The organism is Micrococcus sp. TCR-5 (assembly GCF_052220525.1).
GTDB classification, from domain to species: domain Bacteria; phylum Actinomycetota; class Actinomycetes; order Actinomycetales; family Micrococcaceae; genus Micrococcus; species Micrococcus luteus.
Window position 1 is genome coordinate 1 of the sequence record NZ_JBQPDO010000010.1, and the last position, 56,092, is coordinate 56,092.

Below are 56,092 nucleotides of genomic sequence, written 5' to 3' on the forward strand. Positions count from 1 at the left end.
CCGTTCGCCGTCTCCTCCATGCCGCCGGCCTCCGCTACCGGGTGAACGCGAAGCCGGAGAAGGACCTCCGCCGCACGGTGGACATCCTGTTCCGTCCCGCGCGCGTCGCCGTCCTCATCGACGGCTGCTACTGGCACGGGTGTCCCCAGCACTACATCGCGCCGAAGGCCAACGGCGGCTACTGGTCGGACAAGGTCGCCACGAACCGGGCCCGGGACCTGGAGACCACGCGCATCCTGACGGAGCGCGGCTGGCTCGTCCTCCGCTTCTGGGAGCACGAGGACCCGGCCGTCGTCGCGGAGCGAGTTGTCGCCGTCGTCAACGAACGGAGGCCCCGGCGAACCACCGGGGCCTCCTGAGCGGGCCGTGGCCCGCTCCCACTTCTCGAACGAAAACGCCCAGGGGTCGCCCGTTTCGTCAACGAAAGCGACCGCCCGAACCGCCCCGCCTCACCGCTTCCGGTACAGCCCCTTCTTCTGGAACTTCGGCTCGCTCGTCACGAGCATCCCCAGGGACCGGAAGATGCCCTCGTCCACGGAGCCGAGGATCGTCGTCGTGTGCACGTCGCAGCCCTCGAGGCTGGCCAGCTGCTCGACGGCCGCCTTCGCGTTCTCGTCGGTCGCCGCGGACACGGACAGCGCGATCAGCACCTCGTCCGTGTGCAGCCGCGGGTTCTTGGAGCCCAGGTGCACGGTCTTGAGCGTCTGGATCGGCTCGATCGAGGCGGGGGAGAGCAGGTGCACGTCGTCCTCGATGCCGGCCAGCACCTTGAGGGCGTTGAGCAGCACCGCGGCGGAGCAGCCCAGCAGCTCCGAGGTCTTGCCGGTCACCAGGGTCCCGTCCGCCAGCTGCACGGCCGCGCCGGGCTCGCCGGTGCGCTCGGCCACCAGCTGCGCGGCACCCACCACCGGGCGGTCCTCCGAGCTCAGCCCCAGCTTGGACATCACCAGGGCCACGCGCTCGGACTCGGTGTCGTCCGCGCCCTCCAGGGCCTCGTTGACCTGAGCCTTGTAGTAGCGCCGGATGATCTCCTGCTTCGCGGCCTCCTGGCACACCTCGTCGTCCACGATCGCCGCGCCGGCCATGTTCACGCCCATGTCCGTGGGGGACTTGTACGGGGTGGTGCCCGTGACCTTCTCCAGCAGCGCGGACAGCAGCGGGAACACCTCGACGTCGCGGTTGTAGCTGGTCACCCGCTCGCCGTACTCGGCCAGGTGGAACGGGTCGATCAGGTTGATGTCGTCCAGGTCCACGGTGGCGGCCTCGTAGGCGGCGTTCACCGGGTGCTCGAGCGGCAGGTTCCAGATGGGGAACGTCTCGAACTTCGCGTAGCCAGCCGGGATGCCCCGCTGCCGATCGTTGTACACCTGGCTCAGGCACGTCGCCAGCTTGCCGGAGCCCGGGCCGGGGGCCGTCACGACGACGAGGTCCCGCGTGGTCTCGGACCACTCGTTGGCGCCGAAGCCCTGCTCCGAGACGATCGTGGACATGGCGTGGGGGTAGCCGGGGATCACGCGGTGGCGGGCCACCTTCAGGCCGAGGCGCTCGAGCTTCTCGAGGAACGCCAGCGCGCGGTGGTTGGCGTCCTCCAGCTGCGTGACCACCACGTGCTCCACCAGGAACCCGCGCTCCCGGAACACGTCCACGAGGCGCAGGACGTCGTCCTCGTACGTGATGCCCAGGTCCGCGCGGACCTTGTTCCGCTCGAGGTCCTTGGCGTTGAAGCACACCAGGATCTCGGTCTCGTCCTTGATGCGGTCGAGCATCGCGATCTTGTTGTCCGGGGTGAAGCCGGGCAGGACGCGGGAGGCGTGCAGGTCGTCGAAGAGCTTGCCGCCCATCTCCAGGTACAGCTTCCCGCCGATCTGGCGGCGGCGTTCCTGGATGTGCTGGGACTGGAGCTCGATGTACTTCGCGCGGTCGAATCCGACGCGGTGGAGGGGGCCGGAGGCCGCGGCCTCCGTGGTGGTGCTGGCGGGGCGGGCGGTCTCATGCGTGCCGGTCATGGACTCTCAGCATAGACCTGTCCGCGGGGCGCGTGGCCCCGGCCCGGCGTCGGGCCCCCGCATCCCTCAGTCCCTCGGGTCCTCCGGGTCGTCCGCGATCCAGTCGTGCTCGGGGTCGTCGAAGCTGCGCGTGCGCCCGGTGCGCAGGTCGGTGACGTCCATGACGCCGGTGCCGCGGTCCAGGCGCACCTGCTGGTGTGAGGCGGGGTCGACGACGGTGATCGTCTGGGTCTGCGGGTCGTAGTCGTCCACCCGCACCTGGTCCTCGTACTCCTGCCGCGGTCCGTAGGACCCGTCCGCGTCGTCGTCGGGGAAGGCGGGGGCGCCGGGGGAGCGCAGCCGGCGCTCGAGGGTGCGCTCCACCCGGCGCGCGGCCGCCTCCTGCGCCTGCGTGGCCAGGCGCCGCAGACGCGCGAGGGACTCCTTGTCCTGGGAGATCTCCGCGCCGAAGAACCGCCACTGGTAGCGGTAGGCGATCATCCGCACCGCGAAGATCAGGAACGCGATGAGGAAGCCCGTGAACGCGTTGAGCGCGCCGTTCATCGCCACCACGGTCGCCAGCACCGCGCCCAGGAACGTGGGGAGCACGTAGACGCCGCGGGGGTCGAAGATGGACGGGACCTCGTTGGCGACGATGTCCCGCAGCACGCCGCCGCCGAGCGCCGTGACCATCGCGATCACCACCGTGGACACCGGGTGCACGCCCATCGAGTGCGCCAGCAGCACACCGGACACCGTGAACAGGGCGAGCCCGGCGGCGTCGAACAGGGTGATGGTCAGGTTCAGCCGATTCGGGTGGATCACCTTGACGTACACGAGCAGGGACACCAGCACGGGCGGGGCCAGGTAGACCGGGTTCTCCAGGGACGCGGGCAGGCCGCGGTCCAGCAGGATGTCCCGGGTGAAGCCGCCGCCCAGCCCGGCCAGCAGGGACAGCGCCAGCGAGCCCACCAGGTCGAACTGCTTGCGCGCCGCCAGCAGCGCCCCCGAGGTGGCGAAGAAGAAGATCCCGATCAGGTCCAGGGTCGTGAGCAGCCACGGGACGTCGGTGAGGGTGGCGAAGAACTGCTGCACGTCCACGGCGGCTCCTTCCGTCGGGTCCGGGGATTCACCGGCCATTGTCCCGTGCGGCCCGCGCAGTGGCTCGTTTGTTCACCCGGGTGTCCCCGGAGGTGTGACGTCCTCGCCGGCTCCGGGCGTCTCCTCGTTCGCCGGGGGGCCGTCCTCGCCGGGGTCGGCGGGCGGCCCGTCCCGGCCCTTGCGGTCGCGGATGTCCGGCACGGGCGGCTCGTCGTGCGGATCCAGGCGCTGGCGCTGGGTCACCCCCGAGATCTCGGCCCCCGGGGCGAGCCACTCCCTGCGCAGCGACACCACGCGCAGCACCAGCACGAGCACCATCACCGCGGCCGAGGTCAGCGGGTTCAGGAGCTCCGCCTGGCCGAGGGCCGCCGTCGTGCCCGCGCCGAGGATGGCCGGCAGCGCGTACCAGCCGCGCCCGCCGAACACGGCGGGCGGTTCCCCGGCGACGACGTCGCGCAGGATGCCGCCGCCGACGGCGGTCACCAGGCCCAGCACCGCGGCGGCGACCGGGCTCAGGCCGGCGAGCAGGGCGATGCGCGTGCCCACCACGCAGTACACGGCCAGGCCGATGGCGTCGAAGGCCATGACGGCGTGGTGGCCGCGCTCGCCGTCGAAGATCCGGAGGAACACCGCCAGCGACGCGACCGCCGGCAGGATCAGGTACCAGGGGTTGTCGAAGGCCGCGGGCACGTCCCGGCCGACCACGAGGTCCCGGACGACGCCGCCGCCCGTGCCCACCATGAGGGCCAGCAGCAGGGAGCCGACGATGTCGTAGCCCTTGCGCACGGCGAGCACGGCGCCCGAGATCGCGAAGAAGAACACGCCCACGAGGTCCACGGCGGTGATCGCCGCGGTGATCGCCTCGGCGAGCTCGCCGTGCGCGTCGATCGGCTCGGGCACGTCCCGTTCGAGTTCGGCGGGGTCCTTGGGGGTGGCGGACAGCAGCCAGAGGGGGAGAGACGGAAGCAGCACCCGCCCATCGTCCCCCGTCAGGCGGCCCGGGTCAGTCCTGCGCCGGCCCGAACTCCTTGGCCAGCTCCGACGCCACGCCGGTGTACCCGGCCGGGGTCAGCTCCAGCAGGCGCGCCTGAGCGCCCTCGGACAGGCCGAGGCCCTGCACGAACTCGCGCATGCGCGCACCGTCCACGCGGTGGCCGCGGGTCAGCTCCTTGAGGCGCTCGTAGGGGTTGTCCATGCCCTCGACGCCGGCGATCGCCTCGGCGCGCATCACGGTCTGGACGGCCTCGCCGAGCACCTCCCAGTTCGTGTCGAGGTCCTCGGCCAGCACGGGATCGGCCACCTGGAGCTGGCCCATGCCCTTGGTGACGTTGGTCAGGGCGAGCACTGAGTGGCCGAGGGCCACGCCGATGTTGCGCTGCGACGTCGAGTCCGTGAGGTCGCGCTGCCAACGGGACTCCACGAGGGTGGCGCCCAGCGAGTCGAGCAGGGCGCAGGAGAGCTCGAGGTTGGCCTCCGCGTTCTCGAAGCGGATCGGGTTCACCTTGTGCGGCATCGTGGAGGAGCCGGTCGCGCCGGCCACGGGGATCTGCGCGAAGTAGCCGATGGAGATGTAGCTCCATACGTCCACGCAGAAGCCGTGGAGGATCCGGTTGAAGCGCGCGACGTCGGCGTACAGCTCCGCCTGCCAGTCGTGGGACTCGATCTGGGTGGTCAGCGGGTTCCAGGTGAGGCCGAGGTGTTCCACGAAGGACCGGGACAGGGCCGGCCAGTCCGCGTCCGGGGCGGCGGCGAGGTGGGCGGCGTAGGTGCCGGTGGCGCCGTTGATCTTGCCCAGGTACTCCTGGCCGGCGATGCGCCGGGTCTGACGGGTCAGACGGTGCACGAACACGGCCATCTCCTTGCCCAGCGTGGTGGGCGTGGCCGGCTGGCCGTGCGTGCGGGAGAGCATGGGGGTCTCGGCGGCCTCGGCGGCCATCGCGGAGACGGTGGCCACGGCGGCGCGGGCGGCCGGCAGCCAGACCTGCTCGACGGCGTCGCGCACGCCCACCGCGTAGGCCAGGTTGTTGATGTCCTCGGAGGTGCACGCGAAGTGCACGAGCGGCTTCAGCCGACCCAGGCCCAGCCCCTCGAGGCGGTCGGCGATGAAGTACTCGACGGCCTTCACGTCGTGCACCGTGACCTTCTCGGTAGCCGCCAGCTCGGCCACGGACTCCGCGTCGAAGTCCGTGACGATCGCCCGCAGGCCCGCCTGCTGCTCGGCCGTGAGCGGCTCGAGACCCGGCAGCACGCGGTGCTCGGCCAGGTGGATGAACCACTCGACCTCCACGTGGATGCGGTTGCGGTTCAGCGCCGCCTCGGACAGGTGCTCCACGAGCGGCTCCACCGCCGCACGGTAGCGGCCGTCCAGGGGGCCGAGGGCGATGCCGGCCTCGGCGAGGGGACGGCGGTGGGCGGTGGACGCGGGCGCGGGCTGCGAGGTCATGGCCCCCATTCTGGCAGGCGCCGCGGACGCCCGACGAAGGCGAGGGCCGGGTCCGTCCTCAGCCGTCCGTCGACGCCGGCCACCAGTCTCGCCGCAGCACCGCGAGTTGCACCGAGTCCCATCGCCGGCCCTCCCAGGAGCGCGCCTCGGGGATGCGGGCGACCTCGGTGTACCCGACGCGGACCGCCGACGCGATCATCCGCGCGTTGCCGGACCACGTGACCAGGCTCAGCAGGTGCGCGTCCGTCTCCGCGAACGACGCGTCCGACCACAGCGTGAGCGCCGCCCGCCCGACGCCGCGGCCCCACGTGGTCGGGTCGAACAACAGGATGCCGAGCTCCCACCAGCCCGCGCCCGCCGGATGCTGCTCCGTGCGGGTCACGAGACCGACGGGGGTGCCGTCCACCGTGACGACCCGGACGTCAGGGTCGCCGACGCGCCGGCGCGCGTGGTCGGCGTCGAAGTCCGCGCGGCTCGGCGGGGCGGCCGTGTCCGCGGCGTGGAAGTAGGGGGCGTCCCACGACTTCCACTCGGGGTCCTCGGCGCCGTGGATCCAGGTCCACAGGAAGTCGGCGTCGTCGGCGGCCACCGGGCGCAGCGCGACGTCGGTCCGGGGCGGGGCGTCCGCGCGCGTCCCTGAGGGGCGAGGGGTGGCGGGATCGAGATCAGTCATGGCGCCATCCTGCCCTCAGCCGCGACGGGGTGGCGAGTGCAACATGCGGACGCGCCCGGTGGCCCGGGGCGCGGTGGACCTACCGTGGCTGACGTCGCCGTCGCCCGGCGTCGGCATGCCGAGAGGGATGAGGAGACCGAGATGACGGAACGGACCGGGCAGGCCCACGAGGCCGGGACGATCGACCGGCTGATGGCCGGGTGGGTCGCCGACGTCGAGACCCCGGACGCCTGCGCCGCCCACCTGCTCTGCGACCGCTGGCCGGCCGACGCGGTGGCGTTCCGGTTCGTGGCGGAGGACATGTCCGCCGTCGACCTCACCTTCGGCGAGCTGGCCGACCGCTCGCGCCGCCTCGCCACCGGCCTCGCCGCCCGCGGCGTCACGCGCGGCGACCGGGTCCCCGTGATGATGTCCAAACGGGAGGAGCTCGTCATCACGCTGCTGGCCCTGTGGCGGCTCGGCGCTGTGCACGTGCCGCTGTTCACCGCGTTCGCCGCGGGCGCCGCCCGGATGCGCATCGAGGGCGCGGCGGCGCGGCTTGTCGTCGCCGAACCCCGTCAGGCCGAGAAGCTCACGGACATCCCCGGCATCGAGATCATCCGCACCGGCCCGGAGTGGGACGCGCTCGCGGACTCCGCGCCGCTGGCCGAGGACGTCGCCGTCGGCGGGGACGGGCCGATCGCCCTGCTGTTCACCTCCGGCACCACCGGCCGCCCCAAGGGGGTGCCTGTGCCGCTGCGCGCGGCCGCCGCGTTCGCCGTCTACCTCACGTGCGCGGTGGACCTGCGCCCCGAGGACCTGTTCTGGAACGCGGCCGACCACGGCTGGGCGTACGGGCTGTACTACGGGATCGTCGGCACGCTGGTGCTCGGGGCGACCTCGGTGCAGTACCGCGGCGCCTTCTCCCCGGCGACCATGGTCGAGGTGATCAGCTCGCAGGACGTCACGAACCTCGCCGGCGCCCCCACGATGTTCCGCGCGCTGGCCAAGGCCGGGGAGGTCACCGAGGACGCCCCGCTGCGGCTGCGGCGCGTGTCCACGGCGGGGGAGCCGCTGCCGCCGTCCGTGCTCGAGTGGGGCCGGGCGGCCCTCGGCACGGAGATCCGCGACCACTACGGCCAGACCGAGCTGGGCATGGTCATCTGCACCCTCGCGCACCCCGAGCTGGCCGCGCCGCCCCGCCCGGGTTCGATGGGTGTGCCCCTGCCGGGGATCGCCGCCGAGATCCGGGACGGGCAGATCGCGATCGACGCGGCCTCGCCCCTGTTCTGGTTCCCCGGCTACCTCGGGGAGCCGGAGAAGACCGCGGAGCGTTTCACCCCGGACGGGCGCTGGTACCTGACCGGGGACACCGCCCGGCAGGACGACGACGGCTGGTTCTTCTTCTCCTCCCGGGACGACGACGTGATCCTCGCCGCCGGCTACCGGATCGGCCCGTTCGACGTGGAGTCCGTGCTCATCGACCACCCGCGGGTGCAGGAGGTCGCCGTCGTCGGCCTGCCGGACCCGGAGGGGGTGCGGGGCGAGGAGGTCGTGGCGTTCGTGGTGCCCGCCGGGGCCGTCGCGGACCCGGACGCCCTGGCGGCCGAGCTGCAGGCCAAGGTCCGCGACGAGTACTCCAAGCACGCCTACCCGCGCCGGGTGCACTTCGTGGACCGGCTGCCCAAGACCCCCTCCGGCAAGCTGCAGCGGTTCCTGCTGCGCCAGGGCGCCGCCGGCTGACTCAACGGTGCACGAGCCGCAGGAACGCGCCGATCATCGGCAGGTCCTCGGGGCGGGTGGGCAGCGCGTCCGCGAGGGCGGGGGAGTGGACGAGGTAGGCGGCCCACTGCCCGCGCGAGATCGACACGTTGAGCCGGTTACGGTTCAGGAGGAAGTCCAGCCCGCGCGGCACCTCCTGCGGTGAGGACGCCGCCATCGTCAGGATCGCGACGGCGGCCTCCCGGCCCTGGAACTTGTCCACGGTGCCGACGGTGGTGCCCTCGAGACCGGCGGCGTCGAGCGCCTCCCGGACCGTGGCGACCTGCGCGTTGTACGGGGCCACCACGATCACGTCGGACGGCTCGAGCGGCCGGCCGGGGTCGTCCGGGCCGGTGGACCAGGTGCGGCCGAGCAGTGACCGGACGATCTCGACGACGGCCGCGGCCTCCTCCGGCGAGGACACCGCGTTGCCCGTGTGGGAGACCGGCCACGGGTGCAGCCCGGGCTCCACGCCGTCGAGCCGGCGGGCGTCCGTGACGTCCTCCTTCGCGCCGAGCTCGCCGGCGTAGGAGAGCGTGGAGACGGCCTCCGTCAGCGCGGAGTGCATACGCCAGGAGGTGTCCAGGAAGAAGCCGCGGTCTGCGCGCAGCACCGGCTCGTCGGCGGCCAGCCAGCTCAGCGCGGCCTCGCCAATCGGCTGGGGGTGGGTCCCCTTGGTGACCTGCGGCAGCTGCTGGGGGTCGCCGAGCAGGAGCACAGTGCGGGCCATGGCCGCCGCGGCGAGGGTGTGCGCCAGGGAGAATTGCCCGGCCTCGTCGATCACCAGGAGGTCGAACTCCTGCACGTCCTCGTGCGCGAAGGTCCAGGCGGTGCCGCCGACGACGTGGCCGGGGAGGCCGATGTACGGCTTGGCGTCCGACACCGTGGCCCAGGGGCGCTCGGGCGCGTCCTTGCCGCGCTTCTCCGCCTTGAGCACCTGTTTCTTCGGCACCCCGATGGACACGAGCTTGCCCAGGAAGTTCTCCACCACGGCGTGGGACTGGGCCGTGACGCCCACGCTCCACCCGCGTTCGAGCAGGGCCTTCACGGCGTGGCTCCCCACGTGGGTCTTGCCCGTCCCGGGAGGGCCCTGGACGGCGACGTAGGAGCCCCGCGCGGACTCGAGCGCCTCCACGAGCGCCTCCCAGCCCTGGCGGGCGGGAGCGGGCGCGGAGTCGCCCTCGCGCAGCTCGGTGGAGATGGCCGCCAGGGGGCGGCCGGCGGTCGCCGGGGGGCGGCGCGCCAGGATGTCGAAGGCGGCCGTGGACGGGGCGGCGGCGTCGCCTCCCGATCCCGGCAGACCGCCGGCCTGCACCGCGGTCCGGGCGCGCTCGCGCAGGCGCTCCTTGAGCTTGTCCGTGTTCACCACCGTGTGGGCGAACGCCGCCATGGGCAGCTCCGAATGCTGCTCCACGTCCTGCGTGGGGATCTTCTCCCGCAGCAGCACCACGGAGCTGCCGTCCGGGCGGTCCTCGACGTCCTCCACGACGGCCTTGGCACCGACCCAGCGCACCGCGTTGGGTTGGAGGAGGTCGCGGCGGTCCGCCGGGACGTCCTCGTACACCGTGATGGCCTCGGCTCCGGGCTGCAGCGAGCTCCCCGGCTCCAGGGTGCCGGTCATCCGCAGCACCCGCTGGAAGGTCCGAGCGCCCTTGGGTCGGTGCCAGTCCTCGGCCACGTCCACGCGGTCCGCCACGACGTTGGCGCGGGCGTCCTGCCACTCATCCGGCGGGGAGATGCCGCGGTCGAAGAAGGCCCACCACACGGGTTTGTCCTCGCGCTGGTAGAAGCCCAGCCCGGCGGCGAGCAGGGCCACGCCGCGCTGCTCGTCGTCCAGGACGGCGTCCGCGTCGTCCGCGGTGGGCAGGAGGCCCAGGAGGTCCGCCTCCAGGCGCGCGTCCTCGCCCTCCAAGGCGGGGGCGGGCTCGACGAGGTGCTCATCGTCGTCGGGCCGGGGTGCCGTGGCGCCGTGCTCGGCGGTGCGCCCCACCTGCTCCAGCAGCCAGTCCCGCAGCCGCGCCGTGGAGACGCAGTCGTACCGGTTGTAGTCCTCGATGTCGGCGCGGATCGCCCGCGCGACCTCGGTGTCTCCGGCCTCCAGCGCGGCGACGTACCGGTGGTACTCGGTGACGCTGTCCGCCGCCGTCGTGACGCCGTCCTCCGCCCGGTGCTCCACCCCCATGTAGAGGGGCTCCAGCTTCTTGATGGAGTAGCTCGGCACACCGGCCCGCAGGGCGGCGCGGACCGTGGAGTAGAGGTCCACGAACAGCCCCGCGCGCAGCCAGTCGTCCAGCTCGCGCTCGCCCACGCCGTGGCGCACGGTCAGGCGCTTCAGCGCGGTGACCTCGTACGCGGCGTAGTGGTAGATCCGCATCCCCGGGTGGGCCGCGCGCCGCGCCTCCACGAACGCCACGAACCGCTCGAGCGCCGCCCGCTCGGCGGCACGGGTGTCCGCCCACAGGCCCGTGAACCGGAAGTCGGCCGAGGCGGTGCGCGCGGTGTCCCCGCCCGGCGCCTCGACCCAGCCCCACAGATACTCGAGGCCCTCCATGCTCCCGTCCGCGGAGACCCACAGCGGGTCCCCCTCGAAGTCGAAGAAGACGTCTCCGGCGTCCGGCACGGGTAGCCCCGCCACGGCGCGCGGGTCCACGATCCGATGCGGCGGCAGCCCGTCCGCCCCGGCCGGCTCCAGCTGGATCGCCGCCTGTTCCCGCAGCGCCTCCCACGTGCGGCGGGCCATGCCCTCCGGCGGTGCGACGGACGCCGCGAGCTGCTCGATGGTCGTGATGCCGGCCTCGCGCAGCCGGGTGCGCTGCAACCGCGTGGCCCCCGCCGTGAGCAGCACGTCCCGGTGCTCGGCGACGGCCTCCTCGCACGCCTCGCATGCGCCGCAGACGCTCAGGCGGTCGTCGCCCCAGCGGGTGGGCTCCCCGGCGGCCACGTGATCCTGCAGCAGCGCCTCCAGCCGGGCTCGCTGGTGCCGGTACACCGGGATCACCTCGTCCAGGTCCGCGACGTGCCGGGAACCGTCCCCGAGCCACAGGCTGCCCTGCCGCGCCCGCGGCACGCCCATGCCGTCCAGCAGGTCTGCGTACGCGGCGATCTGCAGCAGCGCCGTCACCCGTGCATGCCGGGCCAGCTTCGTGTCCACCACCTCGTACGCGCCCTCGGGGTGCTCCTCGTCCGTGCGGAGCACGAGGAAGTCGGCCAGACCGCCGAACGCGCCGTCGTGCAGCATCCCCTGGAACACGACGGCGGGGCGCGCGGCCAACGCCGCCGCGGTGCGCTCGCGGGCGGCCTGCACGCCCTCGGGTGTGTAGCGCTCCGGGCGGGTGAGCCGGACCACCTGGTCTGCGCCGTGCTCCGCCTCGAGTCGCGCGAGCACGCGGGACTCGTGCTCGTCCCCGAGGCGGGAGACCCGCTCGAGGAACGCGTCCGCCACGCCGATCCGCGGGGCGCGCCCGAGCGCGGGGTCCACCGTCCCGCGCAGCCACCCGTAGGTGCACGTGGCGGCGGCGGTGATGTCCGAGGGGCTGAGCATGAAGGAGGCGCGGTCCGGCGCGAAGGTCACCATGCCGTCACCCTAGACAGGAGTCGCGGACGCGATGGGCAGGGCCCGCGCACAGGTCCCCCGGTGTGCCCCGCTCCCACGGCATGACGGCGGGGGCGGCGAGCGTCACACACCGGACCGGACTTGACGTGAGTCACATCCAGGGAGTTACCTAATGATCGTTCAGTAATTCTCTGCGCCGCCGCGCCGGCGCGCCCGTGCCGGCAGGGAGGCCCGCCCATGACCGAGACCGCCCACCACCCCATGCTCGCGGAGGACCGCGTGGCACGGTGGCTCGGCGTCACCCTCGAGGCCGCCGAGAAGGACCACGCGCGCATCCGGATGACGCTCACCGAGGACCAGCACAATGGCTTCGGCCTGGCCCACGGCGGCGCCGTCTTCGCGTTCGCGGACACGTGCTTCGCGCTGACCTGCAACGACCCCGCCTCGGACGGCTCCACCCTCACCGTGGCCTCCGGCGTGGACGTCAACTTCCTCGCGGCCACCCGCGCCGGGCAGACCCTCGTCGCGGAGGGCCGCCTGGTCGCCGCCGCCGGCCGCTCGGCCGTCTACGACATCACCGTCACCACCGACGACGGCACCCCGGTGGCCGCCTTCCGCGGCCGCTCCCGCACCATCCCCGCCCCCGGACGCTGACCGACGGGCGCACCCGCCGATGCGCCGCCGTCGTCGACCGCCGCCCGACCCCGCATCCCCAGGAGAACGCCATGCTTGAGGCCTCGATCCCCAACCCGTACACGCCGGCACCCCTGCCCGCCCCCGCCGACCGCGGGGCCCCGGACCCCGAGGAGACGATGAGCCGGGACCAGATCGAGGCGCTCCAGTTCGAACGCCTCCGCTGGACCCTGCACCACGCCTACGAGAACGTGCCCGCGTACCGGGAGCACTTCGACGCGCACGGCGTCCACCCCTCGGACTTCACGGAGCTCGGGGACCTCGCCAAGTTCCCGTACACGGACAAGGAGTTCCTGCGGAAGAGCTACCCGTTCGGCGCCTTCGCCGCCACGGGCCCCGAGCTGCGTCGCATCCACGCCTCCTCCGGCACCACCGGCCAGCCCACCGTGGTCGGCTACACCGACGACGACCTGGCCACGTGGGCCACCCTCGTCGCCCGCTGCTTCCGCGCCGGCGGCATCCGCCCCGGTGACCGCGTGCACAACGCGTACGGCTACGGCCTGTTCACCGGCGGCCTCGGCGCCCACTACGGTGCCGAGCGCATCGGGGCGGCCGTGATCCCGATGTCCGGCGGGCAGACGGAGAAGCAGGTGCAGCTGATCACCGACTTCCAGCCGCGCGCCATCCTCTCCACACCCACCTACCTGCTGACCATCGCGGACGGCTTCAAGAAGCTCGGCCTGGACCCCCGCGAGTCCTCCCTCGAGGTCGCGATCCTCGGCGCCGAGCCGTGGACCGAGGAGATGCGCCGCGAGATCGAGCAGACCTTCGACCTCGACGCCCTGGACATCTACGGCCTCTCCGAGGTCATGGGCCCGGGCGTGGCCGGCGAGTCCGCGGCCACCAAGGACGGCTCCCACATCTGGGAGGACCACTTCCGCCCCGAGATCATCGACCCGCTCACGGACGAGGTCCTCGAGACCGGCCGCCACGGCGAGCTCGTCTTCACCTCGCTCACCAAGCAGGCGCTGCCGATCATCCGGTACCGCACCCACGACCTCACCCGCCTGCTGCCGGGCACCACGCACCCGGGCCACCGCCGCATGGGCCGCATCACCGGCCGCTCGGACGACATGATCATCCTGCGCGGCGTGAACCTGTTCCCGTCGCAGATCGAGGAGCTGGCCCTCAAGGAGCCGGCCCTGTCGCCGCACTTCACCCTCGAGATCACCCGCCCGGACCGTATGGACCAGATGGCCGTGAACATCGAGCGCCGTGATCATGCGTCCCTCGAGGAGGCCCAGGCCTGCGCGGCGCACCTGCGCATGGAGATCAAGACGAAGATCGGCTCCTCGTGCGTGATCAACGTGGTGGAGCCGGAGTCCCTGGCCCGCTCCTCCGGCAAGCTCAAGCGGATCTACGACCTGCGCGACCAGGCCTGATCCCGACCCCGCGGCCGAACCCGACGCCGGCGTGCCCGGTAGAGTGGACCGGTGCGCCGTCGTCGTCGGCGTCCGCCCGCCCCTGAAGGAGCCCCGTGCCCCAGAGCAGCCCCACCCCGCGCCGCGGCCGGCCCGGCTATGACCGGCAGACGCTGCTGGCCGAGTGCGTCGAGCTCTTCAACCGGCACGGCTACGAGGCGACGTCCATGGGCATGCTCGCCGCCCACCTGGGCATCTCCAAGTCCGCGATCTACCACCATGTGGAGTCCAAGGAGGCGATCCTCGACCACGCGGTGACGGAGGCGCTCGACGCCCTCGAGGCGTGCCTGGACGATGTGGTGGCCAGCGGGGCCGATGCCGGCGCGCAGGTCGAGGCGGCCATCCGCGGCACGCTCGGGGTGCTGGCGGAGAAGCAGCCCGAGGTGACCCTGCTGCTGCGCCTGCGCGGGAACTCGGCGGTCGAGGTGGCCGCCGTCGAGCGCCGGCGCGAGATCACCCGGCGCTTCGGTGACCTGCTCGAGGCCGCCCAGGCCGCGGGTGCGGTGCGCTCCGACGTGACCCCGCGCAACCTCGCCCGCCTCGCGCTCGGCATGATCAACTCGATCGTCGACTGGTACCGGCCGGATCGCGGCGTTCCCGGCCAGCAGGGACCGGACCAGATGATCGACGCCGTCACGGGCGTGGTGCTCGGGGGTCTGCGGGGCTGAGGGCCCGCTGTCCTCAGCCCTCGCCGTCGAGCGCGGCGAGCACGTCGGCCACGATTGAGGCCGCACGGTCCTCGGCGTCCGCGGGCACCCCGCCGTCCGCGTCGGCCTGGGCCACGGCCACGGTGCGGGCGCCGTCCTGCACGGCAGTGAGGTGGGAGTAGACGGACCCCCCGGGGGCCGGGAGCGCCGTGTACGCGGTGCCGCCCTCGTGCTCGGTCCGCGTCACGCTCTCCACGTCGAGCCCGGCCAGGTCCACCCCGGTGCAGGCCTGCGCCGCCGCTCGGGCGTCCTCCAGGGCGGCGCGGGCGGCCTCCTCCGTGGGGTACACGGTGACGCGCACGCCGAGCGGAGTGACCTCGGCGTCGGGGGACGCCGTGAAGGAGGGCGCCGGTGTCGTGGTGGGCCCGCCGCCGGTCGTGGCGGCCGTCTCCGGCTGGGCCGTGAGCCCCAGGTCCGCCGCCCCGGCCTCGGCGTCCCGCTCCAGATCGGAGCGGGTGGCGTCCAGGCAGGCCTGCTGTTCCGCGCTGCGGGTGGAAGCCGGGCTCGCACCGGCGTCGACCGCCTGCTCCAGGCCGGCGGCCCGCTGGCGCAGCTCCGTCTGCCGCTCCAGCGGCGAGGCGGCGCTCAGCCCCACCTCGGACCCCGGCCCCGCGGCCCGTTGGACGGCGGCCTGCACGGCCAGGGTCCGCTGCCCGTCCAGCGCGGGGGGCATCTCGAGGGACAGGCTGCCCGAGGCGGAGGCGCCGGCCGTGCTCTCCGCCGCGCCCGTGCTCTCCGTGGAGCTGCTGGCCGCGGGCGACGTGGGGGCGGACGAGGCCGCCGTCGTCGTGGACGACGCCGACGAGGGGGCGGGGGAGGAGGGCTCCGCGCCGCCGCCGCCCGCGCACCCGGCGAGGGCGAGCGCGCCCACGGCGAGGGCGCCGAGCAGGGGGAGTCGGGAGGTCGTCATGGCCCGACTCTACGTGCGCTGTGACGGATGCCACAAGGAAGCGGCGGGGGCACGCAACGGGGCCGCCCGATGCGTGGTGCGCACCGGACGGCCCCTGATCCGTCAGCGGAGGAGGTCAGCCGAGCGGGGTGTCCTTGTCGCCCAGGTTCCAGTCCTCCACCGGGCCGAGGTTCTCCCCGTCCGGCCCGTAGCGGTAGAACCCCTGGCCGTCGGCCACGCCGCTGTGGCCCTCGGCGATGCTCTTCTCGAGCAGCTCAGCGAAGCCGAGCTGCCAGTCGACGCCCGTGTTGCGGGAGACGTTGGCGGCCACGTGGAAGCCCACGATGTCATAGGTCTGGAACGGGCCGCGCTCGTTGCCGGTGGCCACGCGCCAGGTGCGGTCGATGTCCGCCGGGTTGCCCACTCCGTGCATGTACAGCTTGGAGCCGGCCTGCAGCCACGGGATGAGCAGGGAGTTGAGGAAGTAGCCCGGGATCTCCTTGCGCACGTGCACGGGGACCATGCCGGTCTCCTCGGCGAACTGCAGGGCTCCCGCGACGGCCTCCGGCGAGGTGGCGGCGGTGCCCATGACCTCGGCGGTGTTCTGCGCCCAGATGCGGTTGGCGTAGTGCAGGGCCAGGAAGCGCTCCGGATGGCCGCTGGCGTCGGCGAAGTCCGAGGGCAGCAGGGAGGAGGTGTTCGTGGCGAACAGGGTCGTGGCGGGGGCGAGCTCGCCCACCTGGGCCCACACCTTGCGCTTGAGCTCCAGGTTCTCCGGGACGGCCTCGATCACGATGTCCGCATCCGCCAGGGCCTCGCCGAGGTCCGAGGTCGGCGTGATGCGGGCGATGGCCTCGTCGAAGCGCTGCGGGTCGTAGCCCTCCCCGAGGTCTGCCTCATAGCCCTGGCGGATCCACGCCCAGCGGCGCTCGATCCCCTCGAGGGCGGCGGGGACGGCGTCGTAGGCCATCACCTTCTTGCCGTGGTACGCCGCCTGCATGATGATCTGCGAACCCAGCACACCGGTGCCCAGCACGGTGACCTGATCAAAACGGGTGAACTCGGACATATATGTCGACCTTCTTCTCTCGCGGTCCGAATGGGACGTACAGGTGAACGTCCCGGGCACGCTCCTTGTTCCCGGGGACGACGACGGGCCGCCCGGCGCGCAGCGGGCGCACGGGACGGCCCGTCGAAGCAGGGGGGCTCAGCCCTGGGAGGTCTCGGACGGGGCCATCGGCCAGGTCTTGGCCACGAGCGTCAGCACGTCGTACTGGGCGCAGAGCTCGTCCTTCTGGTTGTGGATCCGGCAGTCCCAGGCCACCTCGCCGTACTCGTCGCTCACGCGCGGGGTGATGCGCTTGGCCGTCAGGGTCACGCGGATGGCGTCGTCGTAGGTCACCGGCGTGATGAAGCGCAGGTTCTCCAGGCCGTAGTTGGCCAGCACCGGGCCCGGATCCGGGGCCACGAACAGCCCCGCGGCCCACGAGACCAGCAGGTAGCCGTGGGCGACGCGGCGCGGGAAGAACGGGTTGGCCATGGCGGCCTCCTCGTCCGTGTGGGCGTAGAACCTGTCCCCGGTCTCCTCCGCGAAGGCGGTGATGTCCTCCAGGGTGATGGTGCGCAGGCCGGAGGCGAACTGGTCGCCCACCGTCAGCTCGGCCAGGGACTTGTAGAACGGGTGCACGGCCGTGCCGGCCTCCACGTCCTCGCGGGTCACCGTGTGGGCCGCGGCGCCCTGATGCCACACGCCGGTGATGGCCGTGAGCATGTCCGGGGAGCCCTGGATCGCCGTGCGCTGCATGTAGTGCTTGACGGCGCGGACACCACCGAGCTCCTCGCCGCCGCCGGCGCGGCCGGGGCCGCCGTGGATCAGCACCGGCACGGGGGCGCCGTGACCGGTGGTGGTCGTGGCGGTCTGGCGGTTCAGGACGTGCACGCGGCCGTGGTGGGCGCCGATCCCGGCGGCGAACGCGCGGGCGATCTCACCGTCGTTCGTGGCGACCGTGGCCACGAGCGATCCCGAGCCCAGGGCGGCCAGGGCCACGGCGTCGGCCACGTCCGTGTAGCCGATCACCGAGGTGACCGGACCGAACGCCTCGACGCTGTGCACCTCGGGGGTGCGTGCGTCCTCGAAGGTGAGCACCGTGGGGGCGAAGAACGCGCCGGACTCGGCGTCGGCGTCGCCGGTCGAGCCCTCGGGGCCGCCGAGGCGGACCTGACCGCCGGCGTCGACCAGGCGCTGCACCGCGCCGCGGACCTCGCCCTGCTGCTCCTTCGAGGCCAGGGCGCCCATGGTGGTGCCCTCGACGCGCGGGTCGCCCAGGACGACCTTCGCGGCCAGGCGCTCGGTGAGGGCGGCGGTCACGGCCTCGACCCGGTCCTGCGGGACGATCACCCGGCGGATGGCGGTGCACTTCTGGCCGGCCTTGACCGTCATCTCCTGGAAGACGGCCTTCACGAACGCCTCGAACTCGGGGGACTCCGGGTCCGCGTCCGGGCCGAGGATGGCGGCGTTGAGGGAGTCGGTCTCCGCGGTGAAGCGGACGCCGCCCTCCTGCACGTTCGGGTGCTTCTTCAGCGTGGCCGCGGTGGCGGCGGAGCCGGTGAACGCGACGTGGTCGCGGTAGTCCAGGTGGCCCAGCAGGTCGCGGGCGGAACCGGAGATCAGCTGGATCGAGCCCTCGGGCAGCACGCCGGACTCGAGCATCAGCTCGACGCACTTCTGCGTGACGTAGCCGGTGGGGGTGGCCGGCTTGACCACGGTGGGCACGCCGGCGACGAAGGCCGGGGCGAACTTCTCCAGCATGCCCCACACAGGGAAGTTGAACGCGTTGATCTGCACGGCCACGCCCGGGATGCGCTGGTAGATGTGCTCGCCGATGAAGGAACCGTCGCGGGAAAGGGGCTCCACGTCGCCGTCAATGATCACGTTGGAGTTCGGCAGCTCGCGGCGGCCCTTGCCGGAGAACGTGAAGAGGGTGCCGATGCCGCCGTCGACGTCGAAGGCGTGGTCGCGCTGCGTGGCGCCGGTGGCGAAGGAGACGTCGTAGAGCTCCTGGACGCGGGAGTTCAGGTAGAGCGCGAGCTCCTTGAGCTTGAGGGCGCGCTCGTGGATGGTCAGCTCGCCCAGGGCCTGCTGGCCGACGGTGCGCGCGTGCTCGATGGCGGCGGCCGTGTCGAGGCCGTCGGTGGAGACGCCGGTGAGGCGCGCGCCGGTGTTCGCGTCCGTCACGTCGGTGACCTTGGACGGGTGCGACGGCGTCCACCAGCTGCCGGCGACGTAGCTGGGGAGGATCTCCGGGAGGGAGGGGGCGGTGACGGTCACGAGGTCTCCTGGTGTCGGGGGCACGGACGAGTCCCGACCGATCGGTCGGTTATTGGTCCTCACCCTAGCCGAGACGTGGATCACGCGGGAGGGGGAGCCGGGCGGGTGACGTCGTCGTGGAGAGGGCCTGGCGGCGCAAGCCGTGGCGCCCGGGCCCGCAGACACGCCGCTACCGCCAGGACGTAGCGGCGTGTCTGCGGGCCTCGGCGGGGCGTCGTCCACAGATCCCGGCGGACGACGACGGCGGCCCGCCCGGATCGGGCACGCTCGGCCCATGCCCCGCTCGCCCGCGCCCCTGCCTCCGATGCGCTGCGGACTGGACGGCCTCCTCCGCGCTCCGACCGTGTTCTCGACCCCGGCCGCGCGCGAGACGGGGGTGAGCGCGGCCCGGCTGCGGCGCGGGGACGTGGTCTCCCTCGGCTGGGGGCTCTGGGGCCTGCGCGGCGTCGAACCGGACCCCATGGACCATCTGCGGGCACTGCAGGATCTGCACCCCGAGGGCGTGTTCAGCCACGTCACGGCCGCCAGGGTGCTCGGCCTGTGGCTGACCGGGCCGCTCGCCGCCGACCGGTCCGTGCACGTCGCGACCCCGCGCGGCCACGGCACCGCGTCGAGCCGGGCCGGGGTCCGCTCACACCGCCTCCGCGCCGACGCACCGGTGCGGATCGTGGACGGGGTGCGCGTGACCGCACCGGGGTGGATCTTCGTGGACCTCGCCGCGCAGGCCGGGCCGCTCGACCATCTCGTCGCGCTGGGGGACAGCATGGTGCGGACCGCCCCGACGGAGGCCCGCCGCCGTCGGCTGCCGCCCGGGGTGACGGACATGGCCGAGCTGCGCGCCGCCGTCGAGGAACGCGGACGGCTGCGCGGGATCCGTGCGGCCCGGGAGGCGCTAGAGCTCGTGCGCCCCGGGGCCGACTCGCCGCAGGAGAGCCGGCTGCGGGCGCGGCTCGCCCGGGACGGCGTCCCCGAGCCCGCAGTGAACCGGTGCATCCGCCTCGCCACGGGACAGCGGCTCCGCGTCGATCTGGTGTGGGCGGAGGCCAAGGTGGCCGTCGAGTACGACGGCGATCAGCACCGCACGGATCGCCGGCAGTGGCGTGAGGACCGCGAGCGGGACGCGGCCCTGCGCGCGGAGGGGTGGGAGGTGATCCGGGTGACCGCCGACGTGTTCCTGCCGGGGCACTGGGAGCTCTTCGTGCGGCAGCTGCGGGGCCTGGTGGCCGCGCGGACGATGCCGGGCCGAGTGCCGCCGTCGTGGATCTGACCCGCCCAGGCCCGCAGACGCGCCGCTTCCGCCGGGACGTGGCGGCGTGTCTGCGGGCCTCGACGAGAGGGGCGGGAGCCTCGGGCCGGCGTCGGCCCCTGCCCCTCGTCTCCGGACCGGCGTAGAATCGAGCACCGGTCCTCTCGGACCCGACCCACCCCCTCATCCGGAGAGTTCTGCCGCATGCTGCGCACCATGTTCCACGCCAAGATCCACCGGGCCACCGTGACCCAGGCGGACCTGCACTACGTGGGCTCCGTGACCGTGGACCAGGACCTGCTGGACGCCGCGGACATCCTCCCCGGCGAGCTCGTGTCCATCGTGGACGTCACGAACGGCGCGCGACTGGAGACCTACACCATCGCGGGCGAGCGGGGCTCCGGCGTGCTCGGCATCAACGGCGCCGCCGCCCACCTCGTGCATCCGGGGGACATCGTCATCCTCATCGCCTACGGGCAGATGGACGACGACGAGGCCCGCCACTTCCAGCCCAAGGTCGTCCACGTGGACGCGGACAACAGGATCGTCGAGCTCGGCGTCGACCCCGCCGACGGCCTCCTCGACGGCCTCTCTCGCCCGCCGCTGTCCCGCGAGTGGAACGAGGCCCAGGCCGAGCTCTGAGCCGGCCGGCGCGCCGGGCCGTCATGGACGAGTTGTTCAAGCGGGATCAGCGGTCGGCACGGCCTTCGCCCCGAGCGCCCGACGCGCGGAGCGCATCGCGGCCGCGTGGCTGAGGCCCATCGCGGTGCGGGCGCCCGGAACGTGAGCCACGGCGCGCATCCACGGCGAGGTCAGCACCACCTCCTGCTCCCACGTCACGATGCAGTGCGGCGCGTGTCCGGCCGGGGCGCCGTCGTCGTGGACGGTGACCCGCACGGTGCCCGTCAGGTCCCCGCTCAGGTGCGCGACCAGAAGGCCGCGGGCGCGGTCGTCGATGAGACGCTCCATCGTCAGACGCACCGGCACGAACCCGCGCAGCCGGACGGCGGCGCGGTCGGGGCCCAGGCGACGGACGCGCGGGACGGCCGGCCACCAGCGTGGGTAGCCGGCCGGGTCGGCGAGCAGGGCCAGCACGGACCGGGCGTCCGCGGGGACGGCCCAGCGGTGGGTGAAGCGGAAGGGGCGGTCGGCCGACATCAGGCCCGGCCGAAGGTCTCGGGGTCCACGGGGCGCCGGGTGCGGGGGAGCTTCGCGACGATCAGCAGGTACGACTCCGTGACGAGGTCCCGGACGAGCTGCTCGTCGAGGTCCGGGTGCGCGGCCAGGCTGAGCCAGTGCCGCTTGTCCATGTGATAGCCGGGCGTGATCGCCGCGGGCAGGGCCGCGCGCAGCTGGGCGCCGTCCTCCGGGCGGGCCTTGACGTTCACGAGGCGGCGCCCGTCGTGGTCGATGAACACCGCGAACAGCTTCCCCTGCACCTTCATGACCTCGGTGTCCGGGCCGAAGGGGTGCGACGCGGCGCTGCCCGGCAGCTCGAGGGCGCGGTCGCGGGCGACGCGCAGCAGCGTGGGCTCGTCCATGCCAGTCACGTTAGCCGCGCCGGCCCCGCACTTTCGAACGTGATATCGGGGGAATGGGCGCTTTCGAACGGGAGATAGGCCCTATCTCACGTTCGAAAGCGCTCGCCCCGGGGGCTCAGCGGTAGTCGAAGAAGCCCTTGCCGGACTTCCGGCCGAGCTCGCCGCGGGCCACCATGTCCCGCATGAGCTGCGGCGGGGCGAAACGCTCACCCAGCTGGGACTCGAGGTACTCCGCGATGCCCAGGCGCACGTCCAGACCCACGATGTCGGTCAGCGCCAGCGGACCGACCGGGAACTTGTATCCCAGCACCATGGCGGCGTCGATGTCCTCGGGGGAGGCCACACCCTCCTCGACCATGCGGATGGCCTCGAGCGCGATCGCCACGCCCAGGCGCGACGAGGCGAAGCCCGGGGCGTCCTTGACGACGACGGGGGTCTTGCCGAGCCCGCGGACCCACTCGGTGGACAGGGCCTGGAGCTCCGCACCGGTCTGCTCGCCGATCACGACCTCCACGAGCTTCGAGGCGGGCACCGGGTTGAAGTAGTGCAGGCCGCAGAAGCGCTCGGGGCGCTGCAGGTGGGTGGCGATCTCGCCGATGGACAGGGAGGAGGTGTTGCTGGCCAGCCAGGCGTCCTCGCGCAGGTGGGCCTCGACGTCGGTGAGCGCGTCGATCTTCACTTGCATGTCCTCGAACACGGCCTCGACCACGAGGTCGCAGCGGGCGAAGTCGGCACGGTCCACGGAGACGGTCAGGCGCTGCGCCCATTCGTCCAGGTCGCCGTCGATCTTGCCGCGCTCGAGGGAGGCGGCCAAGTCGGCCTCGATGCGTTCCTTGGCCGCCTCGGCCGACTGCGGGTCGCGCTCGACGACGACCACCTCGGACGATCCGGAGACGAGGAACGCGTGGGCGATGCCGCCGCCCATCCGGCCGCCGCCGAGGACGCCGACGACGGCGGGCACGGAGGACGGAACGGTATCAGGGGTGTGCTGCTGGTCGGTCATGTCGGTCCTCACTTCTTCTTGCGGTCCAGGAACGCCTGCATGCGCTCGAACTTGGCGTCGGACTCGAACAGGATGGCCTGCGCGATCTCGTCCACGTGGGGGTGGGCCCCGCGAGGGAGGTGGAAGACGCGCTTGGACAGCCGCACCGCCAGCGGGTCCTGCTGCGCGATGCGGTCGGCGAGGGCGTCGGCGGCGTCGAGGAGGGCGTCCGGCTCGTGCAGCTCGGTGACGAGCTTGAGCTCGAGGGCCTCCTGCGCGTCCAGGATCCGTCCGGCGAGCAGCAGCTCGAGGGCCACGGGCTCGCCCACGAGCTCCTTGAGCCGCCACTGGGCGCCCGCAGCGGCCGTGATCCCCAGGCTCGTCTCGGGCTGGCCCATCTTCAGCGCCGGGGTGGCGATGCGGAAGTCGGCCGCGTAGGCCAGTTCCGCGCCGCCGCCCAGGGCGAAGCCGTCGATCGCCGCGATCACGGGCATGGGCAGCCGGTGGATGCGGTCGAAGACCTGCGAGTTCACGCCGCGCAGGGCGTCGTCGCGGCGGCGCTCGCGCAGCTGTCCGATGTCCGCGCCGGAGGCGAAGATGCCGGAGAACGTCCCCGGCTCGCGCGTCGACTCCACCTGCGTGCCCGAGATGATCAGGATCTTCGGCTCGCGCTCGAGGTGGGCGCAGAGCTCGTGGAACTCGTCGACCATGGTCTGGTCGATCGCGTTGCGCACGCCCGGGCGGTCCATGCGCGCGTGGACGCGGTCCTCGCGCTCCTCGACGTGCAGCGCCGAGAAGTGGCTGAAGTCGGTCATCTGCTCAGACCCTCTCGACGAGCATCGCGGAGCCCTGGCCCACACCCACGCACATCGTGGCCAGGCCCCTGTCCGCGCCCTCGCGTTCCATCCGACCGAGCAGCGTGACCACGAGGCGCGAACCCGAGGAGCCCAGCGGATGGCCCAGGGCGATCGCGCCGCCGTCGGCGTTGACGGTCTCCGGGTCCAGGCCGAGGCGCCGCATCGAGGCCAGGGACTGGGTGGCGAAGGCCTCGTTGAGCTCGACGGCGCCCAGGTCCGCCACGGACCAGCCGGAGCGCTCGAGGGCCTTCTCGGTGGCCGGGACGGGGCCCAGGCCCATGATCTCGGGGGCCAGGCCCGCCGAGGTGGACTCCACGACGCGGGCGCGCGGGGTCAGGCCGTACTTCTGCGCGGCCCGCTCGGAGACGACGAGGATCGCCGAGGCGCCGTCGTTGAGGGAGGAGGAGTTGCCGGCGGTGACCACGCCGTCCTTCTTGATGATCGGGCGCAGGCTGGCGAGCACCTCGGGGGTGGAGCCGGGGCGGGGGCCCTCGTCCGTGTCCACGACCGTCTCGGCGCCCTTGCGGCCCGTGACGACGACGGGCACGATCTCGTCCGCGAAGCGGCCGGCCTCGATGGCGGCCAGCGCACGCTCATGCGAGCGGGCGGCGAAGGCGTCGGCGTCCTCGCGGGTGATGCCGTCCACCTCGCCGACCTCCTCGGCGGTCTCCGGCATGGAGAAGGTGAACTTCTCCCCGAACTCGCCGTCCGCGAAGCGCGGGTTCACGAAGCGCCAGCCGATCGCGGTGTCGAAGGCCGCGCCGGGCTTGGCGAACGCCGTCGTCGGCTTCTCCATCACCCAGGGGGCGCGGGACATCGACTCCACGCCGCCGGCCACGACGACGTCGGCCATCCCGGAGCGCACCATCGCGGTGGCGATGCCGATCGCGGACATGCCGGACGCGCAGAGGCGGTTCACGGTGATGCCCGGGACGGTGTCCGGGAAGCCGGCCAGCAGCCAGGCCATGCGGGCGACGTTGCGGTTCTCCTCGCCGGCGCCGTTGGCGTTGCCGAGGATGACCTCGTCCACGACCGACGGGTCGATGCCGGCGTCCTCGATCACGGCCTTGATGGTCAGGGCGGCGAGGTCGTCGGGGCGGACGGAGGAGAGGGCGCCGCCGTACTTGCCGACGGGCGTGCGGCGACCGCCGACGAGCAGGGCCTGGGACTGTGCGGACATGGAGACTCCTTGAGTGACCGACGACGAGGCGGGCGCGGCGAATTACCGACCGTGCGTTCAGGTTCAGTATCCCGGGCCGGTGTGACGGGGGTCAACTGCGGGGGCGGGGTGTGACGGGGCGGAGACGGGGCCGGGCGGCCGCGCCGAGGCCACGTCGATCAGCGTCTGACCCGGCGCACCCCGCACGGAGGCCCGCAGACGCGCCGTTACGTCCCCGAGGTAGCGGCGTGTCTGCGGGCCTCGGCGCCGGTCCGGTCGCCCACGACGACGGCGCGCCCTTCCGGAGGAGGACCCGCCGTCGTCGTGGGGTGGGGACGGGCGAAGCCCGTCAGGCGGGCCGGATCAGGCCGGGACCACCGGGTGGGAGCGGGTGGCGACGACCTGCTCGTCGTGCAGCTCGCGGTCCTGGATGCCCTTGGGGACGAACAGGACGGCGATGAGCGAGATCGCGGAGATCACGATGATGTACCAGGCCACGTTCTCCCAGCCGGTCTTCACGAGCTGGTCGGCGAGCAGCGGGGCGAAGGCGCCGCCGATGATGGTGCCGAGCGCGTAGCCGATGGAGACGCCGGAGAAGCGGACGCGGGCCGGGAACATCTCGGCGTACATCGCCGACTGCGGGCCGTAGGACGGACCCAGGCCCAGGGTCAGGACGAACAGGCCCAGCGAGAACAGCGGCAGAGACGCGGTGTTGAGCAGCCCGAACAGCGGGAAGGCCCAGATGATCAGGAACCCGTAGCCGAGGACGAAGGTCAGCTTGCGGCCGATCTTGTCCGAGACCCAGCCGCCGAGCAGGGTGAAGATGAACCAGCCGACGCCGCCGACGAGGCTCGCGATGAGCACCTCGGAGGAGGTCATGCCCAGGCCCTTCGGACCGCCGTACTTCGAGAACCACGCGATGAGCAGGTAGCCGACGCCATTGTTCGCGGCGAAGATCACGGCGGCGAGGATGACCTCCTTGGTGTGGTGCCGGAAGAGCTCGCCCAGCGGGGCGGACTCGTCCACCTTGAGCTGCTGCATCTCCTTGAAGACCGGGGACTCCTCGACGGCCTTGCGGATCAGGTAGCCGACGACGATGAGCACCACGGAGATCAGGAACGGGATGCGCCAGCCCCAGGTGAGGAACTGCTCCTCGGACATGGTGGAGCGCACGATGAACAGCACACCGGTGGCCAGGATCATGCCCAGCGGCACGCCGATCTGCGGGGCGGAGCCGAACAGGCCGCGCTTGCCGTGGGGGGCGTGCTCCACGGACAGCAGCGCCGCGCCGCCCCACTCGCCGCCCGCGGACAGGCCCTGCAGCAGGCGCAGCGCGACGAGCAGGATCGGGGCCCACACACCGATCTGGGCGTAGGTGGGCAGCAGGCCGATGAGGGTGGTGGCCAGGCCCATGCCGATCAGCGTGAGGGACAGGACGAACTTGCGGCCGAAGCGGTCACCGAGATGGCCGGCGACGATCGCGCCAAGCGGGCGGATGAGGAAGGAGATGCCGAGGGTGGCCCACGCGGCGATCTGGGAGCCGCTCTCACCCATCGGCTGGAAGAAGAGGGCGGCGAAGACGAGCGCGGTGGCCTGGGCGAAGATGAAGAAGTCGTACCACTCGACGGTGGTGCCGACGACGGTGCCGGCGATGACCTTGCGCTCCTCGCGGCGATCGCGCGCGGGGGCGGGCGCCGCGGGGGATGCGACGGTGTGGCTCATGGATGCTCCTGGGATGCGGGGCGGCGGCCGCCCGTGAGGCGGCGGCAGGACGGTGTGGTTCCCGACCGATCGGTCGGGAAGTGACACCCGTCACCGTATACGATCCCCTGTGACTCACGCCACGATCCGGGCTGATGACGGGAATGTGACGCGGCCGGGCCGGGACGACGACGGCGCCGCGCCCCTCGCGCGAAGGGTGCGGCGCCGTCGTCGGTGGCGGGGTGTGGCGGCTCAGCCGCGGCCGGTGAACTCCGGCTTCCGCTTCTCCTGGAAGGCCTGGAAGCCCTCGGCGTAGTCCGCGGTGCCGCAGAGCTCGCCCTGGGCGATGTTCTCCGCGTCGAGGGACTCCCACAGGCCCACGCGGTGGTCGCGGACCTGGGCCACGAGCTCCTTCGACGCGCGGAACGCGAGGGTCGCGCCGGAGGCCACCTGGGCGACCTTGGCGCGGGTGAACTCCAGCAGCTCGTCCGCGGGCAGGGCCCGGGAGAACAGCCCGGCCTGGACGGCCTCGGCGCCCGAGAGGAGCTCGGCCGTGTAGATCAGGTCGAGGGTGCGGTGCGCGCCCAGGCGCTCGGTGAACAGCCAGTGGCCGCCCGAGTCCAGGGTGGCCCCGAGGTTCGCGAACGGCGAGCCGATCTTCGCGTCCTCGGCCACGTACACCACGTCCGTGGCGATCGCGAGGCCGAGGCCCACGCCCAGGCAGGCGCCCTGCACCGCGGCGAAGGTGGGGACCGGGATCTCGGACATGGCCCGCAGCACCGGGGTGACCCTGTCCCGCAGGTAGGCGGTGGCGTCGTCCTCGGCCGGGACCACGGCGGAGATGTCGCGGCCCGCGCAGAAGCCGCGGCCCTCGCCGCGCAGCAGCACGGCCCGGACCTCGCCGGACTCGACGCCGGCGGCGGCCCGCTCGTAGGCGGCCTGGAGTTCGGCCAGCGCGGCCTCGTCCAGGGCGTTCATCCTCTGGGGGGCGTCCAGCACGATCTCGGCGACGCCGTTCTCGACGGTGATCTCGATCATCGGGGGCTCCTTCGGTCTCGTGGGCGGGCGCTCAGGCGTCGAAGTCCAGCGTGATCGAGTCGGAGGTCGGGCGGGTCTGGCACGTGAGCACGTAGCCCTTCTCCACCTCGTCCTTCTCGAGCGCGTAGTTCTCGTCCATCTCGTACGCGCCGTCGACGACCTTGGCGCGGCAGGTGCCGCACACGCCGCCGGCGCACGCGAAGGGCACGTCCGAGCGGACGCGCAGCGCCGCGTTGAGGACGGTCTCGTGGGCGGACTTGGGGGACTCGACCTTGGCGGTGAGGCCGTCGAGGTTGAACTCGATGGTCACGTTGTCGCCCTTCGGGTCCACCTCGACGACACGTCCGGAGTGGCCCTGCGGGTTCTCCGGACGGCCGGTGGTGAACAGCTCGAAGCGCACGTCGTCCTCGGACACGCCGCGGGCGGCGAGCGTCTCACGCGTGAGCTGCACGAGCTCGAACGGGCCGCAGAGGAACCACTCGTCGGTGCCCTCCACGTCGATCACGCGGTCCAGGAGGGTGGTGAGCTTGTCCTCGTCGATGCGGCCGGAGAGCAGCGGGGACACGCGCTGCTCGCGGGAGAGCACGTGGTGCACCGTGAACCGGGCCGGGTACTTGTCCTTGAGGTCGCCGATCTCCTCGGCGAACATCACGTCCATGGCGGAGCGGTTCGCGTAGACCAGGTCGAAGCGCGAGGTCTCGGAGGCCGCGAGCACGGCCTTGGCGATCGCCATGATCGGGGTGATGCCCGAGCCGGCCGCGAACGCCACCAGGTGCGTGTCCTTCTTCTCCGCGACCTTCTCCGCCGCCACCTTCTGGGCGTCGTTGAGAGAGGTGACGTGCGTGCGGGACGTGAACGCGCCCTGCGGGTTCATCACGTCGATCTTCTCGCCGACCTCGAGGCTCTCGTTGGCCCACGTGGAGAACTTGCCGCCGATGTCCTTCTTCACGGCCACGCGGATCTCGCCGCGCTTCGGGACGGCGCAGATCGAGTAGGAGCGGCGCACCTCGGCGCCGTCGAGCTCCTTGCGCAGGGCCACGTACTGGCCCGGCACGTAGTCGTAGTCGTCGGCGAGCTCCTCGGGCACCGCGAAGGTGATCTCCACGGAGTCGTCGGTCAGGCGGCGCAGCTCGGACACCTCGAGGGTGTTGAACGTGGCGCGGCGCTTGCCGGTGGTGGGGACGTCGGTGGTCTCGGTCATCAGTGCACCTTGAAGTAGTCGAAGGGCTCGAGGCACTCCCGGCAGGTGTAGAGGGCCTTGCAGGAGGTGGAGCCGAAGCGGGTGATCTCGCGGGTGTTCAGGGAGTGGCAGCGCGGGCACTTCACGGCCATGCCGATCATGACCGGGCCGTCCGTGGTGCGCGCGACGGGCGGGGCGATGCCGTACTCGTTGAGCTTGGCCTTGCCCTCGTCCGTCATCCAGTCCGTGGTCCACGCCGGCTGGAGCACCAGGCGCACCTCGGCGTCGGGGAACCCGGCGCGCTCGAGCGCGCGGGTGACGTCCGTGGTGATGGTGTCCATGGCGGGACAGCCGGAATAGGTGGGCGTGATGACGACGACGGCCCTCTCGCCCTCGGCCCGTGCCTCCCGGAGGATCCCGAGGTCCGCGATGGACAGCACGGGGATCTCCGGGTCGTGCACGGTGGAGGCCGCATCCCAGACCCGCGCGTCGGCGGGATCGGCGGGGCGCAGCTCGCCGGCGGTGGTCACCAGGTCGCTCCCGGGTGACGGCGGGCCAGGGACTGCATCTCCGCGAGGATGTACCCGCGGTACTCGCTCATGGCCCCGGAGCGGTCGCCGCCGCGGGCGGTGCCCGTCGTCGGGACGGTCAGGCCGGCCTCCTCGATGGCCGCGCGGATGCGGGTCATCGTCGGCTCCTCGAGCGAGGACGGCAGCACGGCGACGCCCTGCTCGGCGAGGGCGCGGACGACGTCGTCGTCGTGGAAGAGCTCGGCCACGTAGGGCCACAGCTCGTCCAGGCCGCGCTGCATGCGGCGCTTCGACTCCTCGGTGCCCAGGCCCAGGCGCTGCAGCCACAGGGCGGCGTGGTCCTGGTGGTACAGGACCTCCTTGAGGGCCTTGTCCGCGATGGCGGCGAGCGTGGGGTCGGCCGACTCGCGCAGGCGGGTGTACAGCTCGTACGAGTAGAACGAGTAGTACAGCTGGCGGGCGATCGTCTTGGCGAAGTCGCCGTTCTCGGCCTCCACGAGGCGGACGGAGCGGAACTCCTCCTCGTCGCGGAAGTACGCGAGCTCGTCCTCGGTCTTGCCCCACGCGGTGCCGGCGTAGGAGAGGAGGAAGCGGGCGTGGCCCACGAGGTCCAGGGCGATGTTGCCCAGGGCGATGTCCTCCTCGAGCTCCGGGGCGCGCGAGATCCACCAGGACAGGCGCTGGCCGAGCATCAGGGCGTCGTCACCGAGGGCGAGGGCGTAGCGGGCGACGTCGTCGCTCGCCTTCTGCTCGCCGGCCGCGATCTCCTCGGCGGTGATGGCCACGCCGGCGGAGTGCCTCGTGGCGGAGTCGTTGGTCGCGAAGCTCACAGGTGCGGCACCCCCTCGGACTGCTGGTAGTAGGTGGCGTGACGGTAGGACTTGCCCTGCGCGGACTCGAAGAAGCCGCCCTTGGAGTCCGGGTCGGAGGCCGCGATGGCCTCGGCCGGGACGACCCACACGGAGGTGCCCTCGTTGCGGCGGGTGTACAGGTCACGCGCGTTGCGCAGCGCCAGGGTGGCGTCCGGGGCGTGCAGCGAGCCGGCGTGCACGTGGGAGAGGCCGCGGTTGGCGCGGACGAAGACCTCCCACAGGGGCCAGGCGTGGGAGGCGGCGGTGGTCTCGCTCATGGGTCAGGCTCCGATCAGGTGGGTCTCGGCCGGCGCGTTCTGCTCGGCCTGGCGGCGGGCGTAGGCGGCGGCGGCCTCGCGGACCCAGGCGCCGTCCTCGTGGGCCTGGATGCGGCGGGCCATGCGCTGGGTGTTCATGGGGCCGTCGCCCTTGATCACGGACATGAACTCGTCCCAGTCCAGCTCGCCGAAGTCGTAGTGGCCGCGCTCCTCGTTCCACTTCAGGTCCGGGTCCGGCAGGGTGAGGCCGAGGGCCTCGGCCTGCGGGACGATCATGTCCACGAAGCGCTGGCGCAGGTCGTCGTTGGAGAAGCGCTTGACCTTCCACGCCATGGACTGGCGGGAGTTGGGGGAGTCCTCGTCCGGCGGGCCGAACATCTGCAGGGCCGGGCCGTAGAAGCGGTTCACGGCGTCCTGGGCCATCTGCTTCTGCTCCGGGGTGCCGTGCGAGAGCTCGTAGAGGATCTCCCAGCCCTGGCGCTGGTGGAACGACTCCTCCTTGCAGATGCGCACCATCGCGCGGCCGTACGGGCCGTAGGAGGCGCGGCACAGCGGCACCTGGTTGCAGATCGCGGCGCCGTCGACGAGCCAGCCGATCGCGCCCATGTCCGCCCAGGTGCGGGCCGGGTAGTTGAAGATCGAGGAGTACTTCGCGCGGCCGGAGAGCAGCTGCTCGTTCAGCTCGTCCCGCGGGGTGCCGAGGGTCTCGGCGGCGGAGTACAGGTACAGGCCGTGGCCGGCCTCGTCCTGGACCTTGGCCATGAGGATCGCCTTGCGCTTCAGGGAGGGGGCGCGGGTGATCCAGTTGGCCTCCGGCTGCATGCCGATGATCTCGGAGTGCGCGTGCTGGGAGACCTGGCGGGTCAGGGACTTGCGGTACGCCTCGGGCATCCAGTCGCGGGGCTCGATGCGCGAGTCCTCCGCGATCAGGCGATCGAAGTTCTCCTGGCCGGCCGCATCCTCGGGGGACGGGACGGAGGCCAGGTGCTGGGGGGAGCTGGTCTGCGTCATGGGGATCACCTCACGCTGAGTGCGGGCTGGTTCCGTGGTCAGGGCGCACCGGGGCGCACCGAATTACTGACCGCTCGTTCAGGATAGGCCAGGGTGTGACCTCGGTCAACACGCCGGGGCATGCGGGGCCCGGGTGCGATGCGGCCGTCGGGACGGTGCGGGACGGTTCTCTCCTGCACAGGCGTCCCGACGGCGTCCCCCATCCCCGGATCGTCCCTCGCCGCGGTCGCGGGACCCGGGTCCTCCCTACGGTGGCCGCATGTCACCCCTCATCGGACCTCAGCAGATCGCCACGGCCCTGCGGGCCGTCGGACTCGACGACGACGCCGCCCGCCTGGCCGCGTGGGCCGACCCCGCCCGGCGCGAGCGGGAGGCCGCCGAGCAGGCCCTCGCCGACCTCGCCGCGGCCCAGACGCAGCTGCGCACGGCGCTGGGCGGGCTGGTCAGCGCCGCCACGGACGTGCGCTCGGCGATGCACACGGCATGGCGCGGGGAGGCCGCCGGCGCCTATGGGGAGGCCGTCCGGCGGGCGGCGACCCTGGCGGCGGAGCTCGAACGGGAGGCCGGGGAGTGGCTCGCCCTGCGGGCCACCGCCGAGCGGGACGCCGAGGACGCGCGCCGGAACGCGGAGGCCCGGCAGCGGGCGGCCGAGGAGACCGCGCTGGCCGTCCTGCGCTCGCTGGCGGTGGCGGCATGACCGGCGGGCGGGGTGCGAGCCCGGGGGCGGTGGCCTTCAGCACGCACGGCGGCCCGGGCTCGATCTACGCGGAGGCCGAGGAGATGCGCGTCGTGGCCGGCCGGCACGAGCACGCCGCCGAAGAGGCGGCCGGAGCCTCGTGGCAGGTCGACGCGGCCGCCTTCGGGCTGGGCCGGTCGGCCGCGTGGCTCGCCTCCGCCGCCCTGCTGCAGGACCGGCTGGCGGAGGCGGTCGGCCGGGTGCGGAGCCTGTCGGAGCAGTGCGCCGAGCTGCACCGTGACCTGCTCTCCGCGGCGGCCCGCTACGAGGAGGCCGAGCGCGCGGCGGCCGGCATCATGGCCGCCGAGGACGCCTCCCTGGAGGAGCTGCCGGCGCTGCTCTGGCGGGACGGCCATGACGGCCTCACCACCCGCGAGGCGGAGCGGCTCGTGCAGGACGTCGTCCAGGCGGTGCCCGAGGCCATCGTGGCCGCCATGCTCGCGGCCGCCGGGTTCCCCCTGCTCGCGGCGCTGGCGCGGATCGACGTGAAGATGCTGACGAGGGCGCAGAAGCGCGTGCTGAAGCGGCCCGTCTCCTCCGCGGCGAAGAAGGGGACGGATGCCGCGTCGGACCTCACCGAGGCGCTGCGGGTCTCCCCGGACGAGGCATGGACCGTGGCGGCGGACGCCCTGACCCTCGCCGGTGCGGCGCCCCGGGGCGCGGTGACCCCGCACGGGGCGCCGCAGGACCGGCCGACGGCGCCCGCCCTGCTGGACGGCTCGGCCACGGGGCTGGCCTCGCTCATCCCGCGTGAGGAGGGGGACGGGGACCTCACGGTCACGGAGGTGGTGCGAGAGAACGGGAGCCGCGCCTGGGTGGTGGGCCTGCCGGGCACCCGCGGCGGCCTGATCCCGGATCCCGAGTCGACCGACCCGTGGGACGCCGGCGGGCTGCTGGACGCCCTCGGCTCCGAGTCCGAGGTCACGGCCCCGGCGGTGCGGGCGGCGCTCGAGGCGGCCGGCGTCCCGCACGGCGCCCCGCTCGTCCTGGCCGGCTACTCCCAGGGCGGGGTGCACGCCGTCAACCTGGCCGGGCGCGAGGACTTCACGTCCGTGTACCCCGTGGCCGGCGTCATGACGGTCGCGGCACCGTCCGGCAACGCGGTGGAGACCGGACGGACCGAGGTGCTGGAGTTCTCCTCGGACGGGGACCTGGCCGTCGCCGCGGACGGGGCGCCCGCCCCCGTCTCGGCGCGCCGGGCCGAGGTGGTCTTCCACCCGGCCGGACACGGGTGGGATGCGCCCGGGGGTGGCTTCCGGCCCACGTCTCCGCTGGCGGCCGAGGACGACCTGGGCGCCGCCCACGCCTTCGACGCCCAGGTGGACCTGATCCGGCAGTTCGAGACCGCCGAGCCCGCATCCCGGGCGGAGGTCGCCGGGCTCTCCGCCGCGTTGGCCGGGCTGACCGCCGGCACCGTGGCCTCGAGCCGGGCGGTGCGCCTGCGCCGCACGCCGCCCGAGCGGGACCACCTGCCCCCGGGATCCCGGTGAGCGCACCGGCGGGGGGCGCCCGCCACCTGCTCAGTTCGCGTCGAGCAGCACGCCCGCGAAGAACGCGTTCAGGCGGTCGACCTCGTCCAGGCCGAAGACGCCGGAGACGTACTGGTCTGGGCGGACCACGACGACGGCGCCGTCACGGCTGATGCCGCGGGCCTCGAAGATGTCCTCGCCGTGCTTGGGCTGACACGTGGCGAAGATGTTGTTCAGGTCGTGCAGGCCGAGGGGGCCGGTGGTCGGCCGGAAGATCGACGGCACGTCCGGGTGGGCGAACTCGGTCTGCTTCTGCTGGTACACGACCTTGATGTCGAAGCGGGCGTCTTCCGGTCCGTCCGACGGGGTGTGGCGGTTGCGGAAGGACCGCGGGTCCTCCACGATCGCCTTCGCCCACGCCGCGACCTTCGAATCCTCGGCGCGCGGGGAGGCGGTGTCGGCGAACACGTAGACGCGCCAGCGGCCGTCCGCGCGGTGCAGGTGGCCCAGGTGCTTCACGTTGGTGTCGCACGAGCGCTCCACCAGCCCCGACTTGAAGCGCTTGCCGATGGGGTAGCCCTGCGCCAGCGCCTGACCGGTGGCGTCCGTGGTGAGGAGGGAGGGTTGGTACTCCGTCATGAAGCCGGCCGGGAACTCGGCGGTCTTCGTGTAGAACTCGGCCACCTCGTTCGGGTCGCCCAGCTCGGAGGTGGGCTTGGCCATGAGCGTCGACCACTCCTTGTCGAAGTCGATCAGGTTCTTGGCGATCTCCTTGCGCTCCTCCGAGTAGGTCGGCACGAGCTCGACCGGGGCCATCCCGGAGAGCACCTGGCCCAGCTTCCAGCCGAGGTTCCAGCCGTCCTGCATGGACACGTTCATGCCCTGGCCGGCCTTCGCGGAGTGGGTGTGACAGGCGTCGCCGAGCAGGAACACGTTGGGGTGGGCCACGCGCTCGCGGTTGTCGAAGCCCGAGGTGAGGCGGTGGCCCACCTCGTACACCGAATGCCAGGCGACCTCCTTCACGTCCAGCGTGTAGGGGCGCAGGATCTGCTGGGCCCGGCGGATGATCTCCTCGAGCGGGGTCTGGCGCACCTTGTGGTTGTCGTCCGCCGGGACCTCGCCGAGGTCCACGTACATGCGGAACAGGTGCCCGCCTTCGCGGGGGATCAGGAGGATCGAGCCGCTGGACGAGTGGATCGCGCACTTGGTGCGGATGTCCGGGAAGTCCGTGTCGGCCAGCGCGTCCATGACGCCCCACGCGTGGTTCGCGGCGTCGCCGGTCAGGGTGTGGCCGATCGCCTTGCGGACGCGAGAGCCCGCGCCGTCCGCGCCCACCACGTACTTGGCGCGCACCTGGCGGGTTGGTCCCGAGGCGGGGTCCTCGAGGGCGTTGCCCTGGGCGTCCACGGTGCGGCGCAGGGTCACGAGCACGGGGTGCTCGCCGTCGTTCGTGTCCTCGAGGGTCTCGAACGCCCAGCCGTAGTCCGGCTCCGCACGGGTGGGGGAGTTCTTCATGTACTCGGCGAACCAGTCCAGGATGCGGGCCTGGTTCACGATCAGGTGCGGGAACTCGGAGACGCCCTCCGGGTCGTCCTCGGCCAGCGAGGTGCGCACGATCGTGTCCGCGTCGTCCTCGGCCGGGTTCCAGAACGCCATGGAGGTCAGGTCGAAGGCCTCGTCGATGATCTCGCTCGCGAAGCCGAAGGCCTGGAAGGTCTCCACGGAGCGGGCCTGGATGCCGTCCGCCTGGCCGATCTCGAGGCGGTGGGGGCGGCGCTCGATGATGCGGGTGTGGACGTCCGGGAACATCGCGAGCTGGGCGGCGGCGATCATGCCGGCCGGGCCGGAGCCGACGATCAGCACGTCCATCTCGTCCGGCAGCTCGGCGGGGCGGTCCAGGCCGATGCCGGCCGCCACCTGGACGCGCGGGTTCGTGGAGACATAGCCGTGGTGGTGGAAGAGCATGGGGGTCCTTTCGCTGCGGGGGATGTCGCTGCGCGGCGCGCGTGCCACCCGACGGCGTGTTCTCTCAGAGAACACGGTGTTCCCCCTGGGAACACATGTGTGCCAGACTGTACGCGGACGTGACAGGGTTCACAACCGGTGCGCGGGCCGACCACGCCCCGGGCGCGTCACGTCCGGCACGCGAGGCGAGGAGCACGGATGGCAGAGCACGACGGCGGCCCGGTCCGGGAGGGCGCACCCTCCCAGACGCTCTCCCGCGCGCTCACCCTGCTCGAGACCGTCGTGGAGGCGCCCGAGCCGCCCACCATCGCCGACCTCGCCGACGGCCTGGGCGTCCATCGCTCGGTCGCCTACCGCATGCTGCGCACCTTCGAGGCCCACGGCCTGCTGCGCCGCGACGGCCTCGGCCGCGTCCACGCCGCCCCCGGCCTGGCCGTCCTCGCCCGCCGGGTGGAGCAGGATCTGCGCGCGGCGGCCATGCCGCACCTGACCGCCGTCTCCACCGACCTGGGCATGACCGCGTTCCTGGTGGTGTGGGACGGGGCCCACTGCCTCACCCTGGCCACGGCCGAGCCGCCCAGCGGCAACCTCGTCACGCAGCGGCCGGGGACCCGGCACCCCCTCGGGGTCGGTGCGCCGGGGATGGCGATCGCCGTCGCCCTGACCGGACAGGAGTGGGCGCGGCTGCCCGGTGAGGCCCCGCCCGAGCGACCCGAGCTCGACGACGTGCGGGAGCGCGGCTGGGCCGTCAGCTCCGACGAGGTCATCACCGGCGTCTCCTCGGTGGCCGTGCCGCTGCGGGTCCCGGGCCAGCTGCCCGCCGCCCTCGCCGTGGTCTACGCGACGCGGCCGGAGGACCCGGCGCGCCTCGGGGACCGGCTCGGTGAGGCGGCCCGGGCCGTCGCCGTCGCCTTCGGCGCAGCCTGAGCCCGGGTCCCGTGGTGCCGCTCACGGCGTCCGCAGCCCGCATTACCCTGGTGGCCATGACTGATGACGCACAGCAGACGCCCGCCGTGGTCGCGCCCCACAAGAAGGTCGGCATGCTGCCGCCGTACGCCGCCGGCAAGCCGCCGGTCGCCGTCCCGGGCCTGCACCCCTACAAGCTCTCCTCGAACGAGAACCCCTACGCGCCCGTGCCCGGCGTGATCGACCGGGTGCGTCAGGTCGTGACCGGCCCGGAGGGCGCGCCCAGCACCCTCTGCCGCTACCCGGACACCCTCTCCACCGGCCTGCGCCAGGCCCTGGCCGCGCACCTGGACGTCCCGGCGGACGACGTCGTGACCGGTGCCGGCTCCCTCGGCGCCCTGGCCCAGGTCATCACCGCCTTCGCCGGCCACGGCGAGGCCGGGGAGGGCGACGAGGTGATCTTCGCGTGGCGCTCCTTCGAGGCCTACCCGATCGTGGTCCGCACCGCCGGTGCCGTGGACGTGCAGGTGCCGCTCACCGCGGACCACCGCCACGACCTGCCGGCCATGCTGGAGGCGATCACGGAGCGGACCCGCGTGATCCTGCTCTGCACCCCCAACAACCCGACCGGCCCCGTGCTCACGACCGCCGAGGTCGAGGACTTCCTGGCGCGCGTGCCCGCGCACATCCTCGTGGTCATCGACGAGGCGTACGTGGAGTTCGTCCGCGACGAGGACGCGGTCAAGGGTCTGGAGATGTACCGCAAGCACGCGAACGTCGTCGTGCTGCGCACCTTCTCGAAGGCGCACGGCCTGGCCAACCTGCGCGTGGGCTACTCGGTCTCGCAGCCGGAGATCACCAAGGCCCTGCGCACCGTGGCCACCCCGTTCGCGGTGTCCACGGTGGCCGAGGAGGCCGCGATCGCCTCGCTCGAGCACCTGGACGAGGTCCTCGAGCGCGTGCAGGTCGTCGTCGACGAGCGCGAGCGCGTCGCCGCCGCCCTGGCCGAGGCTGGCTGGGACCTGCCCTCCTCGCAGGCCAACTTCGTGTGGCTGCCGCTCGGCGAGCGCACGCAGGCCTTCGCCGAGGCCGCCCAGGCCCGGGCCCTGTCCGTCCGGGCGTTCGCGGACGAGGGCGTGCGCGTGAGCATCGGCGAGCAGGAGGCCAACGACCGCTTCCTCGAGGTGGCGCGCGACTTCCTGACGTGAGCGGGCCGGCGCGAGCGGCACGTTGGACCGGCTGATCCGGGTCCGCTTCGCGTTCGACGCGGAGCGTCCGGTGTTGACCGTGGCGGCCCTGGCCCGGCGCACCGAGCTGCCCCTGGCCACCGCCTATCGGTGGGTGGACCGGCTGGTGCGCGCCGAGCTGCTGCAGAAGGACGAGGACGGCGTGGTCCGGCCCGGCCTGCGGCTGTGGGAGATGGCCTCCCGGAGCGCGCCGAGCATGTCCCTGGCCCGGACGGCCATGCCGTTCCTCTTGGACGTCCAGGCCGTGCTGCACCAGCACACCCAGCTCGCGGTGCTCGACGCCGAAGGCGTCCTCGTGCTCGCCCGGCTCTCCTCCCAGGGGGCCGTGGTGAACCAGGCGGACGTCGCGGGTCGGCTGCCGCCGTTCACCACCGCCCTGGGACTCGTGCTGCTCGCCCACGCCCCGGTCGAGACGGCGGAGCGGTTCATCGCCCGGCACCGGGACCGGCTCGGCGCCGTCGTGGATCACCATCCCCTCGAGTCGGGGCGTGCGGTGCCCGCGGGCGTGCGGGCGCGGGTGGCCACGCCCAGCGAGCCGCGGCTGCGAGCGCTTCTGGCGGATGTGCGGCGGGAGGGGTACGCGGCCGTGGACGGCGCGTTGGACGAGGAGTCCCGGGGGGTCGCCGTGCCGGTCCGCGGGGCCGACGGCGTGGCGGCGGCCGCGCTCGGGGTCGTCGTCCCCCGCGAGGCGCCGTACACCCCGGGGGTGCCGCCCCTGCTGATGACGGCCGCCCGGGGGATCGCCCGCGGACTCGGCGGCCATTCTCACTGAGTGAGAACGGCCGGGCGCGGGCCGTGTCCTGCGCCACAGGATGGTCGGGACCTCCGCCGCCGGCCCCGGCCGCGCGGCCCGACCCGCCCGGCCCGACCGGTGACGTCCCCCGGAAAGGACGCCATGACCCAGCCCCCCGTGACCCGCACCCGCGTCGGCATCGTCGGCGGCGGGCCCGCCGGCCTGATGCTCTCCCACCTGCTCGCGCGGCAGGGGATCGACAACGTCGTCCTCGAGTCCCGTGACCCCGAGACCATTGCGCACACCCACCGCGCGGGCATCCTCGAGCAGCCCAGCGTGGAGATGCTGACGGACATGGGCGTCGACGGCCGGGTGAGGACGGTGGGCGACGAGCACCGCGGCATCATCCTGCGCTTCGACGGCGAGTCGCATGCCCTGGACTTCCCGGAGCTCGTGGGTGCCACGGTCACCCTGTACGCGCAGAACGAGGTCTTCGTCGACCTCGCCGCGGCGCGGCGGCGCGACGGCGGCGACGTCCGCTTCGAGACCGAGGTGCTCGAGGTGCTCGACGTCGACTCGGACACCCCCGGCGTCCGGTTCCGCTCCGTGGCCGCTGGCGAGGAGGGGCCGGTCGAGGAACTGCGCTGCGACATCCTCGTGGGCGCGGACGGCTCGCGTTCCACCGTCCGCAAGGCCCTCCAGCGCGACACCGAGGGCGAGGACCACTTCCACGCGTACCCCTTCGCCTGGTTCGGCATCCTCGCCGAGGCGCCCAAGTCCTCGCCTGAGCTGATCTACGCCCGCTCCGAGCATGGCTTCGGCCTGATCTCGCAGCGCTCGGAGACCGTGCAGCGCATGTACTTCCAGTGCGACCCCTCGACCCGCGTGGAGGACTGGTCCGACGACCGGATCTGGGACCGGCTGCAGCGCATCGTGGCCGGCCCGGACGGCTTCACCCTCAAGACCGGCCCCATCATCGACAAGACGGTGCTCGGCTTCCGCTCCTATGTGCGCACACCGCTGAGTCACCGCAACGTCTTCCTCGCCGGCGACGCCGGACACACCGTCCCGCCCACCGGGGCGAAGGGCCTGAACCTCGCCTTCGCGGACGTGCGCGTCCTGGCCGAGGCGCTCGAGTCGTGGGCCGCCACGGGCTCGCGCGACCTGCTCGACGCCTACTCGGAGACGGCGCTGACCCGCGTGTGGAAGGACCAGAACTTCTCCTACTGGATGACCACCATGCTCCACGCCCGCCCGGACGCCTCGGAGTTCGAGGACATGCGCGTGCGCGGTGAGCTCCGCAACGTGGTCCAGTCCCGTTACGGACGGCAGTTCCTCGCCGAGCAGTACACCGGCTGGCCCTCCGCCTGAGCCCGACCGATCCCCGACCCCGCAGAGAAAGGAGCCGACGTGAGCATCGCCGCCCAGGCCAAGGACGACGACACGTTCGACAGCGCCCACGTGCTCGATCCAGCCGCCACCCGCGACTCGCAGGGGCAGATCAGTGAAGAGATCGCGGCCGTCCATGCCCAGGCCCAGGGCGAGACCCAGCCGCGGCTCGACTTCCCGCCCTATCGCTCGTCGGTGTTCCGCCACCCCACCAAGTCGCTCGTGCACGCCGACCCCGAGACCGTGGAGCTGTGGTCCCCGGCCTTCGGCCACCGCGACGTGCACCCGCTCGAGGCGGACCTGACCGTCGGCCAGAACGGCGAGCCGATCGGCGAGCGCATCAAGGTGCGCGGCCGCGTGCTCGACGACGACGGCCGCCCCGTGCGCCACCAGCTGGTGGAGATCTGGCAGGCCAACGCGGCCGGCCGCTACGTGCACAAGCGGGACCAGCACCCCGCGCCGCTGGACCCGAACTTCACGGGCATCGGCCGCACACTGACCGGCGCGGACGGGACCTACGAGTTCACCACCATCAAGCCGGCCCCGTACCCGTGGAAGAACCACCGCAACGCGTGGCGCCCGGCGCACATCCACTTCTCCCTGTTCGGCACGGACTTCACGCAGCGCATGATCACCCAGATGTACTTCCCGGGCGATCCGCTGTTCCCGCTGGACCCGATCTACCAGGGCATCACGGACCAGGCCGCCCGCGACCGGCTCGTGGCCACCTACGACCACTCGGTGACCAGCCACGAGTGGAACACCGGCTACTGGTGGGACATCGTGCTCACGGGCAGCCACCGCACCTGGATGGAAGACGAGGAGGGCGATCACTGATGCGGATCGACGAGACCACCGAGCGCACCGCCGACGGGAGGCTGGTCCCCACCCCGGGCCAGACCATCGGCCCGTTCTTCGGCTACGCGAACGGCTACGAGCAGGTCCACCTGCCGTGGCGCGACGGCCACCAGCTGGTCCCCGCGGGCCGCGCGGACGCGATGCGCCTGTTCGGCACCGTCTACGACGGCAACGGCGATCCGATCCCGGACGCCATGATCGAGATCTGGCAGGCCGACGCCGAGGGCGTCATCTCGCAGGAGGACGGCTCCCTCGTCCAGGACGGCTTCACCTTCACCGGCTGGGGCCGCTGCGCCGTGGACAACGCGGGCCGCTACACCTTCTCCACCGTGGAGCCCGGCGTGGTGAACGAGGACCGCGCCCGGTTCATCCACGTCGTCGTGTTCGCCCGCGGCCTGCTGAACAAGCTGCACACCCGCGTGTACCTGCCCGAGGACGCCGAGGCGATCGTGCAGGACGCGTTCCTGACCTCCCTCGACGAGGACCGCCGTCGCACCCTGATCGGCACCCGGAACGACGACGGCTCGCTCGAGTTCGACATCTGGATCCAGGGCCCCGGGGAGCACGCACCGAAGGAGACCGTGTTCCTGCAGTTCCCCGGCATCGAGTACCCCGAGCTCGACTGACGCCGGCCTCGGCCGCAGGCCCGGCCCCTCCCACACGCGGGACGGGTCGGGCCTGACGCCGCCTCCGGAGCCCGATCCCACCCCTCCGACCCCAGGAGCCCGCCATGACCTCAGCCGCCGCCGACCTCGCCGCCGTCGCCGACGTCGGCCTCCTGGATCCGGCCTGGGCCGGCAGTCGGGCGGAGGCCGCCACCGCGGACCGCACCTTCCTGGGGCACCTGCTCGACGTCGAGGCGGCCTGGGTGCGCGTGCTCGCCCGGCACGGGCTCGCCACGGAGGCGGAGGCGGCGGCCGCCGCGGCGGCGGGCGACCCGGACGCCTACGACCTCGCCGCGCTCGCCCGCGCGGCCCAGGGCGGCGGCACCCCCCTGATCCCGGCGCTGAAGGCGCTGCGCGCGCAGCTGCCGGCCGGCTCCCGCGCCGTGCACCTGGGCGCCACGAGCCAGGACGTCGTGGACTCCGCGCTGATGGTCATGGTGGGCCGGGTGGGCGCGATCCTGGCCGAGGACCTCGCCGCCGCGCAGGACGCGCTTGCGGAGCTGGCCCGCGCCCACCGCTCGACGCCGATGGTCGCCCGATCCCTCGCCCAGCACTCCCTGCCCTCCACCTTCGGGCTGCGCGCCGCGAACTGGCTCGACGGCCTCGGCCAGGCCGCGGATCGGCTCGCCGCCGCCGTCGCGGACCTGCCCGTCCAGTGGGGCGGCGCCGCCGGCACCCTGGCCTCCCTGTCCGGGCACGTCGACCGCGCGCACCGCGCGGGGACCCTCGGCCCCGAGGTCACCGCGTTCACCCTGGTCGAGGACCTCGCCGCCGAGCTGGGCCTCGCCGCCCCCGCCGGGCCCTGGGACACGAACCGCATGGCCGTCACGGGCGTGGCCGCGGCCCTGGCCGACGTCGTGGCCGCGTGCGGGAAGATCGCCAACGACGTGCTGACATCGGCGCGGATCGAGAACGGCGAGCTCGGTGAGCCGCTTGCGGCCGGCCGCGGCGGCTCCTCCCCGATGCCGCACAAGCAGAACCCCGTGCTCTCCGTGCTGATCCGCTCCGCCGCGCTGTCCGCCCCCGGGCTCGCGGCGCGGGTGTACACGGCGGCCGGCGCCGCGGACGACGAGCGCCCGGACGGGGCCTGGCACGCCGAGTGGCCCGCGCTGCGCCGCCTGCTGCGGGTGGCCGGCGGGACCGCGGCCCTGACCCGCGAGCTCGTCTCCGGCCTGCGCGTCCACGAGGACCGCATGCGGCGCAACCTGGAGCTCACCGGCCCGCTGCTCGTCTCCGAGCCGATCATGGCCGAGCTGGCTCCGGAGCTGGACGAGGCCTCCGGCGAGCCGGGCTCCGGGAAGCGGCTGATCCAGGACGTCGTGGACCGCTCCCTGGCGTGCGAGGGGAACTTCCGCGCCCTGCTGCGCGCGGCGGTCCCGGAGTCCGTTCCGGACGCCCGCCTCGACGACCTCCTCGACCCCGCCGCCTACACGGGGGAGGCCGAGGCCCTCGTGGACCGCCTCCTCGCCGCCCGCCGGGGCACGACGACGCCGCCCCGCACCTGAGACCATCTCCGTCAGAACCGGCCGCGCCCCTCGGGGTGCGGCGCCGCCGCAGAGGAAGGACCGCCCATGAGCACCCCCCGTGTCACCACCACCCTCCTGAAGCCCGCCCAGGACCCCGCCCGCGTGCTCGTGGTCGGCGCCGGCCTCGGCACCGGCGTCCAGGCCCTGTGGAGCCTCGCCGCGCAGCAGCTCCCTGAGGACACCGTGGTGGTCGGCTACGACCTGCCCGGCCACGGCGCCTCCGAGCCCCACGCCGAGCCGTTCTCGATGGCGGAGCTGGCGGACGCCGTCGTCGCCGCCGTGCAGGCGCTGCAGGAGGACGGCACCGTTCCCGCGGACCTGCCCGTGCACTTCGCGGGCGTCTCCCTCAACGGGTGCGTGGCGCTGCAGCTGGCCCTGGACCACGCGGACACCGTCTCCGGTGTGGCCGTGATCTGCTCCGCCGCGAAGATCGGCGAGGCGGGGTCCTGGCGCGAGCGCGCCGAGCTCGTGGAGCGTGCCGGCACCCCGACCCTCGTCGAGGGCTCGGCGCAGCGCTGGTTCGCCGACGGGTTCATCGCGGCCCACCCGGAGCGGACGACGGGCCTGCTGCACACCCTGCAGGAGGCGGACCGCCATTCCTACGCGCGCTTGTGCGAGGCGCTGGCCGACTTCGACGTGCGCGGGCGCCTCGGGGAGATCGCCGTCCCCGTCCTCACGATCCACGGCGTGGCGGACCAGGTCACCCCGCCCTCGGCGGGCGAGGAGATCGCCGCCGCGGTGCCGGGCACCGTGACCCACGTGTTCGACGAGACCGCCCATCAGGCCCCCCTCGAGCAGCCCGAGCGCACCGCCGCGGCCCTGGCCGCCTTCCCGGCGCGCTGAGCCGCCCGCCCCCTCCCGCCCTGCCCCGCACGACGACGCCCCCACCACGAGGAGAGACTGCGCATGAGCGCCGAGCAGCCCATCGGGCACGACATGGACCGCACCTCCCAGGAGGTGCTCGACGCGGGCATGGCCGTGCGCCGCGAGGTCCTGGGCGACGCCCACGTGGACCGCGCCGAGGCGAGGAAGGACGCCACCACCGAGGACTTCCAGAACCTGATCACCCGCTACGCATGGGGGACGATCTGGACGCGGCCCGGTCTGGACCGGCGGATGCGCTCAGCCGTGACCATCTCCGCCATGGTGGCCGGCGGCTACTGGGACGAGTGCGCCATGCACCCGCGCGCCGCCCTGCGCAACGGCCTGACCCGGGAGGAGATCCAGGAGATCCTCCTGCAGACCGCGGTCTACGCCTCCGTGCCGGCGGCGAACATCGCGTTCAAGCTCGCCCAGGAGGACGCCGACCTCGCCGAGGGCAGGCCGCTCTGAGCGCAACGTTCACAGCGCGCACGAGGCCCCATGCCCGGGAAGGACATGGGGCCTCGTCTGCGCGCTGATCAGTCGAGCTCGACGACCACCGGCTGATCGAGGGAGAGGCCGCCCCCGGAGACCTTGACCTGGGTGATCTCGGTCCCTGCCGGAACGTCGAACCACAGGTAGCCGCTGGCCACGTTGCCCGGGTTGGTCGGCTCGATGTTCATGCCGTTCTCGGTGCCGTAGATCGATGCGTCCGTGCTGTAGCTGTACTCGGCCCCGTCTGCGCTGACGAGCTTCACGCTGTCGGCGAAGAACGTCCGCTCCTCCTTGGCGTTGTTCTTCGCGCTGATCTGCACGGGCACGAACTCGCCCTGGGCCTCCGTGGAGAAGCCGGACGGGCCGACGCTCGCGACGGGCGTATCGACCGACTCAACGGTCGTGGCCCAGTCGCCCACGGTGAACTCCTGGCCGAGGCCGACCTTGGCTGCCTCGTCGCTGGAGCTGGTCTCGCCCTGGGAGGCGGCCTCTCCGCCCCCCTCCGAGGTGCTGTTCGAACCGCCGCCCATCATGGAGGCGAGGACGGCGATCACGATCAGGGCGAGCAGGCCGATCAGGGCGTACTTGAGACACCCCCCTTTCTTCTTCGCGGGGGGCTGCACGACATTGCCGTTGGCGTCGTAATACACAGGATTGCTCTTGCGGGCCACGATGCTCCTTCGGGAGGGCGCAGTGATGTCACATGCCGTTGTGGCCAACGGCTGCCATGCACGGCGCGTGAATTGAGTAATGAATGATGGGAGTATCGCATGCCGTAGAGGAAGCTGGGAGTACTCCCCGGAGCATCGCGTTCCAGCTGGCCCAGGAGGTCTTCGCCCGGCACGATGCCGACCTTGCCGACGCCGGGTCCGGCGTCGTGCTGGGCATGTGGGACCCGGCCGGCCTCCTCTACGGCCTCGGACTCATGGCCGTGGCGGCCGTGACCCTTGTCCGCCGCGCCCCGTTCGGCGGGTCGATCATGGTGCGGGTGGCCCGCTGCACTTGTGACCCTTCTGGCGGCCGTTCCACCCCGGAGAAGGGTCAGAACCGCAGTCGATTCGCGGGGGCCGGTGCTACGGTCGGGCCGAGCCGCCCCACCCCCACTCTCGGAAGGACACCCATGCGTGAGCGCGTCGCCCTGATCGGAGCCGGCCCGTCCGGCATGGCCCTGCTGAGGAGCCTCGCCCTGGCCGAGGACGCGGGGGCGGCGGTCCCGGAGGTCGTGGCGTTCGAGCGCCAGGACGACTGGGGCGGCCAGTGGAACCTGGACTGGCGCACCGGCGCGGACCGCCACGGCGAGCCCGTGCACTCCGCCATGTACCGGGACCTGTGGATCAACGGGCCCAAGGAGTGCATGGAGTACCCGGACTACCCGTTCGATGCGCATTTCGGCCGCGCCGTGTCCTCGTACCTCCCGCGGGAGGCCATGCGGGACTACATCGTGGGCCGGGTGGCCGAGGTGGCCGGGCGCATCCGCCCGCAGATCCGGTTCGCCACGGCCGTCCGCTGGGTGCAGCCGCTCGACGACGGCGGGTTCGGGGTGACCTCGGAGGACCTGGTCACGCGCGAGGCCGTCACCGAGCGGTTCGACCGCGTCGTGGTGGCCACCGGGCACTTCCACACCCCGCACCTGCCGTCCTGGCCCGGCGTGGAGACCTTCCCCGGGCAGGTCCAGCACGCCCACGACTACCGAAGCCCGGAGCCGTACACGGGCCGTCGCGTGCTCGTGGTGGGCTCCTCCTACTCCGGGCAGGACCTGGCCCTGCAGCTGCACCGCGCCGGCGCCGCCCACGTGACCACCGCCTACCGTGCCCGCCCGCAGGACATCGCGTGGCCGGCCGGCATGGACGAGGCCCCCGAGGTGCAGGGGTTCGACGGTGCGGAGGTCACCTTCGCGGACGGCTCCACCGCCGAGTACGACGCCGTGCTGCTGTGCACCGGCTACCGCCACCACTACCCCTTCCTGCCGGGCGAGCTGGCGCTGGCCGGCCCGAACCTGCTGGCCCCGTTCGGGCTGTGGAAGGGCGTGGTCTGGCACGCCGACCCGCGCGTGCTCTACCTGGGTGCCACCCAGCAGCTGTTCACCCTGACGCTCCTGGACGCGCAGGCCTTCTTCGCCCGCGACGTGCTGCTCGGCCGCGTCCCGGTGCCCGGCGATGAGGAGCGTCGGGCCGACATGGACGCCTGGTTCGAGCGGATGACGCGGATCGACGGGCCGCCGGCCGCGCTGGCCTACCAGGGCGCGTACATCCAGGACCTGTCCTCCCACACGGACTGCCCGGAGGTGGACGTCGAGGCGGTGGCCCGCACCTTCCTCGAGATGCGCGACGCCCGGATCGAGGACGTCCGGACGTTCCGCGACCGGCGGCACCGCTCGACCGTGACCGGCACGCTGGCCGCGGCGCACCCGGTGCCGTGGATGGACCGCCCGGACGACTCCCTCGAGGAGTACCTCCGCCGCTTCCCGGCCTGACCCCCCACCCTGCCCTTCCCGTTCCGAATCCACTGCACTTCCGACCCTTCTGGCGGCCGTTCCGGGCCTCAGACGGGTCAGAACCGCAGTCGATTCGCGGGGGCGGGTGCTGGTGCTGGTGCGGATGCGGGTGCGGGGAGTGCTGAAGGGGGTGGGCGCTCAGCGCTGGAGCGCGGCCAGGGCGGCCTCGGCGTCGTCCGCGGCGGCGCGCAGCACCGGCAGGGCCTGCACGACGGCGGCCGCCACCTCCGGCGTGCGCGGCGCCGGCACGCGGGCCCCGGTCCGCAGGGCCGCCCGGCGCGCGCCCGGGTCGCGATGGTCCGGCCCGAGGGACAGCGCCGTGTTGATCGCCACGGCCACTCGCCCCTCGGCGTCGCGCACGGGCACGGCGACGCTGCTCAGATGGGCGTCCAGCTCCGCGGTCACCACGGCGTGGCCCTGCTCCCGCACGCGCGCCAGCTCGGCCATCAGCGCGTCCACGTCCGTGAGGGTGTGCTCCGTGGCGGGGGTGCGCGGGGCGCCTGCGAGCAGGGCACAGGCCTCGTCCTCGGGCAGGTCGGCCAGCAGCACGCGGCCCATGGACGTGGTGAACGCGGGCAGGCGCGTGCCGACGTCGAGGTTCACCCGCAGGATCCGCTCGGTGTGCACACGCGCGATGTACATCAGGTGCGCCCCGTGGAGCACGCCCGCGGAGCAGGACTGGTGCAGGCGCTGCGAGGCCTGGGTGAGGATCGGCCGGAGGATCTCGGAGACGGACCGGCCGGACCAGTAGCCGTGGCCGAGCTCCAGCACGCGCGGGGTCAGCGCGAACCGCCGCCCGTCCTGCACGGCGTAGCCGAGCTCCGTGAGCGTCAGCAGCATGCGCCGCGCCGTGGCCCGGGTGACCCCCGCGGCGGTCGCGGCCTCGCTCACCGAGAGCGTGGGGGTGTCCGGGGTGAACGCGCGCAGCACCGCCAGACCGGACGCCAGGGCGCGCACCACGTCCCCGCCCGACGCGGGACGTGCGCCGGGGGCGTCGACGTCGTCGGTCATGTCCGCCAGCGTAGTCCGCTATGCGCACAGCGCACGCCCGTGCGCGTCACGCACACACCCTTCCCCGCCCGCCGAGGCGGTCCTACGGTGAGGCCATGAGCCTCACCGATGCCTACGTGTTCGACGCCGTCCGCACCCCCTTCGGCAAGGTCGGCGGCGCGCTGTCGGGGGTGCGCCCCGACGACATGGCCGCCCACGTGGTCCGCACCCTCGTGGACCGCGCCCCGGGCCTGGAGGGCCTGCGCGCCGCGTCCGCCCAGGCCGTGGCCGACGCCGCCGCCGGCCGCCCGATCGAGGCCGGCACGGACGCCGCCGCCCCGCAGCGGATCGACGAGGTCGTCTTCGGCAACGCCAACGGCGCGGGCGAGGAGAACCGCAACGTGGCCCGCATGGCCACCCTCCTGGCCGGCCTGCCGCTGTCCATCCCCGGCACCACCGTGAACCGCCTCTGCGGCTCATCCCTGGACGCGGCGATCATCGCCTCCCGCCAGATCAACACCGGCGAGGCGGACGTGGTCCTCGTGGGCGGCGTGGAGTCGATGTCCCGTGCCCCGTGGGTGCTGCCCAAGACCACCCGCCCGTTCCCCATGCACGACCTGGCGGCGGCGAACACCACGCTCGGCTGGCGCCTGATCAATGACGCGATGCCGCCGGAGTGGACCGTCTCGCTCGGCGAGGCCACGGAGCTGCTGCGCGAGCGCTTCGGCATCTCCCGCGAGCGCCAGGACGAGTTCGCCGCGCGCTCGCACCGCCTTACCGCGCGGGCGTGGGACGAGGGGCGGTATGACTCCCTCGTGGCCGCCGTGCCCGGCACGGACCTGGAGCGGGACGAGACCGTCCGCCCGGACTCCACCCCCGAGACCCTCGCCGGCCTGCGCACCGTGTTCCGCCGGGAGAACGGCACCGTCACGGCGGGCAACGCCTCGCCCATGAACGACGGCGCCTCGGCCGCCCTCCTGGGCTCGTCGACGGGCGCCGATGTGCTCGGCCTGGAGCCCCTGGCCCGCATCGCCGGCCGCGCCACCGCCGCCAACGAGCCCGACTTCTTCGGCTACGCGCCGGTGGAGGCGGTGAACCGGGCCCTGTCCCGCGCCGGGATCGGCTGGAAGGACGTGGCCGCCGTCGAGCTCAACGAGGCCTTCGCCGCCCAGTCCCTGGCCTGCACGGACGCCTGGGGCGTGGACCCGGAGATCGTGAACGCCTGGGGCGGCGCGATCGCGATCGGCCACCCCCTCGGGGCCTCCGGCACCCGCGTGCTCGGCACGCTGGCCCGCCGCCTCGAGGCCTCCGGTGAGCGGTGGGGCGTGGCCGCGCTGTGCATCGGCGTGGGCCAGGGCATCGCCGTCGTCCTCGAGAACGTGGCCGCGCGCTGACGCGTCCGGCCGAGCACCCACCCGACCCCCTCATCCAAGGAGTCCCCATGCTGGAGTTCGTGGACACGGCCGCGCAGGCCGTCTCCCGCATCACCGACGGCGCCACGGTGCTGATCGGCGGGTTCGGCAACGCCGGCCAGCCGATGGAGCTGATCGACGCGCTGCTCGAGTCCGGGGCCACCGGCCTCACGGTGGTCAACAACAACGCGGGCCAGGCGGACGCGGGCCTGGCGCTGCTGATCAAGGAGCGGCGGGTCGCCAAGATCATCTGCTCGTTCCCGCGCCAGTCCGACTCGTGGCATTTCGACGAGGCCTACCGTGCCGGGGAGATCGAGCTGGAGCTCGTCCCGCAGGGCAACCTGGCCGAGCGCCTGCGCGCCGGCGGCGCCGGCATCGGCGGCTTCTTCACGCCCACCGGCTACGGCACGCAGCTGGCCGAGGGCAAGGAGGTCCGCGAGATCGACGGCACGCACTACGTGCTGGAGGCCCCGATCCGCGGCGATGTCGCGCTCATCAAGGCGTACGCGGCGGACCGCCACGGCAACCTCGTGTACCGCAAGACCGCCCGCAACTTCGGACCCGTCATGGCCGCGGCCGCCGCCACCACGATCGTCCAGGTGGACGAGGTCCGCGAGGAGCCGATCGACCCGGAGCACGTGGTGACCCCCGGCATCTACACGGACACCGTGGTGCGGATCGACACCGAGTCCGGGGAGAAGGAGCGCGCCGAGCGGGCTGCCCTGGCGGAGGGCCGGCCGAAGCCGTGCGCGGCCACGACGACCGCGGCCGAGCCGGCCGCCGAGGGGAAGTGAGGAGAGCGATGAGCATCACCCAGACCGACACCCCGCTGACCCAGGACGAACTGGCCCGTACGATCGCGGCGGACATCGCCCCCGGCTCCTTCGTGAACCTGGGCATCGGCCAGCCCACCACGGTGTCCAACTACCTGGAGGCGGAGAAGAACGTCACCCTGCACACCGAGAACGGCATGCTGGGCTTCGGCCCGCAGGCCGAGGGCGAGCAGATCGATGAAGACCTCATCAACGCCGGCAAGATCCCCGTCACCGAGCTGCCCGGGGCCGCGTACTTCCACCACGCCGACTCGTTCGCCATGATGCGCGGCGGCCACCTGGACGTGTGCGTCCTCGGCGCCTACCAGGTCTCCGCGACCGGCGACCTCGCCAACTGGTCCACGGGCAAGCCCGGGGCGATCCCCGCCGTCGGGGGTGCGATGGACCTGGCGATCGGCGCCAAGGACACCTACGTGATGATGGATCTCTTCACCAAGAAGGGCGATCCGAAGCTGCTGGCCGAGTGCACGTTCCCCCTCACCGGCGTCGGCTGCGTCTCCCGCATCTACGCGGATCGGGGCGTCTTCCTGCTGGACGCCTCCGGGGTCGTGCGGGTCCGCGAGCTGCACGGCATCACGTGGGAGGAGCTGGAGGCGGCGCACCCCGGCGTGCGGTTCGAGAAGCTCGAGGACTGAGCCGCGGCGCCGCAGCCACCGGCCCCACGGGCTCTCGGAGGCCTGCGCCGTCGTCGACTTGTCCTGGGGAGGAACGCCGGTTGACTTATCCCGGGTGCGGCGGCCTGCGACCGGTGATAACTCAACCGACGACGTCGGCCCGCACCTTCACGCGCAGGCGCGGGCCGACGTCGTCCCGGCGGGGTGCTCAGGCGGTGCGCAGCACCATGCCCGGGTGGAGCATGGTCGAGACCGTCATACCGTTGAGGCGCTGCAGGCGCTCCATGGAGACGCCCGTGCGCTGGGCGATGAGCCACCAGCCGTCGTTCGCCTGGACCACGTACGTGGCGGGCGAGGGCGCCGGGGCGGAGGCGGTCTGGCCGGTCCGCAGCACCGTCTCCGGGTGCAGCACGGTGGTCGCGGTCATGCCGTTGAGGCGCTGGAGGGTCTCCATCGTCACGCCGGTGCGGTGGGCGATGATCCACCAGCCGTCGCCCTCGCGGACCGTGTACGTGCCCGGGGCCGGGGCGGGCGCGGGCGGGGAGGCCGGCGCCGTGGCGGCCGTGATGAGCACCATCCCCGGGTGCAGGACGGTCGACGCCGTCATGCCGTTGAGCCGCTGGAGCTCCGCGGCGGACACGCCGGTCCGTCGGGCGATGACCCACCAGCCGTCGTTCGGCTGCACCGTGTACGTGCCGGTGGTGATGGGGGTGGGCTCCGGGGCGGTCGGGTCGGCGACGGTGCGCAGCACCATGCCCGGGTGGAGCACGGTCGACTCGGTCATGCCGTTGAGCTCCTGGAGGGTGGCCGCGGGCACGCCGGTGCGGCGGGCGATGGTCCACCAGCCGTCGTTCGGCTGCACCGTGTACGTGCCGGCGGTCGACGGCTCGGTCGACGGGGCCGGCATCGGCGCCGGGGTGGCCGGTGCCGGCGGCTGGCCGGCCGCCGTCGCGATGGCCTCGGCGCGGTCGCGCAGGTCGTCGAAGCGGGCCATCAGGTGCTGCCCCGGGCACGCGGTCGCGGACGTGGCCCGGTGCGGGAAGATCGTGTCCACGGTGACGGGCGTGCCCGCGGCGTACTTCGTGCTGCCGCCCGAGGTCAGGGTGACTCGGCCCCGCGCGTCGATGCTGTCGCGGTACAGGTAGTAGGCGGTGGCGCGGGCCATCGCGTCCACGACCTCCTCGGACGGGGCGACCACGTCGTAGTCGCCCATCGTGGAGACACCCATCGTGCCCCGGTTGAACCCGCCCGCGTGCGTGCCCAGCGGGTTCGAGTCCAGGGCGCCGCGGCGGCCCTCGTAGATGTTGCCGAAGCGGTCCGTGATCAGGTGGTACGGGAAGTCGCCCCAGCCGAGGGTCTTCGTGTAGTACGCGTAGATGCCGCGCATCTGCTCCACGGCCTGGGCGCGCGTGTAGTCGTTGGTGCCGGCCGTGTGGTGGATGGTCAGCGCGCGCACCTGGTCGAACTGCGGGGAGGACTCGGCCCAGGACTCGTCAGCGCCCCACTGCGCGCGGGTGATCACGTCCGGGAGGATCTTCGCGCGCGCATCCGAGGCCGTGGCCACGGTGTGGGCCTCGGCGGGTGCGGCGCCCCCGACGACGGCGCTCGACTTCACGCCCCGGGGCAGGCCGGCGGTCTCGGCTGCCTGCTCGGCGGCCACCGCCGGGTGCGCGCTCGCGACGGTCTCGTCCGTGGCGGCCGTGCCCGGGTCGATGAGGGACAGCTCGAGGCCGGCCGGGGCTGCGCCGTCGACGGTGGTCACGCGCAGCTGGGCGCCGTCCGCGCCGAACGCGACGAACGGGTCCGTGCCGGTGCGCGCGGGGGCGGCGCCCTCGGGCAGGACGGGCCGATCCAGGACCTGCCACGGGCCCCAGGCCCCGTCCTGACGCACGCGGATCTCCACGCGCTCGACGGCGTCGTCCGCCGCGGCGTCCCACACGGCGGCGGCCACCGTGAACGGGCGGTCCACCACGGGCTCGCCGAGCACGACGCCGGCCGGAGCCTCCTCGGCCGGGACGAGGTTCTCGCCCTCCTGCGGGACGGTCGCGACGCCGGCGCCCTCGACGGGAGCGGCCGACGCGGGGGTCGCGGCCGTGCCGGCGGTCGTGGCGCGGGCGGCGTCGTCGCGAGGGCGTGTGTCGGGGGCGCCCTCCGTGGTCGCGGACGGCTGCTGCGGGAGCAGGCCGCCGACGAGGACGGAGAGCGCGGCGACCGCGACGGCGGGCGCGAGCGGGCGGGGGGACGCGGCGGAGCGCGGCGGGAGAATCTTCATGCGGATGCCTTCGGAAGGTGGAGTGCCCGAGGAACGACAGGCGCGGGCCGTGTCGCCTCCCCGGGTCGGTGACGTGGTGAGGGCGGGATGAGGGCCGGAGAGCCGTCGTGATCGTAGCGTGATCGGCCATTCCCGGGAACATCTTTCGGAGGCTTGTCGGGTCATTTCACGCCCCCGTGATGTCCGGTTCATCCATTCACAGGTGGGCACGGCATGGCGCCGGGGCGGAACACAGCGGAGGGGTGTCGGGTCCGCGCGGGGGATACGGTGACGGGAGACCACCACGGGCCGCTCGGCCCGGGAACCAGAGGAGGCAGACCATGGCGGAGCCGATCCACATCGGCGCGGCGGCGGACGTCCCGGAGGGCGAGGCGATCGTCGTCCCGGCGGCGACGGCGGGGACGAGGGACGACGTCGCGGTGTTCCACACGGACGCGGGGGAGTTCCACGCGATCGACGACACGTGCACCCACGAGGACGCCTCGCTGGCCGAGGGCTGGCTCGAGGACGACCGCGTGGAGTGCCCGCTGCACGCCGCACAGTTCTGCCTGCGCACCGGCGAGGCGCTCTGCCTGCCCGCCACCAAGGGCGTCGGCGTGCACCGCGTCGAGGAGCGCGAGGGCCAGCTCTACCTCGTCCCCGGCGCATGAGCCACGACGTCGAGGCCCCGGCGGGCGTGCCCGGCTCGGTCGTCGTGGTGGGCGGCGGCGTCGCGGGCTTCGCCGTGGTCCGCGAGCTGCGGCGCCGCGGTTTCGCGGGCGGGATCTCCCTCGTGGACCCGCAGGGCGTGCCCTATGACCGGCCACCCCTGAGCAAGGAGTTCCTGACCGGCGACGCGGACGCGCACCGCCTGCTGCTCGCCCCGCCGACGTGGTTCGCCGAGCACGGGGTGGAGCTGGTGGAGGACGAGGCGGTCCGGGTGGTGCCGGGCGGCGTCCACCCCGACGGCGGCCCCGCGCCCCACCGGGTGGAGACGGCCTCCGGGCGGGTCCTGGAGGCGGACGCGGTCGTGCTCGCCACGGGCGGGCGACCCCGGGCCCTCGACGTCGCCGGCGCCGACCACCCGGACCTGATCACCCTGCGCACCCGCTCCGACGCCGAGGCCCTGCGCGACCGCCTGACGTTCGGGGCCGAGGTGGCGGTCGTGGGCGGCGGCTTCACGGGAGCGGAGGTTGCGGCCGCGGCGCGTCGCTCGCTCGCCGCGGTGACGCTCGTGACCGGGACGGACGCCCCGGCTCGCGCGGCGGTCGGGCCGGCGCTGGCCGCGCGCCTGCACCGGATGCACGCCGAGCACGGCGTCGCGGTCGAGGTCGGCCGGGCGGCCTGGATCGAGCACCGGGACGCCGACGGCGGCGCCGCGCTGCCGGCCGCCCACCGGCTCCACCTCCACGACGGGCGGACCGTGGACGCCGACGTCGTGGTGCTGGCCGGAGGCACCGTGCCGGACACCGCCCTCGCCGAGGACGCCGGGCTGGAGGTGGCCGACGGCGTGCTCACGGACGCGATGGGCCGCACGGCCGTGCCCGGGATCCTGGCCGTGGGTGACGCCGCGCGCGCCCGGGAGTCCGCGTGGGCGCCGTCGCGGCACTGGGAGCCGGCCCTGCGGTCCGGTGCGGCCGCCGCGGCGGCGCTCCTGGGGGAGCAGGCGGACGCCCCGGGCGCCCCGTGGTTCTGGTCCGACCGGTACGACGCACACGTGGAGGCCGTGGGGGACATGACGGTGCCGGCCGGTGGGCGGATCGTGGATCGCGAAGTGCGCGGCGTCGTGGTGGCGAGCTTCGCGCTGGCCGCGGACGGGACCCTGCGCGGGGCCGCGTCGATCGACGACCCCATGACCGTCAAGGCCGCCCGGCGCATCATCGACCGGGGGATCGTGGTGGACCCTGCCGCGCTCGCGGACCCGGCCGTGCCGGTGAAGTCGCTGGCGCGGGGGTGAGGGCGCCCGTTTCGTCAACGAAAGCGGTCAGGTGCCGCAGTAGGTGACGAACGGGGCCCCGTCCGCCGGACCCGGCTCCGCGTACCGCTCGAACCCGGGGCGCGGGGTGAAGGGATCCGTGACGGCCTCGAGCAGCCGGTGGACCGGGGCGAGGTCCCCGCCCTCCGCGGCCGTCAGGGCCTCGTCGAGCAGGTGGTTCCGCGGGATGTAGACGGGGTTCACCGCGCGCATGCGGGCCGGATCGGGACCCATCGCCCGCCAGTCCGCGAGCCAGGCGGCGAGCCCCGCGGGGTCCGGGGCGCCGGGGACGAGTCGTGCCGCTTCGGTGCGCGCCGCGTCGTCGTCCACGGGCGCCGCCGTGTGCTCGGCCAGCCGCACCCAGAACGAGGTCCAGTCGGTCCGCGCCGCGGCCAGCCACGGGAACAGGCGGTCGGTGAGCGCGGCGACGTCGTCCTCCGCCACCGATGCCGGGAGGCCGAGCTTGTCCCGCAGTCCGCCCCGCCACGCCGCGAGATGGGCGCCGTGGAACCTGCCCAGCGCCTCCTGGGCGAGTGCGACGGCGCGGTCGGGGTCGTCGTCGAGCACGGGCACGAGGGCCTCGCCGAGCCGGGCGAGGTTCCACGCGGCGATGGGCCCCTGGTTGCCGTACGCGTACCGGCCCTGGGTGTCGATCGAGGAGAAGCTCGCGGCCGGGTCGAAGGCGTCGATGAACGCGCAGGGGCCGTAGTCGATGGTCTCGCCGGACAGGGTCATGTTGTCCGTGTTCATCACACCGTGCACGAAGCCGACGAGCATCCAGCGGGAGATGAGCTCGGCCTGCGCGGCGATCACCGCCTCGTAGAGCGCGAGCGCGGGGTGCTCGGCGTCGGTGGCGTGCGGGTGGTGGCGGGCGATGGCCTCGTCGACGATCCGGCGCAGCACCTCCGTGGGGTGCGCCTGCTCGGGGAGGGCCGCGGCGTACTGGGCCGTGCCGACGCGCAGGTGCGACGCGGCCGTCCGGGCCAGCACCGCGCCTGGCAGCACGGTCTCGCGGCGGACCGGGTGGCCCGTGGCGACGACGGCCAGCGCCCGCGTGGTCGGCACGCCGAGGGCGTGCATCGCCTCGGAGACCACGTACTCGCGGAGCATGGGGCCGAGCACGGCCTGCCCGTCGGCGGTGCCGCGCGCGAAGGGCGTGCGACCGGAGCCCTTGAGATGCAGGTCGTGGAGCCGACCGTCCGGAGCCGTGAGCTCGCCGAGGAGGAGGGCGCGCCCGTCGCCCAGGCGGGGGGAGTAGTGGCCGAACTGGTGGCCCGCGTACGCCTGCGCGACCGGCCGTGCGTCCGGGCCGGGCTGCTCGCCGGTGAGGAAGCGGACGCCGTCGTCGGTGGCGAGCCACTCGGCGTCGAGGCCGAGCTCCGCCGCGAGGCCGGCGTTGAGCAGGACGAGCTGCGGGCCGTCCGTGGCCTGGGCCTGCCAGGGCAGGGCGAGCTCGGGGAAGGTGTCGGCGAAATGCGAGCTCAGGGTGGGGGCGGACGTGGTCATGGGGCCACGCTACGTGGGGGAGGCCGGGTGTTCACGGGCCGACTCCCACCGCACCCGTCCTTTCGAGGCGGGAAATCGACCCCACGGGTGTGGACCAGAGCGCTTTGACCTGGATTTCCCGCCTCGAAACGGGGGGCCGTGGCGGACTGCGGTGACCGTGGATCTCACCGGGTCACCCACCGAACGCGGCCGCCCGGCGCCGCACCCGGGCGACGACGTCCGCGTAGTCGTCCCGGGCGTCGGCCCACATGACCTTGATC

At 73.3% G+C, this 56,092-nt stretch carries 51 protein-coding genes (1 of these 51 cut by a window edge); 24 read left to right on the forward strand and 27 right to left on the reverse strand.

Going from position 1 to position 56,092, the window contains the following annotated elements; genetic code table 11:
- Nucleotides 1-359: DNA mismatch repair protein Vsr (locus ACTSKS_RS07015; protein ID WP_041102669.1), on the forward strand; the 359-nt coding region annotated here is incomplete at its 5' end.
- Nucleotides 360-449: 90 nt separating this feature from the next.
- On the opposite strand, the gene ACTSKS_RS07020 is transcribed toward ACTSKS_RS07015, so the two are convergent.
- The 5 genes from ACTSKS_RS07020 to ACTSKS_RS07040 all read right to left on the reverse strand — a co-directional run bounded on the left by ACTSKS_RS07020 (nt 450) and on the right by ACTSKS_RS07040 (nt 6,202).
- Nucleotides 450-2,006, reverse strand: coding sequence for a DUF1846 domain-containing protein (locus tag ACTSKS_RS07020; RefSeq protein ID WP_002858124.1), 1,557 nt, complete (start codon nt 2,004-2,006; stop codon nt 450-452).
- A gap of 66 nt (nt 2,007-2,072) precedes the next feature.
- Complete coding sequence (locus ACTSKS_RS07025; RefSeq protein ID WP_060775426.1) at nt 2,073-3,086, reverse strand: trimeric intracellular cation channel family protein; 1,014 nt, start codon at nt 3,084-3,086, stop codon at nt 2,073-2,075.
- A gap of 72 nt (nt 3,087-3,158) precedes the next feature.
- Nucleotides 3,159-4,058, reverse strand: a complete 900-nt coding sequence (locus ACTSKS_RS07030; RefSeq protein WP_210079074.1) for a trimeric intracellular cation channel family protein — start codon at nt 4,056-4,058, stop codon at nt 3,159-3,161.
- A 31-nt stretch (nt 4,059-4,089) separates the two neighbouring features.
- Nucleotides 4,090-5,529: an adenylosuccinate lyase gene (gene purB, locus ACTSKS_RS07035; RefSeq protein ID WP_041102571.1), complete on the reverse strand. Its 1,440-nt coding sequence runs from the start codon at nt 5,527-5,529 to the stop codon at nt 4,090-4,092.
- 58 nt (nt 5,530-5,587) lie between these two features.
- A complete protein-coding gene (locus ACTSKS_RS07040) occupies nt 5,588-6,202 on the reverse strand; it encodes a GNAT family N-acetyltransferase (protein WP_010080080.1) in 615 nt (204 codons plus the stop codon).
- Nucleotides 6,203-6,343: 141 nt separating this feature from the next.
- Between ACTSKS_RS07040 and ACTSKS_RS07045 the strand changes: the two genes are divergently transcribed.
- Nucleotides 6,344-7,924, forward strand: a complete 1,581-nt coding sequence (locus ACTSKS_RS07045) for an AMP-binding protein (RefSeq protein ID WP_041102575.1) — start codon at nt 6,344-6,346, stop codon at nt 7,922-7,924.
- Nucleotide 7,925: 1 nt separating this feature from the next.
- Here ACTSKS_RS07045 and ACTSKS_RS07050 read toward each other — a convergent pair whose 3' ends face one another.
- Entirely contained in the window at nt 7,926-11,516 is a 3,591-nt protein-coding gene (locus tag ACTSKS_RS07050) for a TM0106 family RecB-like putative nuclease (protein ID WP_052520006.1), read from the reverse strand.
- 216 nt (nt 11,517-11,732) lie between these two features.
- Here ACTSKS_RS07050 and ACTSKS_RS07055 point away from each other — a divergent pair, with 216 nt between their 5' ends.
- The 3 genes from ACTSKS_RS07055 (at nt 11,733) to ACTSKS_RS07065 (ending at nt 14,277) form a co-directional block, all read left to right on the forward strand.
- Nucleotides 11,733-12,149 carry a PaaI family thioesterase gene (locus tag ACTSKS_RS07055; RefSeq protein ID WP_020624995.1) on the forward strand — a complete coding sequence of 139 codons (417 nt, stop codon included), beginning with the start codon at nt 11,733-11,735 and terminating at the stop codon, nt 12,147-12,149.
- Nucleotides 12,150-12,220: 71 nt separating this feature from the next.
- Nucleotides 12,221-13,570 (forward strand): phenylacetate--CoA ligase family protein, encoded by a 1,350-nt coding sequence (locus tag ACTSKS_RS07060; protein WP_036313909.1) that lies wholly within the window; start codon nt 12,221-12,223, stop codon nt 13,568-13,570.
- A gap of 95 nt (nt 13,571-13,665) precedes the next feature.
- Entirely contained in the window at nt 13,666-14,277 is a 612-nt protein-coding gene (locus ACTSKS_RS07065; RefSeq protein WP_036313911.1) for a TetR/AcrR family transcriptional regulator, read from the forward strand.
- Nucleotides 14,278-14,290: 13 nt separating this feature from the next.
- On the opposite strand, the gene ACTSKS_RS07070 is transcribed toward ACTSKS_RS07065, so the two are convergent.
- The 3 genes from ACTSKS_RS07070 to paaZ form a co-directional block, all read right to left on the reverse strand.
- On the reverse strand, nt 14,291-15,226 hold the full coding sequence (locus ACTSKS_RS07070) for a hypothetical protein (protein WP_036313913.1): 936 nt from the start codon (nt 15,224-15,226) through the stop codon (nt 14,291-14,293).
- Nucleotides 15,227-15,341: 115 nt separating this feature from the next.
- The gene (locus ACTSKS_RS07075; protein WP_036313915.1) at nt 15,342-16,274 is read right to left on the reverse strand and encodes a 3-hydroxyacyl-CoA dehydrogenase; all 933 of its coding nucleotides are present in this window, start codon (nt 16,272-16,274) and stop codon (nt 15,342-15,344) included.
- A gap of 138 nt (nt 16,275-16,412) precedes the next feature.
- On the reverse strand, nt 16,413-18,533 hold the full coding sequence (gene paaZ, locus ACTSKS_RS07080; protein WP_442927411.1) for a phenylacetic acid degradation bifunctional protein PaaZ: 2,121 nt from the start codon (nt 18,531-18,533) through the stop codon (nt 16,413-16,415).
- 274 nt (nt 18,534-18,807) lie between these two features.
- Between paaZ and ACTSKS_RS07085 the strand changes: the two genes are divergently transcribed.
- Nucleotides 18,808-19,800 carry a DUF559 domain-containing protein gene (locus ACTSKS_RS07085; RefSeq protein WP_206496532.1) on the forward strand — a complete coding sequence of 331 codons (993 nt, stop codon included), beginning with the start codon at nt 18,808-18,810 and terminating at the stop codon, nt 19,798-19,800.
- 183 nt (nt 19,801-19,983) lie between these two features.
- On the forward strand, nt 19,984-20,421 hold the full coding sequence (panD, locus tag ACTSKS_RS07090) for an aspartate 1-decarboxylase (protein WP_036340758.1): 438 nt from the start codon (nt 19,984-19,986) through the stop codon (nt 20,419-20,421).
- Between the two features lie 36 nt (nt 20,422-20,457).
- Here panD and ACTSKS_RS07095 read toward each other — a convergent pair whose 3' ends face one another.
- From ACTSKS_RS07095 to paaA, 12 genes are all read right to left on the reverse strand, one after another.
- A complete protein-coding gene (locus tag ACTSKS_RS07095) occupies nt 20,458-20,937 on the reverse strand; it encodes an SRPBCC family protein (protein ID WP_095353735.1) in 480 nt (159 codons plus the stop codon).
- The gene (locus tag ACTSKS_RS07100) at nt 20,937-21,320 is read right to left on the reverse strand and encodes an MmcQ/YjbR family DNA-binding protein (RefSeq protein ID WP_036340752.1); all 384 of its coding nucleotides are present in this window, start codon (nt 21,318-21,320) and stop codon (nt 20,937-20,939) included. The genes ACTSKS_RS07095 and ACTSKS_RS07100 overlap by 1 nt, the downstream gene beginning before the upstream one ends.
- A 115-nt stretch (nt 21,321-21,435) precedes the next feature.
- Nucleotides 21,436-22,323, reverse strand: a complete 888-nt coding sequence (locus tag ACTSKS_RS07105; protein WP_036340749.1) for a 3-hydroxyacyl-CoA dehydrogenase family protein — start codon at nt 22,321-22,323, stop codon at nt 21,436-21,438.
- 8 nt (nt 22,324-22,331) lie between these two features.
- Entirely contained in the window at nt 22,332-23,117 is a 786-nt protein-coding gene (locus ACTSKS_RS07110; RefSeq protein WP_036340746.1) for an enoyl-CoA hydratase/isomerase family protein, read from the reverse strand.
- Between the two features lie 4 nt (nt 23,118-23,121).
- The gene (locus tag ACTSKS_RS07115) at nt 23,122-24,339 is read right to left on the reverse strand and encodes a thiolase family protein (RefSeq protein WP_442927412.1); all 1,218 of its coding nucleotides are present in this window, start codon (nt 24,337-24,339) and stop codon (nt 23,122-23,124) included.
- A gap of 342 nt (nt 24,340-24,681) precedes the next feature.
- Nucleotides 24,682-26,040, reverse strand: coding sequence for an MFS transporter (locus ACTSKS_RS07120; protein WP_069941107.1), 1,359 nt, complete (start codon nt 26,038-26,040; stop codon nt 24,682-24,684).
- A gap of 231 nt (nt 26,041-26,271) precedes the next feature.
- On the reverse strand, nt 26,272-27,057 hold the full coding sequence (locus tag ACTSKS_RS07125; RefSeq protein ID WP_049146507.1) for an enoyl-CoA hydratase/isomerase family protein: 786 nt from the start codon (nt 27,055-27,057) through the stop codon (nt 26,272-26,274).
- 31 nt (nt 27,058-27,088) lie between these two features.
- Nucleotides 27,089-28,258 carry a 1,2-phenylacetyl-CoA epoxidase subunit PaaE gene (paaE, locus tag ACTSKS_RS07130; protein ID WP_061866839.1) on the reverse strand — a complete coding sequence of 390 codons (1,170 nt, stop codon included), beginning with the start codon at nt 28,256-28,258 and terminating at the stop codon, nt 27,089-27,091.
- Nucleotides 28,258-28,767 (reverse strand): 1,2-phenylacetyl-CoA epoxidase subunit PaaD, encoded by a 510-nt coding sequence (gene paaD / locus ACTSKS_RS07135; RefSeq protein WP_041102598.1) that lies wholly within the window; start codon nt 28,765-28,767, stop codon nt 28,258-28,260. Before paaD ends, paaE begins: the two co-directional genes overlap by 1 nt.
- Nucleotides 28,764-29,597, reverse strand: coding sequence for a 1,2-phenylacetyl-CoA epoxidase subunit PaaC (paaC, locus tag ACTSKS_RS07140; protein WP_041102600.1), 834 nt, complete (start codon nt 29,595-29,597; stop codon nt 28,764-28,766). Before paaC ends, paaD begins: the two co-directional genes overlap by 4 nt.
- Complete coding sequence (paaB, locus tag ACTSKS_RS07145) at nt 29,594-29,896, reverse strand: 1,2-phenylacetyl-CoA epoxidase subunit PaaB (protein WP_020624884.1); 303 nt, start codon at nt 29,894-29,896, stop codon at nt 29,594-29,596. Before paaB ends, paaC begins: the two co-directional genes overlap by 4 nt.
- A gap of 3 nt (nt 29,897-29,899) precedes the next feature.
- Nucleotides 29,900-30,907: a 1,2-phenylacetyl-CoA epoxidase subunit PaaA gene (paaA, locus tag ACTSKS_RS07150; RefSeq protein WP_041102601.1), complete on the reverse strand. Its 1,008-nt coding sequence runs from the start codon at nt 30,905-30,907 to the stop codon at nt 29,900-29,902.
- A 259-nt stretch (nt 30,908-31,166) separates the two neighbouring features.
- Here paaA and ACTSKS_RS07155 point away from each other — a divergent pair, with 259 nt between their 5' ends.
- Both ACTSKS_RS07155 and ACTSKS_RS07160 read left to right on the forward strand, forming a co-directional pair.
- Complete coding sequence (locus ACTSKS_RS07155; protein ID WP_041102602.1) at nt 31,167-31,604, forward strand: hypothetical protein; 438 nt, start codon at nt 31,167-31,169, stop codon at nt 31,602-31,604.
- Between the two features lie 29 nt (nt 31,605-31,633).
- Nucleotides 31,634-33,133 (forward strand): hypothetical protein, encoded by a 1,500-nt coding sequence (locus tag ACTSKS_RS07160; RefSeq protein WP_223247474.1) that lies wholly within the window; start codon nt 31,634-31,636, stop codon nt 33,131-33,133.
- A gap of 30 nt (nt 33,134-33,163) precedes the next feature.
- Here ACTSKS_RS07160 and ACTSKS_RS07165 read toward each other — a convergent pair whose 3' ends face one another.
- A complete protein-coding gene (locus tag ACTSKS_RS07165) occupies nt 33,164-35,077 on the reverse strand; it encodes an FAD-binding monooxygenase (RefSeq protein WP_141843026.1) in 1,914 nt (637 codons plus the stop codon).
- Nucleotides 35,078-35,275: 198 nt separating this feature from the next.
- Between ACTSKS_RS07165 and ACTSKS_RS07170 the strand changes: the two genes are divergently transcribed.
- The 9 genes from ACTSKS_RS07170 to ACTSKS_RS07210 all read left to right on the forward strand — a co-directional run bounded on the left by ACTSKS_RS07170 (nt 35,276) and on the right by ACTSKS_RS07210 (nt 43,733).
- Entirely contained in the window at nt 35,276-36,004 is a 729-nt protein-coding gene (locus tag ACTSKS_RS07170; RefSeq protein WP_020624880.1) for an IclR family transcriptional regulator, read from the forward strand.
- A 56-nt stretch (nt 36,005-36,060) separates the two neighbouring features.
- Nucleotides 36,061-37,191: a histidinol-phosphate transaminase gene (locus ACTSKS_RS07175; RefSeq protein ID WP_181743472.1), complete on the forward strand. Its 1,131-nt coding sequence runs from the start codon at nt 36,061-36,063 to the stop codon at nt 37,189-37,191.
- Between the two features lie 22 nt (nt 37,192-37,213).
- Nucleotides 37,214-38,002: an IclR family transcriptional regulator gene (locus tag ACTSKS_RS07180; RefSeq protein ID WP_036316634.1), complete on the forward strand. Its 789-nt coding sequence runs from the start codon at nt 37,214-37,216 to the stop codon at nt 38,000-38,002.
- A 123-nt stretch (nt 38,003-38,125) separates the two neighbouring features.
- Entirely contained in the window at nt 38,126-39,334 is a 1,209-nt protein-coding gene (locus tag ACTSKS_RS07185; RefSeq protein ID WP_036316631.1) for a 4-hydroxybenzoate 3-monooxygenase, read from the forward strand.
- 45 nt (nt 39,335-39,379) lie between these two features.
- Nucleotides 39,380-40,189: a protocatechuate 3,4-dioxygenase subunit beta gene (gene pcaH, locus ACTSKS_RS07190; RefSeq protein WP_196489408.1), complete on the forward strand. Its 810-nt coding sequence runs from the start codon at nt 39,380-39,382 to the stop codon at nt 40,187-40,189.
- Nucleotides 40,189-40,836 carry a protocatechuate 3,4-dioxygenase subunit alpha gene (gene pcaG, locus ACTSKS_RS07195; protein WP_020625037.1) on the forward strand — a complete coding sequence of 216 codons (648 nt, stop codon included), beginning with the start codon at nt 40,189-40,191 and terminating at the stop codon, nt 40,834-40,836. The genes pcaH and pcaG overlap by 1 nt, the downstream gene beginning before the upstream one ends.
- A 104-nt stretch (nt 40,837-40,940) precedes the next feature.
- Entirely contained in the window at nt 40,941-42,380 is a 1,440-nt protein-coding gene (locus ACTSKS_RS07200) for a lyase family protein (RefSeq protein WP_051995299.1), read from the forward strand.
- Nucleotides 42,381-42,446: 66 nt separating this feature from the next.
- The gene (locus ACTSKS_RS07205) at nt 42,447-43,244 is read left to right on the forward strand and encodes an alpha/beta fold hydrolase (RefSeq protein WP_020625038.1); all 798 of its coding nucleotides are present in this window, start codon (nt 42,447-42,449) and stop codon (nt 43,242-43,244) included.
- Nucleotides 43,245-43,307: 63 nt separating this feature from the next.
- Nucleotides 43,308-43,733 (forward strand): carboxymuconolactone decarboxylase family protein, encoded by a 426-nt coding sequence (locus ACTSKS_RS07210; protein ID WP_020625039.1) that lies wholly within the window; start codon nt 43,308-43,310, stop codon nt 43,731-43,733.
- A 68-nt stretch (nt 43,734-43,801) separates the two neighbouring features.
- On the opposite strand, the gene ACTSKS_RS07215 is transcribed toward ACTSKS_RS07210, so the two are convergent.
- Nucleotides 43,802-44,428: a DUF4352 domain-containing protein gene (locus ACTSKS_RS07215; protein WP_129867092.1), complete on the reverse strand. Its 627-nt coding sequence runs from the start codon at nt 44,426-44,428 to the stop codon at nt 43,802-43,804.
- Nucleotides 44,429-44,511: 83 nt separating this feature from the next.
- On the opposite strand from ACTSKS_RS07215, the gene ACTSKS_RS07220 reads away from it, so the two are divergent.
- Complete coding sequence (locus ACTSKS_RS07220) at nt 44,512-46,230, forward strand: NAD(P)-binding domain-containing protein (protein WP_197459296.1); 1,719 nt, start codon at nt 44,512-44,514, stop codon at nt 46,228-46,230.
- A gap of 159 nt (nt 46,231-46,389) precedes the next feature.
- On the opposite strand, the gene ACTSKS_RS07225 is transcribed toward ACTSKS_RS07220, so the two are convergent.
- Nucleotides 46,390-47,262: an IclR family transcriptional regulator domain-containing protein gene (locus ACTSKS_RS07225; protein WP_020624471.1), complete on the reverse strand. Its 873-nt coding sequence runs from the start codon at nt 47,260-47,262 to the stop codon at nt 46,390-46,392.
- 95 nt (nt 47,263-47,357) lie between these two features.
- On the opposite strand from ACTSKS_RS07225, the gene ACTSKS_RS07230 reads away from it, so the two are divergent.
- From ACTSKS_RS07230 to ACTSKS_RS07240, 3 genes are read left to right on the forward strand one after another with little or no spacing between them, the layout of a single operon-like run.
- Nucleotides 47,358-48,635 (forward strand): thiolase family protein, encoded by a 1,278-nt coding sequence (locus ACTSKS_RS07230; RefSeq protein WP_020624470.1) that lies wholly within the window; start codon nt 47,358-47,360, stop codon nt 48,633-48,635.
- A gap of 47 nt (nt 48,636-48,682) precedes the next feature.
- Nucleotides 48,683-49,447, forward strand: a complete 765-nt coding sequence (locus ACTSKS_RS07235; RefSeq protein ID WP_020624469.1) for a 3-oxoacid CoA-transferase subunit A — start codon at nt 48,683-48,685, stop codon at nt 49,445-49,447.
- An 8-nt stretch (nt 49,448-49,455) separates the two neighbouring features.
- On the forward strand, nt 49,456-50,121 hold the full coding sequence (locus ACTSKS_RS07240; RefSeq protein WP_020624468.1) for a 3-oxoacid CoA-transferase subunit B: 666 nt from the start codon (nt 49,456-49,458) through the stop codon (nt 50,119-50,121).
- A gap of 187 nt (nt 50,122-50,308) precedes the next feature.
- On the opposite strand, the gene ACTSKS_RS07245 is transcribed toward ACTSKS_RS07240, so the two are convergent.
- On the reverse strand, nt 50,309-52,372 hold the full coding sequence (locus ACTSKS_RS07245; RefSeq protein WP_317676564.1) for a LysM peptidoglycan-binding domain-containing protein: 2,064 nt from the start codon (nt 52,370-52,372) through the stop codon (nt 50,309-50,311).
- 320 nt (nt 52,373-52,692) lie between these two features.
- On the opposite strand from ACTSKS_RS07245, the gene ACTSKS_RS07250 reads away from it, so the two are divergent.
- Nucleotides 52,693-53,022 (forward strand): bifunctional 3-phenylpropionate/cinnamic acid dioxygenase ferredoxin subunit, encoded by a 330-nt coding sequence (locus tag ACTSKS_RS07250; protein WP_002857882.1) that lies wholly within the window; start codon nt 52,693-52,695, stop codon nt 53,020-53,022.
- Entirely contained in the window at nt 53,019-54,308 is a 1,290-nt protein-coding gene (locus tag ACTSKS_RS07255) for an NAD(P)/FAD-dependent oxidoreductase (protein WP_063188628.1), read from the forward strand. The genes ACTSKS_RS07250 and ACTSKS_RS07255 overlap by 4 nt, the downstream gene beginning before the upstream one ends.
- Before the next feature lie 27 nt (nt 54,309-54,335).
- On the opposite strand, the gene ACTSKS_RS07260 is transcribed toward ACTSKS_RS07255, so the two are convergent.
- Nucleotides 54,336-55,832, reverse strand: coding sequence for a protein adenylyltransferase SelO (locus ACTSKS_RS07260; RefSeq protein ID WP_063188626.1), 1,497 nt, complete (start codon nt 55,830-55,832; stop codon nt 54,336-54,338).
- A gap of 172 nt (nt 55,833-56,004) precedes the next feature.
- Nucleotides 56,005-56,092, reverse strand: the final stretch of a protein-coding gene (locus ACTSKS_RS07265) for a hypothetical protein (RefSeq protein WP_063188624.1). The gene runs 863 nt beyond the window's last position; only the last 88 of its 951 coding nucleotides appear in the window; the start codon falls outside the window, past its right edge — the gene reads right to left on this strand; the stop codon is at nt 56,005-56,007.

Excerpts from the sequence above, each read along its gene's own strand:
- ACTSKS_RS07020 (WP_002858124.1), bottom strand. The coding sequence starts at position 2,006 with ATGACCGGCACGCATGAGACCGCCCGCCCCGCCAGCACCACCACGGAG.
- purB (WP_041102571.1), bottom strand. The coding sequence starts at position 5,529 with ATGACCTCGCAGCCCGCGCCCGCGTCCACCGCCCACCGCCGTCCCCTC.
- ACTSKS_RS07040 (WP_010080080.1), bottom strand. The coding sequence starts at position 6,202 with ATGACTGATCTCGATCCCGCCACCCCTCGCCCCTCAGGGACGCGCGCG.
- ACTSKS_RS07045 (WP_041102575.1), top strand. The coding sequence starts at position 6,344 with ATGACGGAACGGACCGGGCAGGCCCACGAGGCCGGGACGATCGACCGG.
- ACTSKS_RS07050 (WP_052520006.1), bottom strand. The coding sequence starts at position 11,516 with ATGGTGACCTTCGCGCCGGACCGCGCCTCCTTCATGCTCAGCCCCTCG.
- ACTSKS_RS07055 (WP_020624995.1), top strand. The coding sequence starts at position 11,733 with ATGACCGAGACCGCCCACCACCCCATGCTCGCGGAGGACCGCGTGGCA.
- ACTSKS_RS07060 (WP_036313909.1), top strand. The coding sequence starts at position 12,221 with ATGCTTGAGGCCTCGATCCCCAACCCGTACACGCCGGCACCCCTGCCC.
- ACTSKS_RS07070 (WP_036313913.1), bottom strand. The coding sequence starts at position 15,226 with ATGACGACCTCCCGACTCCCCCTGCTCGGCGCCCTCGCCGTGGGCGCG.
- ACTSKS_RS07075 (WP_036313915.1), bottom strand. The coding sequence starts at position 16,274 with ATGTCCGAGTTCACCCGTTTTGATCAGGTCACCGTGCTGGGCACCGGT.
- ACTSKS_RS07085 (WP_206496532.1), top strand. The coding sequence starts at position 18,808 with ATGCCCCGCTCGCCCGCGCCCCTGCCTCCGATGCGCTGCGGACTGGAC.
- panD (WP_036340758.1), top strand. The coding sequence starts at position 19,984 with ATGCTGCGCACCATGTTCCACGCCAAGATCCACCGGGCCACCGTGACC.
- ACTSKS_RS07095 (WP_095353735.1), bottom strand. The coding sequence starts at position 20,937 with ATGTCGGCCGACCGCCCCTTCCGCTTCACCCACCGCTGGGCCGTCCCC.
- ACTSKS_RS07100 (WP_036340752.1), bottom strand. The coding sequence starts at position 21,320 with ATGGACGAGCCCACGCTGCTGCGCGTCGCCCGCGACCGCGCCCTCGAG.
- ACTSKS_RS07105 (WP_036340749.1), bottom strand. The coding sequence starts at position 22,323 with ATGACCGACCAGCAGCACACCCCTGATACCGTTCCGTCCTCCGTGCCC.
- ACTSKS_RS07110 (WP_036340746.1), bottom strand. The coding sequence starts at position 23,117 with ATGACCGACTTCAGCCACTTCTCGGCGCTGCACGTCGAGGAGCGCGAG.
- ACTSKS_RS07115 (WP_442927412.1), bottom strand. The coding sequence starts at position 24,339 with ATGTCCGCACAGTCCCAGGCCCTGCTCGTCGGCGGTCGCCGCACGCCC.
- ACTSKS_RS07120 (WP_069941107.1), bottom strand. The coding sequence starts at position 26,040 with ATGAGCCACACCGTCGCATCCCCCGCGGCGCCCGCCCCCGCGCGCGAT.
- ACTSKS_RS07125 (WP_049146507.1), bottom strand. The coding sequence starts at position 27,057 with ATGATCGAGATCACCGTCGAGAACGGCGTCGCCGAGATCGTGCTGGAC.
- paaE (WP_061866839.1), bottom strand. The coding sequence starts at position 28,258 with ATGACCGAGACCACCGACGTCCCCACCACCGGCAAGCGCCGCGCCACG.
- paaB (WP_020624884.1), bottom strand. The coding sequence starts at position 29,896 with ATGAGCGAGACCACCGCCGCCTCCCACGCCTGGCCCCTGTGGGAGGTC.
- paaA (WP_041102601.1), bottom strand. The coding sequence starts at position 30,907 with ATGACGCAGACCAGCTCCCCCCAGCACCTGGCCTCCGTCCCGTCCCCC.
- ACTSKS_RS07155 (WP_041102602.1), top strand. The coding sequence starts at position 31,167 with ATGTCACCCCTCATCGGACCTCAGCAGATCGCCACGGCCCTGCGGGCC.
- ACTSKS_RS07165 (WP_141843026.1), bottom strand. The coding sequence starts at position 35,077 with ATGCTCTTCCACCACCACGGCTATGTCTCCACGAACCCGCGCGTCCAG.
- ACTSKS_RS07170 (WP_020624880.1), top strand. The coding sequence starts at position 35,276 with ATGGCAGAGCACGACGGCGGCCCGGTCCGGGAGGGCGCACCCTCCCAG.
- ACTSKS_RS07175 (WP_181743472.1), top strand. The coding sequence starts at position 36,061 with ATGACTGATGACGCACAGCAGACGCCCGCCGTGGTCGCGCCCCACAAG.
- ACTSKS_RS07185 (WP_036316631.1), top strand. The coding sequence starts at position 38,126 with ATGACCCAGCCCCCCGTGACCCGCACCCGCGTCGGCATCGTCGGCGGC.
- pcaG (WP_020625037.1), top strand. The coding sequence starts at position 40,189 with ATGCGGATCGACGAGACCACCGAGCGCACCGCCGACGGGAGGCTGGTC.
- ACTSKS_RS07200 (WP_051995299.1), top strand. The coding sequence starts at position 40,941 with ATGACCTCAGCCGCCGCCGACCTCGCCGCCGTCGCCGACGTCGGCCTC.
- ACTSKS_RS07205 (WP_020625038.1), top strand. The coding sequence starts at position 42,447 with ATGAGCACCCCCCGTGTCACCACCACCCTCCTGAAGCCCGCCCAGGAC.
- ACTSKS_RS07210 (WP_020625039.1), top strand. The coding sequence starts at position 43,308 with ATGAGCGCCGAGCAGCCCATCGGGCACGACATGGACCGCACCTCCCAG.
- ACTSKS_RS07220 (WP_197459296.1), top strand. The coding sequence starts at position 44,512 with ATGATGGGAGTATCGCATGCCGTAGAGGAAGCTGGGAGTACTCCCCGG.
- ACTSKS_RS07225 (WP_020624471.1), bottom strand. The coding sequence starts at position 47,262 with ATGACCGACGACGTCGACGCCCCCGGCGCACGTCCCGCGTCGGGCGGG.
- ACTSKS_RS07230 (WP_020624470.1), top strand. The coding sequence starts at position 47,358 with ATGAGCCTCACCGATGCCTACGTGTTCGACGCCGTCCGCACCCCCTTC.
- ACTSKS_RS07235 (WP_020624469.1), top strand. The coding sequence starts at position 48,683 with ATGCTGGAGTTCGTGGACACGGCCGCGCAGGCCGTCTCCCGCATCACC.
- ACTSKS_RS07240 (WP_020624468.1), top strand. The coding sequence starts at position 49,456 with ATGAGCATCACCCAGACCGACACCCCGCTGACCCAGGACGAACTGGCC.
- ACTSKS_RS07245 (WP_317676564.1), bottom strand. The coding sequence starts at position 52,372 with ATGAAGATTCTCCCGCCGCGCTCCGCCGCGTCCCCCCGCCCGCTCGCG.
- ACTSKS_RS07250 (WP_002857882.1), top strand. The coding sequence starts at position 52,693 with ATGGCGGAGCCGATCCACATCGGCGCGGCGGCGGACGTCCCGGAGGGC.
- ACTSKS_RS07255 (WP_063188628.1), top strand. The coding sequence starts at position 53,019 with ATGAGCCACGACGTCGAGGCCCCGGCGGGCGTGCCCGGCTCGGTCGTC.
- ACTSKS_RS07260 (WP_063188626.1), bottom strand. The coding sequence starts at position 55,832 with ATGACCACGTCCGCCCCCACCCTGAGCTCGCATTTCGCCGACACCTTC.